The sequence below is a fragment of the Nocardiopsis sediminis genome (genome assembly GCF_042650565.1).
In the GTDB taxonomy this organism is placed as follows: Bacteria; Actinomycetota; Actinomycetes; order Streptosporangiales; family Streptosporangiaceae; genus Nocardiopsis_B; species Nocardiopsis_B sediminis.
In genome coordinates this window covers 1-55,661 of the sequence record NZ_JBHSBH010000002.1, presented here as the reverse complement: position 1 = coordinate 55,661, position 55,661 = coordinate 1, and the positions used below count along the sequence as shown (strand labels likewise).

At 74.4% G+C, this 55,661-nt stretch carries 53 protein-coding genes, 1 tRNA gene and 1 riboswitch (1 of these 55 running past the window's edge); of the genes, 35 read left to right on the top strand and 19 right to left on the bottom strand.

Annotation, left to right across the window (positions count from 1 at the left end; translation table 11 throughout):
- Nucleotides 1-935, bottom strand: the 5' portion of a protein-coding gene (locus ACFOVU_RS00810) for an ACP S-malonyltransferase (RefSeq protein ID WP_378529311.1). 28 nt of this gene lie to the left of the window's left edge; 935 of the gene's 963 nt are visible here — the first part of the coding sequence; its start codon is at nt 933-935; its stop codon lies off the left edge, out of view.
- A 210-nt stretch (nt 936-1,145) separates the two neighbouring features.
- Between ACFOVU_RS00810 and ACFOVU_RS00805 the strand changes: the two genes are divergently transcribed.
- Nucleotides 1,146-2,408, top strand: a complete 1,263-nt coding sequence (locus ACFOVU_RS00805) for a PucR family transcriptional regulator (RefSeq protein WP_378529310.1) — start codon at nt 1,146-1,148, stop codon at nt 2,406-2,408.
- 465 nt (nt 2,409-2,873) lie between these two features.
- Nucleotides 2,874-3,734 (top strand): hypothetical protein, encoded by an 861-nt coding sequence (locus ACFOVU_RS00800; RefSeq protein ID WP_378529406.1) that lies wholly within the window; start codon nt 2,874-2,876, stop codon nt 3,732-3,734.
- Between the two features lie 61 nt (nt 3,735-3,795).
- On the opposite strand, the gene ACFOVU_RS00795 is transcribed toward ACFOVU_RS00800, so the two are convergent.
- Nucleotides 3,796-4,206: a Dabb family protein gene (locus ACFOVU_RS00795; RefSeq protein WP_378529309.1), complete on the bottom strand. Its 411-nt coding sequence runs from the start codon at nt 4,204-4,206 to the stop codon at nt 3,796-3,798.
- 153 nt (nt 4,207-4,359) lie between these two features.
- Here ACFOVU_RS00795 and ACFOVU_RS00790 point away from each other — a divergent pair, with 153 nt between their 5' ends.
- Nucleotides 4,360-5,022: a TetR/AcrR family transcriptional regulator gene (locus tag ACFOVU_RS00790; RefSeq protein ID WP_378529308.1), complete on the top strand. Its 663-nt coding sequence runs from the start codon at nt 4,360-4,362 to the stop codon at nt 5,020-5,022.
- A 22-nt stretch (nt 5,023-5,044) separates the two neighbouring features.
- Here the strand turns inward: ACFOVU_RS00790 and ACFOVU_RS00785 are convergent, their stop codons facing one another.
- Nucleotides 5,045-5,761 carry a GntR family transcriptional regulator gene (locus ACFOVU_RS00785; RefSeq protein ID WP_378529307.1) on the bottom strand — a complete coding sequence of 239 codons (717 nt, stop codon included), beginning with the start codon at nt 5,759-5,761 and terminating at the stop codon, nt 5,045-5,047.
- Between the two features lie 231 nt (nt 5,762-5,992).
- On the opposite strand from ACFOVU_RS00785, the gene ACFOVU_RS00780 reads away from it, so the two are divergent.
- From ACFOVU_RS00780 to ACFOVU_RS00760, 5 genes are all read left to right on the top strand, one after another.
- A complete protein-coding gene (locus tag ACFOVU_RS00780; RefSeq protein ID WP_378529306.1) occupies nt 5,993-7,237 on the top strand; it encodes an NRAMP family divalent metal transporter in 1,245 nt (414 codons plus the stop codon).
- Nucleotides 7,238-7,287: 50 nt separating this feature from the next.
- Entirely contained in the window at nt 7,288-8,091 is an 804-nt protein-coding gene (locus ACFOVU_RS00775) for a LamB/YcsF family protein (RefSeq protein ID WP_378529305.1), read from the top strand.
- The gene (locus ACFOVU_RS00770) at nt 8,079-8,681 is read left to right on the top strand and encodes a 5-oxoprolinase subunit B family protein (protein WP_378529304.1); all 603 of its coding nucleotides are present in this window, start codon (nt 8,079-8,081) and stop codon (nt 8,679-8,681) included. The genes ACFOVU_RS00775 and ACFOVU_RS00770 overlap by 13 nt, the downstream gene beginning before the upstream one ends.
- Before the next feature lie 406 nt (nt 8,682-9,087).
- Nucleotides 9,088-9,942: a 5-oxoprolinase subunit C family protein gene (locus ACFOVU_RS00765; protein ID WP_378529303.1), complete on the top strand. Its 855-nt coding sequence runs from the start codon at nt 9,088-9,090 to the stop codon at nt 9,940-9,942.
- A 16-nt stretch (nt 9,943-9,958) separates the two neighbouring features.
- Complete coding sequence (locus ACFOVU_RS00760) at nt 9,959-10,768, top strand: putative hydro-lyase (protein ID WP_378529302.1); 810 nt, start codon at nt 9,959-9,961, stop codon at nt 10,766-10,768.
- 118 nt (nt 10,769-10,886) lie between these two features.
- On the opposite strand, the gene ACFOVU_RS00755 is transcribed toward ACFOVU_RS00760, so the two are convergent.
- On the bottom strand, nt 10,887-12,635 hold the full coding sequence (locus ACFOVU_RS00755) for an alkaline phosphatase D family protein (protein ID WP_378529301.1): 1,749 nt from the start codon (nt 12,633-12,635) through the stop codon (nt 10,887-10,889).
- A 191-nt stretch (nt 12,636-12,826) separates the two neighbouring features.
- Here ACFOVU_RS00755 and ACFOVU_RS00750 point away from each other — a divergent pair, with 191 nt between their 5' ends.
- From ACFOVU_RS00750 to ACFOVU_RS00725, 6 genes are all read left to right on the top strand, one after another.
- The gene (locus tag ACFOVU_RS00750) at nt 12,827-13,255 is read left to right on the top strand and encodes a YjbQ family protein (protein ID WP_378529300.1); all 429 of its coding nucleotides are present in this window, start codon (nt 12,827-12,829) and stop codon (nt 13,253-13,255) included.
- Between the two features lie 163 nt (nt 13,256-13,418).
- Nucleotides 13,419-13,850 (top strand): DUF3052 domain-containing protein, encoded by a 432-nt coding sequence (locus ACFOVU_RS00745; protein ID WP_378529299.1) that lies wholly within the window; start codon nt 13,419-13,421, stop codon nt 13,848-13,850.
- A 155-nt stretch (nt 13,851-14,005) separates the two neighbouring features.
- Entirely contained in the window at nt 14,006-14,479 is a 474-nt protein-coding gene (locus tag ACFOVU_RS00740; RefSeq protein ID WP_378529298.1) for a peroxiredoxin, read from the top strand.
- Nucleotides 14,480-14,646: 167 nt separating this feature from the next.
- Nucleotides 14,647-14,720, top strand: a tRNA-Val gene (locus tag ACFOVU_RS00735).
- A 565-nt stretch (nt 14,721-15,285) separates the two neighbouring features.
- The gene (locus ACFOVU_RS00730; RefSeq protein WP_378529405.1) at nt 15,286-15,666 is read left to right on the top strand and encodes a helix-turn-helix transcriptional regulator; all 381 of its coding nucleotides are present in this window, start codon (nt 15,286-15,288) and stop codon (nt 15,664-15,666) included.
- Between the two features lie 5 nt (nt 15,667-15,671).
- Nucleotides 15,672-16,088, top strand: a complete 417-nt coding sequence (locus ACFOVU_RS00725) for a VOC family protein (RefSeq protein WP_378529297.1) — start codon at nt 15,672-15,674, stop codon at nt 16,086-16,088.
- A 179-nt stretch (nt 16,089-16,267) separates the two neighbouring features.
- Here the strand turns inward: ACFOVU_RS00725 and ACFOVU_RS00720 are convergent, their stop codons facing one another.
- Together ACFOVU_RS00720 and ACFOVU_RS00715 are read right to left on the bottom strand one after the other, a co-directional pair.
- Nucleotides 16,268-17,092, bottom strand: coding sequence for a metal-dependent hydrolase (locus ACFOVU_RS00720; RefSeq protein WP_378529296.1), 825 nt, complete (start codon nt 17,090-17,092; stop codon nt 16,268-16,270).
- A gap of 238 nt (nt 17,093-17,330) precedes the next feature.
- The gene (locus ACFOVU_RS00715) at nt 17,331-17,921 is read right to left on the bottom strand and encodes a TetR/AcrR family transcriptional regulator (protein ID WP_378529295.1); all 591 of its coding nucleotides are present in this window, start codon (nt 17,919-17,921) and stop codon (nt 17,331-17,333) included.
- Between the two features lie 239 nt (nt 17,922-18,160).
- Here ACFOVU_RS00715 and ACFOVU_RS00710 point away from each other — a divergent pair, with 239 nt between their 5' ends.
- From ACFOVU_RS00710 to ACFOVU_RS00700, 3 genes are read left to right on the top strand one after another with little or no spacing between them, the layout of a single operon-like run.
- Nucleotides 18,161-18,718 (top strand): (2Fe-2S)-binding protein, encoded by a 558-nt coding sequence (locus ACFOVU_RS00710; RefSeq protein ID WP_378529294.1) that lies wholly within the window; start codon nt 18,161-18,163, stop codon nt 18,716-18,718.
- Nucleotides 18,715-19,707, top strand: a complete 993-nt coding sequence (locus ACFOVU_RS00705) for an FAD binding domain-containing protein (protein WP_378529293.1) — start codon at nt 18,715-18,717, stop codon at nt 19,705-19,707. The genes ACFOVU_RS00710 and ACFOVU_RS00705 overlap by 4 nt, the downstream gene beginning before the upstream one ends.
- A complete protein-coding gene (locus ACFOVU_RS00700) occupies nt 19,704-21,836 on the top strand; it encodes a xanthine dehydrogenase family protein molybdopterin-binding subunit (protein WP_378529292.1) in 2,133 nt (710 codons plus the stop codon). Before ACFOVU_RS00705 ends, ACFOVU_RS00700 begins: the two co-directional genes overlap by 4 nt.
- 81 nt (nt 21,837-21,917) lie before the next feature.
- On the opposite strand, the gene ACFOVU_RS00695 is transcribed toward ACFOVU_RS00700, so the two are convergent.
- A complete protein-coding gene (locus ACFOVU_RS00695) occupies nt 21,918-22,934 on the bottom strand; it encodes a LacI family DNA-binding transcriptional regulator (RefSeq protein WP_378529291.1) in 1,017 nt (338 codons plus the stop codon).
- Nucleotides 22,935-23,050: 116 nt separating this feature from the next.
- On the opposite strand from ACFOVU_RS00695, the gene ACFOVU_RS00690 reads away from it, so the two are divergent.
- The 4 genes from ACFOVU_RS00690 (at nt 23,051) to ACFOVU_RS00675 (ending at nt 26,271) form a co-directional block, all read left to right on the top strand.
- Nucleotides 23,051-24,202 (top strand): Gfo/Idh/MocA family protein, encoded by a 1,152-nt coding sequence (locus tag ACFOVU_RS00690; RefSeq protein WP_378529290.1) that lies wholly within the window; start codon nt 23,051-23,053, stop codon nt 24,200-24,202.
- The gene (locus tag ACFOVU_RS00685) at nt 24,186-25,091 is read left to right on the top strand and encodes a DUF6807 domain-containing protein (RefSeq protein ID WP_378529289.1); all 906 of its coding nucleotides are present in this window, start codon (nt 24,186-24,188) and stop codon (nt 25,089-25,091) included. Before ACFOVU_RS00690 ends, ACFOVU_RS00685 begins: the two co-directional genes overlap by 17 nt.
- On the top strand, nt 25,088-25,813 hold the full coding sequence (locus tag ACFOVU_RS00680; RefSeq protein WP_378529288.1) for a cupin domain-containing protein: 726 nt from the start codon (nt 25,088-25,090) through the stop codon (nt 25,811-25,813). The genes ACFOVU_RS00685 and ACFOVU_RS00680 overlap by 4 nt, the downstream gene beginning before the upstream one ends.
- A gap of 83 nt (nt 25,814-25,896) precedes the next feature.
- The gene (locus ACFOVU_RS00675; protein ID WP_378529287.1) at nt 25,897-26,271 is read left to right on the top strand and encodes a hypothetical protein; all 375 of its coding nucleotides are present in this window, start codon (nt 25,897-25,899) and stop codon (nt 26,269-26,271) included.
- Nucleotides 26,272-26,356: 85 nt separating this feature from the next.
- Here ACFOVU_RS00675 and ACFOVU_RS00670 read toward each other — a convergent pair whose 3' ends face one another.
- The 4 genes from ACFOVU_RS00670 to ACFOVU_RS00655 form a co-directional block, all read right to left on the bottom strand.
- A complete protein-coding gene (locus ACFOVU_RS00670; RefSeq protein ID WP_378529286.1) occupies nt 26,357-27,214 on the bottom strand; it encodes an NAD(P)-dependent oxidoreductase in 858 nt (285 codons plus the stop codon).
- A gap of 40 nt (nt 27,215-27,254) precedes the next feature.
- Complete coding sequence (locus ACFOVU_RS00665; RefSeq protein WP_378529285.1) at nt 27,255-28,139, bottom strand: alpha/beta fold hydrolase; 885 nt, start codon at nt 28,137-28,139, stop codon at nt 27,255-27,257.
- An 82-nt stretch (nt 28,140-28,221) separates the two neighbouring features.
- On the bottom strand, nt 28,222-29,454 hold the full coding sequence (nhaA, locus tag ACFOVU_RS00660) for a Na+/H+ antiporter NhaA (RefSeq protein WP_378529284.1): 1,233 nt from the start codon (nt 29,452-29,454) through the stop codon (nt 28,222-28,224).
- A gap of 214 nt (nt 29,455-29,668) precedes the next feature.
- Complete coding sequence (locus ACFOVU_RS00655; RefSeq protein ID WP_378529283.1) at nt 29,669-30,517, bottom strand: MetQ/NlpA family ABC transporter substrate-binding protein; 849 nt, start codon at nt 30,515-30,517, stop codon at nt 29,669-29,671.
- A 156-nt stretch (nt 30,518-30,673) separates the two neighbouring features.
- Between ACFOVU_RS00655 and ACFOVU_RS00650 the strand changes: the two genes are divergently transcribed.
- On the top strand, nt 30,674-31,690 hold the full coding sequence (locus ACFOVU_RS00650; protein ID WP_378529282.1) for an NADP-dependent oxidoreductase: 1,017 nt from the start codon (nt 30,674-30,676) through the stop codon (nt 31,688-31,690).
- A gap of 356 nt (nt 31,691-32,046) precedes the next feature.
- Here ACFOVU_RS00650 and ACFOVU_RS00645 read toward each other — a convergent pair whose 3' ends face one another.
- Nucleotides 32,047-32,538, bottom strand: a complete 492-nt coding sequence (locus ACFOVU_RS00645; protein WP_378529281.1) for a MarR family winged helix-turn-helix transcriptional regulator — start codon at nt 32,536-32,538, stop codon at nt 32,047-32,049.
- A gap of 230 nt (nt 32,539-32,768) precedes the next feature.
- Between ACFOVU_RS00645 and ACFOVU_RS00640 the strand changes: the two genes are divergently transcribed.
- Together ACFOVU_RS00640 and ACFOVU_RS00635 are read left to right on the top strand one after the other, a co-directional pair.
- Complete coding sequence (locus ACFOVU_RS00640; protein ID WP_378529280.1) at nt 32,769-34,145, top strand: MFS transporter; 1,377 nt, start codon at nt 32,769-32,771, stop codon at nt 34,143-34,145.
- A gap of 89 nt (nt 34,146-34,234) precedes the next feature.
- Complete coding sequence (locus tag ACFOVU_RS00635) at nt 34,235-35,527, top strand: serine hydrolase domain-containing protein (RefSeq protein ID WP_378529279.1); 1,293 nt, start codon at nt 34,235-34,237, stop codon at nt 35,525-35,527.
- A 25-nt stretch (nt 35,528-35,552) separates the two neighbouring features.
- On the opposite strand, the gene ACFOVU_RS00630 is transcribed toward ACFOVU_RS00635, so the two are convergent.
- Nucleotides 35,553-36,704: a VIT1/CCC1 transporter family protein gene (locus tag ACFOVU_RS00630; protein ID WP_378529278.1), complete on the bottom strand. Its 1,152-nt coding sequence runs from the start codon at nt 36,702-36,704 to the stop codon at nt 35,553-35,555.
- 211 nt (nt 36,705-36,915) lie between these two features.
- Between ACFOVU_RS00630 and ACFOVU_RS00625 the strand changes: the two genes are divergently transcribed.
- A complete protein-coding gene (locus ACFOVU_RS00625) occupies nt 36,916-38,055 on the top strand; it encodes a glycoside hydrolase family 43 protein (protein ID WP_378529277.1) in 1,140 nt (379 codons plus the stop codon).
- Here ACFOVU_RS00625 and ACFOVU_RS00620 read toward each other — a convergent pair.
- The 3 genes from ACFOVU_RS00620 to ACFOVU_RS00610 are packed head-to-tail and all read right to left on the bottom strand — an operon-like array spanning nt 38,043 to nt 40,967.
- Entirely contained in the window at nt 38,043-38,852 is an 810-nt protein-coding gene (locus ACFOVU_RS00620; protein ID WP_378529276.1) for an ABC transporter ATP-binding protein, read from the bottom strand. The genes ACFOVU_RS00625 and ACFOVU_RS00620 overlap by 13 nt on opposite strands.
- A gap of 22 nt (nt 38,853-38,874) precedes the next feature.
- Nucleotides 38,875-39,918 carry a FecCD family ABC transporter permease gene (locus ACFOVU_RS00615; RefSeq protein ID WP_378529275.1) on the bottom strand — a complete coding sequence of 348 codons (1,044 nt, stop codon included), beginning with the start codon at nt 39,916-39,918 and terminating at the stop codon, nt 38,875-38,877.
- Nucleotides 39,919-39,926: 8 nt separating this feature from the next.
- A complete protein-coding gene (locus ACFOVU_RS00610; protein WP_378529274.1) occupies nt 39,927-40,967 on the bottom strand; it encodes an ABC transporter substrate-binding protein in 1,041 nt (346 codons plus the stop codon).
- A 67-nt stretch (nt 40,968-41,034) separates the two neighbouring features.
- A riboswitch (cobalamin riboswitch) is annotated at nt 41,035-41,217 on the bottom strand.
- A gap of 119 nt (nt 41,218-41,336) precedes the next feature.
- Here ACFOVU_RS00610 and ACFOVU_RS00605 point away from each other — a divergent pair.
- On the top strand, nt 41,337-41,822 hold the full coding sequence (locus ACFOVU_RS00605; protein WP_378529273.1) for a hypothetical protein: 486 nt from the start codon (nt 41,337-41,339) through the stop codon (nt 41,820-41,822).
- A 132-nt stretch (nt 41,823-41,954) separates the two neighbouring features.
- Nucleotides 41,955-42,902 carry an alpha/beta fold hydrolase gene (locus ACFOVU_RS00600; RefSeq protein ID WP_378529272.1) on the top strand — a complete coding sequence of 316 codons (948 nt, stop codon included), beginning with the start codon at nt 41,955-41,957 and terminating at the stop codon, nt 42,900-42,902.
- A gap of 52 nt (nt 42,903-42,954) precedes the next feature.
- Here ACFOVU_RS00600 and ACFOVU_RS00595 read toward each other — a convergent pair whose 3' ends face one another.
- Nucleotides 42,955-45,396, bottom strand: coding sequence for a beta-glucosidase family protein (locus ACFOVU_RS00595; protein ID WP_378529271.1), 2,442 nt, complete (start codon nt 45,394-45,396; stop codon nt 42,955-42,957).
- A gap of 188 nt (nt 45,397-45,584) precedes the next feature.
- On the bottom strand, nt 45,585-47,168 hold the full coding sequence (locus ACFOVU_RS00590; protein WP_378529270.1) for an LLM class flavin-dependent oxidoreductase: 1,584 nt from the start codon (nt 47,166-47,168) through the stop codon (nt 45,585-45,587).
- A gap of 107 nt (nt 47,169-47,275) precedes the next feature.
- Between ACFOVU_RS00590 and ACFOVU_RS00585 the strand changes: the two genes are divergently transcribed.
- The 4 genes from ACFOVU_RS00585 (at nt 47,276) to ACFOVU_RS00570 (ending at nt 49,683) form a co-directional block, all read left to right on the top strand.
- Nucleotides 47,276-47,842 (top strand): MarR family winged helix-turn-helix transcriptional regulator, encoded by a 567-nt coding sequence (locus ACFOVU_RS00585; protein WP_378529269.1) that lies wholly within the window; start codon nt 47,276-47,278, stop codon nt 47,840-47,842.
- Between the two features lie 66 nt (nt 47,843-47,908).
- Complete coding sequence (locus tag ACFOVU_RS00580; RefSeq protein ID WP_378529268.1) at nt 47,909-48,190, top strand: DUF2277 domain-containing protein; 282 nt, start codon at nt 47,909-47,911, stop codon at nt 48,188-48,190.
- A gap of 267 nt (nt 48,191-48,457) precedes the next feature.
- On the top strand, nt 48,458-48,844 hold the full coding sequence (locus tag ACFOVU_RS00575; RefSeq protein WP_378529267.1) for an ANTAR domain-containing protein: 387 nt from the start codon (nt 48,458-48,460) through the stop codon (nt 48,842-48,844).
- A gap of 89 nt (nt 48,845-48,933) precedes the next feature.
- Complete coding sequence (locus tag ACFOVU_RS00570) at nt 48,934-49,683, top strand: SAM-dependent methyltransferase (RefSeq protein WP_378529266.1); 750 nt, start codon at nt 48,934-48,936, stop codon at nt 49,681-49,683.
- A 31-nt stretch (nt 49,684-49,714) separates the two neighbouring features.
- Here ACFOVU_RS00570 and ACFOVU_RS00565 read toward each other — a convergent pair whose 3' ends face one another.
- Complete coding sequence (locus ACFOVU_RS00565; RefSeq protein WP_378529265.1) at nt 49,715-50,215, bottom strand: SRPBCC family protein; 501 nt, start codon at nt 50,213-50,215, stop codon at nt 49,715-49,717.
- A 263-nt stretch (nt 50,216-50,478) separates the two neighbouring features.
- Here ACFOVU_RS00565 and ACFOVU_RS00560 point away from each other — a divergent pair, with 263 nt between their 5' ends.
- From ACFOVU_RS00560 to ACFOVU_RS00545, 4 genes are all read left to right on the top strand, one after another.
- On the top strand, nt 50,479-50,736 hold the full coding sequence (locus ACFOVU_RS00560; RefSeq protein ID WP_378529264.1) for a hypothetical protein: 258 nt from the start codon (nt 50,479-50,481) through the stop codon (nt 50,734-50,736).
- A 342-nt stretch (nt 50,737-51,078) separates the two neighbouring features.
- A complete protein-coding gene (locus ACFOVU_RS00555) occupies nt 51,079-52,980 on the top strand; it encodes an ABC transporter ATP-binding protein (RefSeq protein WP_378529263.1) in 1,902 nt (633 codons plus the stop codon).
- Nucleotides 52,981-53,412: 432 nt separating this feature from the next.
- Entirely contained in the window at nt 53,413-54,822 is a 1,410-nt protein-coding gene (locus ACFOVU_RS00550) for a family 2B encapsulin nanocompartment shell protein (protein ID WP_378529262.1), read from the top strand.
- 125 nt (nt 54,823-54,947) lie between these two features.
- On the top strand, nt 54,948-55,661 hold a 714-nt coding region (locus tag ACFOVU_RS00545; RefSeq protein WP_378529261.1), incomplete at its 3' end, for a cyclic nucleotide-binding domain-containing protein.

Below are 55,661 nucleotides of genomic sequence, written 5' to 3'. Positions count from 1 at the left end.
GGGGTGCGACCGGCGTGTTCCTTGATCAGATCGCGTGCCGCGTCGAGGTCGTCGGGGGTCTTGACGGCCAGGCGCTCGACGCCGCGCAGGGAGCGCTTCGCCAAGCCGACCAGGGTTCCGGCCGGGGGCAGCTCGATGAGGGCGGTGACCCCGAGGTCCGCGAGGGTCTGGGTGCAGGCGTCCCAGCGGACCGGAGAGCTGATCTGGGAGACGAGCCGGTCGAGGTACTCGCGCCCGCTGCCCACCACCGCGCCGTCGCGGTTGGACAGCAGGCGGGTGCGGGGGTCGGCGGCCTCGGTGGTCGCGGCGATCCGCTCGACGCGCTCCACCGCGGGTGCCATGTGGTGGGTGTGGAACGCCCCGGCCACCGACAGGGAGCGCAGCCGCGCTCCTTCGGGCCGGTTCTCCGCCAGGGCGGCGAGCTGCTCGGTGGTCCCGGCGGCGACGATCTGGCCGGCGCCGTTGTCGTTGGCGGGGGTCAGCCCGTGGGCCTCCAGGGCGGCCAGAACGGTTTCGCGGTCGCCGCCGAGGACGGCGGTCATCCCGGTGGCGATGGTCGACGACGCCTCGGCCATGCCGCGGCCGCGCTCGGCGACCAGGCCGAGGGCGGCCTCGGGGGTGAGCACGCCGGCGACACCTGCGGCGGTGAACTCGCCGACACTGTGGCCGGCGACCGCGTCGATCGCGCCCGGGGCGTCGTCGAGGTCGCCGAAGAGCGCGATGGCAGCGGCGAGTCCCGCGCCGACCAGCAGGGGCTGGGCGATCGCGGTGTTGCGGATCTCGTCCGCGTCGGCGGTGGTGCCGCAGCGGGCGAGGTCGAGGCCGGCGACCTCGGACCACCGGTCGAACCGCTCGGCCATGCCGGGGAGTTCGAGCCAGGGGGAGAGGAATCCGGGGACCTGGGCGCCTTGGCCGGGAGCAACGATTACAAGCACGACATCCACCTTGCCCTGTAGAACATCACCAGCTTGATGGGGACAACCACGAAGTTTAGAAGGCTCGTTTTGTCGGGGTCCTACAATCCCGGCGCTTCGGGGGCCGATTCCAGTGGAACGGGTCACGTTATGACCGCTCGGTACGCGGCCGGCGGGGGTCTGCGGCGGCCGTGTCGTCGTTCCCGCACGTCGGCGGATGCCACTCTAGGGATGGTGAGCACAGATTCCACAGATCCGCGGGACGGGGACGACACGGGGGGCGGCCCGGGGGACCGCACCGACCACGAGGCCGCCGTACGCGCGCAGACCGTCCAGCGCCTGGAGCGGTCGATGGGGGCGATCGGCACGGCGGCCGTCGCCCGCATGGAGAGCCGGCTGTCGTGGTTCCGCCGGATGTCGGCGGAGGACCGCTCCTGGGTGGGGCTGGTGGCGCAGTCCGGCGTCGCGGCGTTCGTCGACTGGTTCAAGACACCGGGGCGCGGGCGCCCGCCGATAACGGTCGAGGTGTTCGGCACCGCGCCGCGCGAACTCACCCGATCGGTCACCCTCTTGCAGACCGTGGACATGATCCGGGTCGTCATCGACGTGGTCGAGAACCAGGTCGACGAGCTGGCCGCCCCCGGAGGCGAGCAGCAGCTGCTGGAGGCGGTCCTGCGCTACACGCGCGAGGTGGCGTTCAGCTCCGCCAAGGTCTACGCGCGCGCCGCCGAGGCCCGCGGCTCCTGGGACGCCAGGCTGGAGGCGCTGATCGTCGACGCCCTCCTGCACGGCGACCACGAGGACGGGCTGCCGACCTGGGGGTCGGCGCTGGGCTGGTCGAAGACGCCGGTGATCGCCGTCGCCGGGGGGCTGGGCGGGCTCGACCGCGACAGCGTGCTCGACGACCTGCGCGCGGCGGCCCGCCGCGGCGGCCACGACGTCATCGCCGGGGCGCAGGGCGAGCGGGTGGTCGTGGTGGTCGGCCTGGCCGAGGACGCCGCCGACGACACGGCGCGCCTGCGCGCCGCCGAGGCGCTGGCCGGGCTGTTCGGTGAGGGGCCGGTGGTGGTCGGGCCGCCCGCCCCCGACCTGCACGCGGCCGGGGAATCGGTGCGCGCCGCGGTCAGCGGGCTGCGCGCCTCGGTCGCCTGGCCCGACGCGCCGCGGCCCGTTGCGGCCGAGGACCTGCTGCCCGAACGGGCCCTGGAGGGCGACGCCGCGGCCCGCCGCCGGCTCGTGGAGCAGATCTACCTGCCGCTGCGCGCCGCCGGGTCGCCGCTGCTGGACACGCTGTCGGTGTACCTGGAGCACGCGTCGTCGCTGGAGTCGACGGCGCGCATGCTGTTCGTGCACCCCAACACCGTGCGGTACCGGTTGAGCCGGATCGCCGAGCTGACCGGGTACCTCCCCTCCGACGGGCGCGGCTCGTTCGTCCTGCGGGTCGCGGTGACCCTGGGCCGGCTGACGGAGCGGGGGAGGCCGACGGCGGTGTGAGGGCACCGCGGGGACGCCCCTGCGGGTGGAGGGAGCCCCGCTGGGGGCGCCCATCGGGCCGATCGGGAAAAACCACCTGATCTGGTGTGATTCACCGGGAACCTGAGGTTTTCCCCCGCCGTTGCCGGGGAGGAGGCACAGCGGGACCCCTTCCGGAAGGAGCGCGCGGCAGGGCGTCCTCCGGCTCACCTGGAGGGCGGCAGATCGCCGCACGCGTGCGTCAACCGGGGGCGGGCCCCGGGCGTCCAGCCTCCTGAGAGACCGATCCGATGCGGGCCGGCCTGGTGTGCGGACGTGCAATTGCCGATAACGTATCCGGTGAGCGATTGGTCACGACCCGTACACGATTCCGGTCGGCGGTCCCCGGGTGTCGCCGTCCCCGGTGTGCGCACCGGTCGGCGCCCCTCGTCGGGAGGTCTCTCGCTCACGTGGTGGTAGCGCATGAGGATTGGGGGGTGCTTGGCCGTGGTGGTCGACAGGGCCGGAAAGCTGTACGCGAGATTGGTGGCGGCCGTTCAACGGCCGACCGAGTCCGGGCAGCTCTGGCGCCAAGTGCTCTTCTACCTGCCGGCCCCGATTCCGATCGTCGGCCTCGTGGCGCTCATCGTCGGCGGCGGGTTCTCCGCGCCGGGCGTGACCATCCTGCTGTCGGGGTCGGTCGCCGTGGCCGCGCTGCTGCTGGCGGTCGTCGTGCAGCCCACGCCGCTGCCCGAAGGGCTCTCCGCCGAGGCGTCGGTGCGCCGTTCGCTGCACCGGTTCCGGCAGATCACCGCGCTGCGCATCGCCCTGGCCCTGGCACCCATCGCCGTGGGCGCGGGCGCCTCCATCGCCGGGGGCGGCCTCTTCCCGCTGCTGGCGGCCCTCGTGCTGGCGTGGCCGCAGCTCGTGCTGGCCTCCCCGACCTTCTTCACGATCACGCGGGCCCGGCGCGCCATGGAGGGCTGGGGCACCAAGGCCTACCTGTGGGCGGCGCTGGCGCAGCCCGCCCCGGTCGAGTGGCCGTTCGTCACCCGCGGCGCGGCGCGCGTGCGTGAGTGGAAGGCCGAGCGGGTGCGGCGGGCGGCCGAGGCCGGATCCCGCGAGGACGACGACGCCTCTTCCGCGAGAGCGGACGACGACACCGAGCTCGACCCGTCGGGGCTGCCCGAGCGCCTTGCGGTGCCCAGTGCCGAGCCCAAGGCCGAGCCCGCCAACCTGATCCCCGGGTTCCCGGCGGCCGGTGCCGCCCCGACCGCGGCGCGGCGCATCCCCCGCACGTCCCCCGGTGCCGCCCGCCGCAAGAACCGCCCCGCACGCCCCGTCCAGCGCCCCAAGACCAAGAGCTGACGGCCCGGCGCCGGGGACCGCACGCACGGTCCCCGGCGCAGGCCCCGTCCGCCCGGGGCGTTCAGGACTCCGGGCCCGCCAGACCGGGGACGGAGATGGCGTCGAGCAGGCGCCCCCACTCCGGGTACATCGCGACCTTCTTCCCGTGCAGCGCCGCGACCTCCCCGCTGGTGCCGGGGTCCAGGTCGTCGGACATGCGCACCCCGCCGAGCTTCTCGATGTGCGGCAGGATCACGTCGTCGCCGTTGATGTGGTCGGGCTCGTGCATGTACCGCTCCAGTGCCGCCAGGTCGGCCACCCCGGCCACGTAGGTGTGCGTGTAGCCGTCGTCGGGGAGGCGGAGGTCCTCGCCGACCGCCGAGAACGCGACCGGCTCCAGTGATGCCGTGCGGCGCATGGTCGCCAGGACCTTCTCCTTGTCCTCCTCGGTCGTGCCGTCCTTGAAGCTGAAGCGCAGGATGTTGACGATCACGGACGTGCTCCTTCATGCCGATGTGCTACTAAACGGAACAGAAAACTGAACCGGTGGGTTCAGTCTGCGGATCATGGGCGGGATGTGCAAGTCGGGTCCAGGGAACTGAACCCGCGGGTAAGGGTTCCGGCCGGCGTGCGCTAGCATGCGGGCATGGCAGGGACGACGGCATCGGCCGGACGCGCGGCGCCGCGCGGGCGCATCGACAAGCGGCAGGCGATCCTCGACGCCGCCTTCACCGTCTTCGCCCGGCGCGGGTACGGCCAGGCCTGCGTGAAGGAGATCGCCGAGACCGCGGGCGTGGCCAAGCCGACCGTCTACAACCACCTCAACGACAAGGAGACCCTGTTCCGCAACGCCGTGGAGGCCGCGGCGGACACGGTGATGGGGGAGAACCTCGCCGCCGCCGAGCGGCTGCGCGACCCCGGTGACGACCCCCGGGCCGCCCTCGACGACACCGCGCTCCGGCTCCTGCGGGTGTGCTGCTCGGAGCGCGCCCGTGCGCTGCGCTGGCTGACCTACGAACAGGTGGGGCGCTTCCCTGACCTGATCGAGACCGTGCAGGGGCGCACATCGGGGCGGCTCTGCGACGCGCTGGCCGACCGGTTCGCGCGGCTCTCGCTGTCGGGGTTCCTGCGCCCGTGCGATCCCGCGCAGGCCGCGGAGCAGTTCCTCGCGCTGCTCACCGCCCCGATCGAGGGGCGGTCGCGGCTGGGGACCCGCCCGGTCCCCGCCGCCGAGGTGCGCACCGTGGCCGGGGCCGCGGTCGAGACCTTCGTCCGCGCCTACGGGGCACCCGGCGCGGGCGCGGCCTGACCCCCGGGCTGCGTCCCCGCCGCTAGGAGTCGGGGTCCCGGCCGGCCTCCCGGTCGGTGAAGGCCTGGACGAGCTGTTTCTCGGCGGTGTCCAGGTAGTCCGCCAGCCGCGCCTCGGCGGCGGCGGGGCGCCCGGCCGCCAGCTCCTCGTAGATGCTCCGATTGAGCTCCAGGTAGGGCACGTGGTAGGTGTGCGGGTCCGCCATCACGTGGAAGACCAGGCGCAGCTCGGCCAGGATCTGCCGCATGATCTCGTCGATGCGCGGACTGCCGCTCAGCCCGGCGACCGCCTGGTGGAAGTGCATGTTCGCGGTGCCCAGCCCCCACCAGTCGCCCCGGTCGTAGGCCGCGGTGCCGGCCGCCACGGCCGCGCCCACCGCGTCCACCGCCGCGGGCGGCGCCCCTGCGGCGCCGCGCAGGGCGGCGAGCTCCAGTGAGCGCCGGACCCGGAACAGGTCCACCACGTCGGCCAGGCCCGGGTGGGCGACGAACACGCCGCGGTTGAACTCGTGGACGAGCAGCCGCTCGTGGCCCAGCAGCCGGAACGCCTCACGGAGCGTGTTGCGCGAGACCCCGAGTCTGCGGCCGATCTTCTCCTCCGACAGCCGCGTCCCCGGCGGCAGCGCCCCCTTGATGACGTACTCCCGCAGCCTGTCGGCGACCCGCTCGGCGGTGCTCGACCGCTCCAGGCCCTCGCCGACGTCGGGTATCCCGTCGATCCAGTCGCCCGCCACCGCCACACCGGCTCCTCGTCATCGTCGCCTGGAGCCCGGGTTCCGGCCTCCATGTCCATTGTCACGGACGGTACGCGCGCCTCCGCCCTCAGGGTGCGGCGCGCGGCGATACGCGATCGTCATCGTCGGACATCTTCTTGAAATTGAAGTATTGGAGTATTGTTCAACAATACGGCGTTGTGGTCGCCGTCACCCCGGCGGACGCCCCCGTCCCCCTCACCACCGCGGAGGCTCATGATGAGCGAGTCCCCCCAAGCGCCCCCTCGGCCGCGCGCCAAGCGCGTCTTCCTCAGCAGCGGGCTGCTCGGCGCAATGTTCCTGATGGCCACCAGCGCCATCGGTCCGGGTTTCATCACCCAGACCACCACCTTCACCGCCCAACTCGGCGCCACCTTCGCCTTCGCGATCCTGGTGTCGATCCTCGTGGACATCGCCGTCCAGCTGAACATCTGGCGGGTCATCGGGGTCTCCGGCACCCGCGCCCAAGACCTCGCCAACCAGGTCCTGCCCGGCGCCGGATACGTGCTCGCCGCGCTGATCATCTTCGGCGGGCTCGTCTTCAACGTCGGCAACGTCGCCGGCACCGCGCTCGGCCTCGATGCGCTCGCCGGCATCGACGCCCGGATCGGCGGGGCCGTCTCCGCCGCCCTGGCCATAGCGCTCTTCCTGGCCAAGCGCGCCGGCGCCGCCATGGACCGCATCCTGATCGCCCTCGGCCTGCTGATGATCGGCCTCACCCTGTACGCGGCGGTCGTCTCCGGCCCGCCCGTCGGCGACGCCCTTGTCCAGTCGGTCCTGCCCGAACGGCTCGATTCCGACGTCTTCCTGGCGACGGTGACCATCATCGGCGGGACCGTCGGCGGCTACATCACCTACGCGGGTGCGCACCGGCTGGTGGAATCCGGCCTGGGCGGGCACGAGAACGCCGATGCGGTGACCCGCACCTCCGTCACCGGGATCATCGTCACCGGCGTCATGCGCGTGCTGCTGTTCCTGGCGGTCCTCGGCGTGGTCGCCGGCGGCGCCGCCATCCTCGACGCCCCCAACCCGCCGGCCGAGGCGTTCCGCCAGGCCGCCGGCGAGGTCGGGCTGCGGCTGTTCGGCGTCATCATGTGGGCGGCGGCGATCTCCTCGGTCATCGGCGCGTCCTACACGTCGGTCTCCTTCGTCACCACCTTCTCCGCGCGCCTGGAGCGCGCCAAGGGCTGGCTGGTCGCCGGGTTCATCGCCGTCTCCACCGTCATCTACCTGCTCCTGGGGCAGGCGCCCGCCACGCTCCTCATCCTGGCCGGCGCCCTCAACGGGCTCATCCTCCCGGTGGGGCTGGGCATCATGCTCTGGGTGGCCGCGCGCCGGTCCCACGACCTGCTCGGCGGATACCGGTACCCGAAGTGGCTGCTGGGCATCGGCGTCGCGGCGTGGCTGCTCACCCTCTACATCGCCGCCAACGCCCTCACCGGCATCGCCGACCTCTGGCAGTGACCACCCCGCCCCGAGGGCGGCCCGCGACCCCCGACACCTTGGAGGCTGCCGTGCACATCGACCTCAACTCCGACATGGGCGAGAGCTTCGGACGCTGGACGCTGGGCGACGACGAAGCGCTCCTGTCCGTCGTCACCAGCGCGAACGTCGCCTGCGGCTCCCACGCCGGCGACCCCTCCGTACTGCGGCGCACCTGCGAGCAGGCCGCCGCCCGCGGGGTGGCCATCGGCGCGCACGTGGGCTACCGCGACCTCGCGGGGTTCGGGCGGCGCTTCATCGACGTGCCGCCCGCCGAGCTCGCCGACGACATCGTCTACCAGCTCGGCGCGCTGGACGCCTTCGCCCGGATCGCCGGCGACCGCGTCCGCTACGTCAAACCCCACGGTGCCCTCTACAACGCCATCGTGCACCACGAGGAGCAGGCCGCCGCCGTCGTGGCGGCGGTCCGCGCCTACGACCCCGGGCTGCCGGTGCTGGGCCTGCCCGGATCGGCGTGGCTGCGACTCGCCGACGAGGCCGGCCTGCCCACCGTGCGCGAGGCGTTCGCCGACCGCGCCTACACCCCCGGAGGGACCCTCGTCTCGCGGCGCGAGCCCGGCGCGGTGCTCGACGACCCGGAGAAGGTGGCCGCCCGCTGCCTCGACATCGTCGAAGGGCGGCCCATCCCGGCGGCGGACGGCACCCCGGTGCGCATCGAGGCCGACTCGCTGTGCGTCCACGGCGACAGCCCCGGCGCGGTGCAGATGGCCCAGGCGGTCTCCGGCGCCCTGTCCGCCGCGGGCGTGCGCCTCGCCCCCTTCGCCCCGGCGGCCGCGGACCGGCCGGGAACCGAGGGGCGGCCGTGCGTGCACTGACCTGTGCCGACAACGGCGTCCTGGTCGAGGTCGCCGACTTCGACGCGGTGCTGGCGCTCCAGGCGGAGCTGGCCGCCGCGCCCCTGCCCGGGGTCACCGAGATCATCCCGGCGGCCCGCACGGTGCTGCTGCGCATCGAACCCGGCCGCGCCGAGGCGGTCGCGGCGGCGGTGAGCCGGCTGCGCCCCCGCTCCGGGAGCCGTACCGATCAGGGGGAGGTCGTCCTGGACGTCGCCTACGACGGCGCCGACCTGGCCGACATCGCCGCGGCCACCGGGCTGACCGAGCGTGAAGTCGTGGCCGCCCACACCGGGGCCGCGTGGACCGTCGCCTTCTGCGGTTTCGCGCCCGGCTTCGGCTACCTGGTGGGCGACGACCCGCGGCTGCACGTCCCCCGCCGGAAGGAGGCCCGGACCCGGGTCCCCGCCGGTGCGGTGGCGCTGGCCGGGGAGTTCACCGGGGTCTACCCGCGCAGCTCCCCGGGCGGATGGCAGCTCCTGGGCCGCACCGAGGCCCCGATCTGGGACCTCGACCGCGACCCCCCGGGCCTGCTGCGCCCGGGGGTACGCGTCAGGTTCCGCGAGGCGTGAGCCCGCCGACGGGGCCGAGGCGGGGTGCACGCCGGCTCTACGCGGCCGGAGCGGGTTCTACAAAAATCTACATTGCAAAGGTAGTGGCTGTGACTTTCCGGTGATCGACGGTGGCAGCCCGTGTCCGGACGAGGACGGCGTCGGGACACGGCCGTCGGCACGGAGGGCCGTTCCCGCGTCCCCCGCCGTGTGGCGGGGGACGCGGACGGCCCCCGTTGCGGTCCGAACGGCGCGGGCCGCTGCCGGGCGGACAACGGGGCGCCGCGGGCGCGCCGGAACGGCGGCCGGCGGCCCGGGGAGCCGCCTGGGGAGCCGGGGGACACACCGCCCCGCACAACGGACAACGGACAACGGACACGCGCGGCCCGATCGGCCGCGTCCGGCAGGAAGGGAGACGGGCGCCACGATGGCAGCCCTGGAAGTGCTGGAGACCGGCCCGTTCACAACGGTGCAGGACGCCGGCAGATTCGGCCACGCCGCGCTCGGGGTGGGGCGCTCGGGCGCCGCCGACATCGCGGCATACGCCCTGGCCAACCGCCTGGTGGCCAACCCGCCCGGCGCCGCCGCGCTGGAGACCACCTACGGCGGCCTGCGCGTGCGCGCCCACGGCGCGCTCACCCTCGCCGTCACCGGGGCGACCTGCACCGTGGACGCGGGCGGGCGCGGCGGCGCCACCGACTGCGTCCTGCGCCTGGCGGACGGCGCGGAACTGCGGCTGGGGCCGCCCGCTCGCGGGCTGCGCAGCTACGTCGCCGTGCGCGGGGGCATCGACGTCGCTCCCGTCCTCGGCTCGCGCAGCACCGACACCCTCGCCGGGCTCGGACCCGAACGCCCGGTCCCCGGCGCGCTGCTGCCCGTCGGCGCGGCCCCGGAGGGGTTCCCCTCCGTCGACTGCGCCCCGGTGCCGCCGCCGCCCGGCGCCGACCTCCACCTGCGCGCCGTCCTGGGACCCCGCGACGACTGGTTCACCGCGGAGGCCGTGGAGACCCTGTTCTCCCGCCCCTACACGGTGACCGACCGCAGCGACCGCGTCGGCGCCCGTCTCTCAGGCCCCGCTCTGCCGCGGACCCGCCACGACGAACTGCCCAGCGAGGGCATGGTCCCCGGCTCCGTGCAGGTTCCCGCCGACGGCGACCCCGTCCTGTTCCTCGCCGACCACCCCGTGACCGGCGGCTACCCGGTCATCGCCGTGGTCACCGCCGCCGATGTCTCCCGCGCCGCCCAGGCCCGGCCCGGCACCCGCCTGTGGTTCCACCGTTGAGAAAGGGCAGAATCCGATGACACCGACACCGCGGGCTCCGTCCCCCGCTCAGGCCGCAGCCCTCGGCCCCGCCGGGGCACGGGGGCTGTTCCGGTCCGGGCTGGCCGTGCCGACGTCCGGCTACGCCGCCGGATACACCCAGGCCAACCTGATCGCGCTGCCGCGCGACCTCGCGTTCGACTTCCTGCTGTTCGCCCAGCGCAACCCGAAGCCCTGCCCCGTCCTCGACGTCACCGAGCCCGGCGAGGTGAGCGCGTCGATCTTCGGCGGGGACCTGCGCACCGACCTGCCCGCCTACCGCGTCTACACCGACGGCGTCCTGACCGCGGAGGCGACCGACGTGCGCGAGGTGTGGCGCGACGACCTCGTGGCGTTCCTCATCGGATGCAGCTTCACCTTCGAGACCCCGCTGCTGGAGGCCGGAATCCCGGTCCGCCACCTCGAGACCGGCTCCAATGTCCCGATGTACCGGACCGACCGCCCCTGCCGCCCCGCGGGGCGGCTGTCCGGGCCGCTCGTGGTGTCCATGCGGCCGGTCCCCGCCGACCGGGTGGCCGACGCGGTGCGCATCACGTCGCGCTACCCCGCGGTGCACGGCGCCCCGGTGCACGTGGGCGACCCGGCGGGGCTGGGGATCGCCGACCTCGGCCGCCCCGACTTCGGCTCCCCGGTCGACGTGCGACCGGGGGAGGTTCCGGTGTTCTGGGCCTGCGGCGTCACCCCTCAGGCGGCGGTCATGGCCTCCCGCCCGGAGTTCGCGATCGCGCACGCTCCGGGGCACATGGCCGTCACCGACGTCCGCGACTCCGCCCACCAGGTGCCGTAAACGGCCGCGGACCGTGTCCGTGTTCCGGGAGTTTTCCGGCCGAGTTCCGGACACCTCCGCACGGGCGGGATCGCGCCGGGCTGCGCGCCCGGAACCCGCCCGGGAAATCGTGCTCCGCTCAGCCCGACAGGCGGTGGCGACCCAGTTGCGCGACAACGGGCCGCGCCGTCGACGCCGGCTCCCCCTCACGTGCCGGGTGGCGCGGGTCGGGGGAGTGGGACCACGCCACCTCGGCGGAGCGGCCGTCCAGGGTCAGGGCCGCCAGGGAGTTGTCGTACCAGGGACCGTCGTCGAGCCGCCAGTCCAGAGCGGGGCGGCGGACCCCGGCCGCGCGCGCCATGACCGCGCCCACCAGCGCGGTGATCCCGCGCGTGGCCAGCCAGGTCATCCGGCGCAGCATCGGGGGCATCCGGTTGCACGTGGGCGAGCAGACGAGCTGCGCGATCACGGTCCCCGCGCCCTGGGCGGCCCCCGCTGCGCGGGCCCGCGCCCGCGCCAGGTAGGAGAAGTGCACGTCGCCGCCGAGGAACAGCACGCTCGCGGGCGGTTCGCCGCGCTCGCCCGCGGCCAGCCCCGCCACGGCGTCGCCGACCGCGTGGAAGGACGCCTGGAAGGCGGCCCAGTGCTCCAGGTCGAGTTCGCGCCGCAGCCGCTCCCCGGGGCCGCGCAGCCGCTGTCCCCACGCGCCGGCGCACACCGCCTCGCTCCACGCCTCGAGGTGGTGCACGGCCTTGGGCAGCAGGAACGGCAGGGAGCCGGCGATCACCAGGTGGTCGACGCCGCCGGTGAGCTGGTGGTCGAGCCAGGCGGTGCCGTCGCGGCCCAGGATGGTGCGGCGGGCGTCGTCGGCGACGTCGCGCCCGGCGCGGGTATCGACCATGAGGATCCGGCTGCGGCCGATGTCGAAGCGGTAGCTCCAGAGGTGGTGGGCGGGGTCGTCGTCGGCGCGGCGGGCGAAGGCGTCGACGGCCGGGGCGGCGTCGCCGTCGGCCCCCGCGACCTCGGCGAACACCGGGTCGGCGGCCCGCTGGGCCCCCGAGAGGTTGCCCAGGTGCTGGTAGACCCAGTACGCGCCGAGCCCGGAGGTGATCCGCGTCCGCCACCACGCCAGGGCCGCGATATCGCTCCGCCAGGCGCCGGAGGTGTTCCAGTCGTCGCGGATGTCGTGGTCGTCGAACATCATCAGCGTGGGCACCGTGGACAGCAGCCACCGCAGGTCGGGGTCGGACCAGGCCTGGCGGTACAGCTCGGCGTACTCGTCGAAGAACACGACCTCGTCGCCGGGCGGGCCGTCGGCGCTGTTCGCGCTGTCCGTGCCGGAGGTGCCGGGAGCGCCGGGGCGCCTGCGGTGCTCGTCGAGGAACGCCTGCATGCGCGGCTGGATCTCGTCGGCGTAGATCTGGTCGCCGATGAGGAGCAGCAGCGACGGCTCGCTGTCGTCGGCCGCGCCCTCGCCGCAGCGCAGGTCCGCCAGGCGCAGGGCGTAGGCGCGCAGCATGTCGACCCCGTAGCGCGCCACCGCCCGCGCCGAGTGGTCGGTGCTGGTGTGGCAGGACCCGAACATGATGCGGGCGGGGGCGCCGTGGTCGACGGTGCGCACGAGGCTCGGCGGATACGCGGAGTCGGGCTCCGGCCAGGCCACGGCGTCGTCCACGCGTACCTCATAGGGCAGCATGGCGCCGGGCGGCAGGCCCGTCAGTTCGCACAGGGCGTAGTGGTGGCCGTGCACGGTGAAGGTGTCGGCGCGGGCGGTGTGCTCGCTCGTGGCGACCGTCACCCGGCAGGGGGCGTCGGTCTCCACCCAGATCGTCGCCGTCGTGTCCGTGACGTGCCGCAGCATCGGACCCAGCCGCAGACCAGCGCCCATGTCGGTCCCTCCACCTCCGTTTTCGCGTCCCGGCCGGGGAGGACGGGGACTCCCGCCCGGTCCGGGGCGTCCTCGAGTATGGCGGGAAGGCGGCGAAGAGTCACCCGGGCGGATCATCAGCGGGGCCGGGATCGCGACCGCTGTGGGCGGAAAGGGTTGAATCACCGGTCGGCCTGGGTAAGCGTTGCCGCATGCGGACAGAACTCCTCGACCTGCCCACGGGCCGGTCCGAGAGCATCACCGACATCACCGGAGCCTGCCGGGACTTCGTTGCGCGGGCGGGCGGGAACGGGCTCCTCAACGTCTTCGTCCCGCACGCGACAGCGGGCGTGGCGATCATCGAGCTCGGCGCGGGGTCCGACGACGACCTGCTCGCGGCCCTGCGGGATCTGCTCCCGGCCGACGACCGGTGGCGCCACCGGCACGGGTCGCCGGGCCACGGGCGCTCCCACGTGATGCCGGCGCTCATCCCGCCATATGCGACCGTTCCGGTGCTCGACGGCCGGCTACAGCTGGGAACATGGCAGTCCATCGCCGTCGTGGACCTCAACGTGGACAATCCTGACCGTCAGGTTCGTCTTTCGTTCTTGACGAGCCGGTCTGACGGAGCAGGATGGTAGGTGAAGGAACCGCGAGGCGGGTGACGCGTTGACGGATCAGGCTCCCAGCGTGTGAACTTAGCCAGCAACAGCGGGATCGACCCGGTAACCGGGACCGCGAACCGCCGAGCCCCGACGCAGTGTCATGGCCGGCAGAACAGAAAAAGTGTGGAGGAGGACTTTCGTGAGCGCGACCGCGGGCCAGGCACAAAGCGAACGTGGCCTGGCCGATCGACTCGGATTCAAACCGGGTCAGGTGGTGCAGGAATACGGTTTCGACGACGACGTGGACGAGCAGCTGCGCGCGTCGATCGCCGAGCACACCGGTGAAGAGCTGGTCGATGAGGACTACGACGGCGTCGTGGACGCCGCACTGCTGTGGTGGCGGAGCGACGAGGAGGACGACCTCACCGACGTCCTCGTCGACGTTCTGACCGCGGTCGAGGGCGGTGGGGTCATCCTGGTGCTGACCCCGAAGGCCGGACGCGAGGGCCACGTTTCACCGAGCGATGTCGCGGAGGCGGCGACCACTTCCGGGCTGTCCCAGACCAGCGCCGTGAGCGCAGGCGCCGACTGGTCGGGCATCCGGCTCGTCGCTCCCAAGACGCAGCGCTGACTCGATCCTGTGGTGCCGGGGCCCGGCCCCGTGACGGTCCGCTCCGCAGCGGGCCTTGAGGGGTGCCGCCCGCCCCTGGGGGCGGGCGGCACCGTCGCCGTGCCGGTGGCCGGCCACCGGCGTGAGCCCCCAGGGGTGGGGGAGGGAACGGGGGGATGACGGTGGCGGCGTCCATCGACACCGGGCGCGCGGCGCCCGACTTCGAGCTGGCCGACCAGCACGGGCAGGCGGTGCGGCTCTCGGACTTCGCGGGGCACAAGAGCGTGCTGCTGGTGTTCTACCCGCTGGCGTTCTCGGGCGTGTGCGAGGGGGAGCTGACGGCGCTGCGCGAGAACCTGGGCGAGTTCCAGAACGAGGACGTGCAGCTGCTCAGCGTGTCCGTCGACTCCATGTTCGCCCACCGGGTCTGGGCCGACCGGGAGGGGCTGGACTTCCCGTTGCTGTCGGACTTCTGGCCGCACGGGGCGGTCGCCTCGGCGTACGGCGTGTTCGACGACACACGCGGCGTGGCGGTGCGCGGCACCTTCCTCATCGACAAGGAGGGCCTCATCCGCTGGAAGATCGTCAACCCGATCTCCGAACCCCGCGACCTCGACACCTACCGCAAGGCCCTCGCCGCCCTCACCTGAGCCCGCTCAGGGGCACCCGACCCGTTCACGAGCATCCGCCCCTGCCCACGGGCGCCTGCCCCGTCCACGCGCACCCGACGACCCCGTCCCCGGTCCCGCGCGGACCGGGGGCGGGAACCGGTACTATTTCATCCGCCGTCCGCCCACCGTGGCACCCACGGCGCTCAGGGCGTGTAGCTCAGTTGGTCAGAGCCCCCGGCTTACAACCGGGTGGTCGGAGGTTCGAGTCCTCTCGCGCCCACCGGTTTCATCCCCACCCTCCGTCCGAGCAGGCCGGAGGGTGGTTCTGTCTCTACGGCGCCGGGGACGCAGCCACAGCGCAGTCGCCGGAGCGGTCGCCACCAGGGCGGTCAGAGCGATCAGCGGCCCGCGCTCGTGTCTGTCGGAGCAGGTAACAAGCGCGGCGGCGCCCTCGCGAGCGTTCCCGTAGGGGACCCCGACGTACTCCTCGCTGGTCGGCAAGGGGCAGAAGACCCTTTCTGCTACTGCGCCGTCTGGAAATACCCGCGTGTTCTCCCACGTGGGCACGAGCATCATCCAGGCGGCGACCGCCCATCCGCCGATGGCGATCACCGCCGCCAACGCACGGACAACGGGGCCATCAAGTACTTCTGCGATGCGTTTCACGCGGATTGCCCTTCCGATTCCGTCGAATCGGAGAAGTCTGGCATCGCGACGCCGTATCCGTCATTTCGTCCGCGCCGGGTCGAACCTCGCCGCTTTCCTGCCGGTGCCGCCCGGGGATGTGGCATTGTGGTGGTGTGACCTTGGAGGACATCGTCCGGCTGCGCCGGGCCCGCGATCGGATGGACCGCGACTACGCCATGCCGCTGGACGTTCCCGCGCTGGCGCGCTCCGCCCTGATGTCGCCGGGCCATTTCTCCCGCAGTTTCCGCGCCGCCTTCGGGGAAACGCCCTACAGCTACCTGATGACCCGCCGGATCGAGCGGGCCAAGGCGCTGCTGCGGCGGGGCGACCTGACGGTGACCGAGGTCTGCATGGCGGTCGGCTGTACCTCGCTGGGGTCGTTCAGCTCGCGGTTCACCGAGCTGGTCGGCGAGAGCCCGAGCGCCTACCGGGCCCGCCCCCACGACGACGGCGCCGCCATCCCGGCGTGCATCGCCAAGATCCATACGCGGCCGGTCAGGAACAAAGAAGCCAAGGCCGCCTCGTCGTCCGTAGCATGACCTGCATGGACATTAAACTTTCCTCGTGTTTCATCGCCGTCGACGACCACGACGCGGCGCTCGCCTTCTACCGTGACGTCCTCGGCCTGGAAGTGCGCAACGACGTCGGGTTCGAGGGGATGCGGTGGGTGACCGTCGGCTCGCCGTCGCAGCCCGACGTCGACATCGTCCTCGAACCGCCCCTCGCCGACCCCAACGCCTCGCCCGCCGACCGCGAGGCCATGGCCGAACTGCTGGCCAAGGGCCTGCTGCGCGGCGTCATCTTCCAGACCGACGACTGCGACGCCACCTTCGAGCGCATCCGCGCCGCGGGCGGCGAAGTGCTCCAGGAGCCGGTCGACCAGCCCTACGGCGTTCGCGACTGCGCATTCCGCGACCCCTCCGGCAACATGCTGCGCTTCAACCAGCCGCGCAGACGGTGAGGCCCCGTCCGGCCCTGCGCCGGCTTCCCGCCCCCGGGCCTCGACCTGCCCCGTGCACCACGGCGCGACGACGGTACGGAGGAGCCGGCGGAGGCCCGCCTCGCCCCGTACATGGTCCTCACCGCCCACGCCGCGCCGACGAACTGACGGGCTGGGGCGGGCGGCGATGCGCGCGGTCGCTAGGCGGCGAGGAGGAAGCCGGCTCCCGTGGCGGTCAGGGAGCCGATGCAGATGACCGACTCGGGCCACGAGCCGGTGCGGAACCGCAGGCAGGCGGGCATCCCCAGCATCGCCCAGCGGCGTCCGTGCACCTGGAAGGGCCAGGCCAGGGGGACGGCGCTGCGGGTGAGGGCGTCGCCGAGGCTGTGGACGACCATCCCCAGCGTCAGGGACAGGCCGATGTAGGGGCCGGTGTGGGCGCCCTGGCCGATGAGCACCGCCGTGATCAGCGCGGCGCTCAGCGATACCGACAGCCATTCGGCCAGGCCGCGCCGCAGCGGCCGGGGCAGCGGGCGCAGGAGCCGGCGCCCGGTGGTCGTCATGGCCACCCAGGAGGTCATCCCGCGGCGCACCCGGCCCTTCGGCAGCGCCTGGCCGAGGCCGCGCAGGGCCAGCGACAGCGTGAACCACACGATCACGGCCATCGCCGGCCGCCACATCGCGGCCGCGCCCACCACTGTCCCGAGCGCGACCGCGAAGGCGGGGGTGTGGAAGAGGTAGCGGTGGGTGCCGGTGCTGCGGGCGTCGTTGGGGGTGCGGGTGCGGCGGTAGGCCCAGGCGGACAGCGCCTGGGCGCCGGCGGCCGCCAGGCCGGTGACGGGCCCCTGGGAACGGGCGGCGGTGGAACCCGGCTGGTCGATGTCGGGGAGGAGCGCGGCGCCGGCGCCGATGAGGGCCCCGGTGGCCAGGACCCAGGCGTCGGCGCGCATCCCGGTCAGCGGGGCGGTTGCCAGGGTCGCCGCCACGCCGGCGGCGGCCCCGGTGGCGGCGTGGCTGGGGGCCATCACGGGCGCCCGCCCCGGCCTGCGGTGACGGAGACGGCGGGGCGGACGCACCGCGGGAGCGTGGTCGTCGGTGCGTGGGGGCCTGTGGGCGGCATGGGAAGCCTCCGGGGGACGGGGACTCCAGCATGACGCAGGGCTACGGCGCGTCCACCCGCTGATGGTGGCCACAGCCGGTCGCGGTGTGCGGATCCGGCGCCGGCGCACGGGTCGCACCCGGCCGGTGGTCAGGGTCGGCCGCTCACCTTTCCAGTGTGCCCGGTGGCTTCCCCGGGGCGCCTGCGCGGAGGCCGTCCATGACCAGGTCCAGGAGGCGGTCGGCGCGGGCGTGGCCGTCCTCGGGGCCGATCTGCCACAGGCCCGAGACGGCGAGCATGAAGTCGTCGGCGGTCACGCCCGGGCGGATGGTGCCGGCCTGTTCGTTGGCCTTCAGCAGGAGTTCGATGGCGGCGATCAACCGGTCGTGGCCGGGCTTGCCCGGGCTGCCGGGTGCGCTGATGGCCTTGTGCAGCGCGTCGGACAGGCCGGCCTTGGCCATGGCGAAGCGGGCCAGCAGGTCCATCCACTCACGCAGCGCCTGATCGGGTGCGCGGGTGTCGAGCAGCCGGGCCGCGGCGTCGGTGGCCTGCTGGACCTCGTTGCGGTAGACCTCCAGGACGAGCGCCTCGCGGCTGGAGAAGTGGCGGTACAGCGTGCCCTGCCCGACGCGCGCCTTCTTCGCGATCACGCTGAGCGGGACGTCCGCCGAGCGGGTCAGCTCGGCCAGCGCCACGCTCAGGATGCGCTCGCGGTTCTGCTGCGCATCGGAGCGCAGGGGCGCGTCCTTGCCCACGCGTTCCCTCCCTTCCGGCTCTTCCCCCAGAGCCGACCTTGCTTACCGGACAGCTGTCCGGTAGATTCCCCGTTCATCGGACAACTGTCCGCTTACTGCCGTGCCGACGCAACACCCCCCATGCACCCCCCATGCGAACGGCCGGAACCGACCGCCGACCGACATTCTCGCGCATCCCGCAGGCCCGCGACCTGTCGGCCGGCTCCGACGCGCACCACACACGCGAAGGAAGGCTCACCATGGCCCCATCGACGTCCAGCGTCATCACCCTGACCGTCAACGGAGAGAAGCACACGCTGCCCGTCGACCATCGCACGACCCTGCTCGACGCGCTACGCGAGCACCTCGACCTCACCGGCACCAAGAAAGGCTGCGATCAGGGCCAGTGCGGCGCCTGCACCGTGCTGATCGACGGCCGCCGCGCCGTCTCCTGCCTCCAGCTCGCGGTGGCCGCCGAAGGCCGGGCCGTCACCACCATCGAAGGCGTCGCCGAGGGCGACCGGCTGCACCCGGTGCAGCAGTCCTTCCTCGACCTCGACGGCTACCAGTGCGGATACTGCACCCCAGGGCAGATCTGCTCCGCGGTCGCGGCGATCGAGGAGCACGCGGCGGGCTGGCCGAGCGCCGCCACGGCCGACGTCCGCCCCGAAGCCGGGCCCCCACCACTGACCGATGAGGAGATCCGCGAGCGGATGAGCGGCAACCTGTGCCGCTGCGGAGCCTACGTGTCCATCGTGCAGGCGGTCGCGCGAGCGGCCGAGGAGCAGGCCGACCGCGCCGAGGAGGCCGCCGTATGAGGGAGTTCGGCTACCGGCGCGCCTCCGATGTCGCCGAGGCGGTCGCCCTGCTCGGCGACGACCCCGATGCGCGCTTCCTGGGCGGCGGCACCAACCTCGTCGACCTGATGAAGACCGGTGTGGAGCGGCCCGCACGCCTGGTCGACGTGGGCGGCCTCCCCCTCGGCCGGATCGAGCCGGCCCCGGGCGGCGGCCTGCACGTCGGCGCCACGGTCACCAACTCCGACCTCGCCGCCCACCCCGATGTGCGGCGCCGCTACCCGGCGCTGGCGCAGGCGGTCCTGGCCGGCGCGTCGGGGCAGCTGCGCAACATGGCCACCGTCGGCGGGAACCTGCTCCAGCGCACCCGCTGCGGCTACTTCAGCGACGCGGCCGGACCGTGCAACAAGCGCCTCCCCGGCAGCGGCTGCCCCGCCGTCGAGGGCGAGCACCACAACCACGCGATCCTGGGCGCCTCCGGGCACTGCGTGGCGACCCACCCCTCGGACATGGCGGTGGCGCTCACCGCCTTCGATGCGGTCGTCGCCTACGAGACCGCCGACGGGCCGGGCGAGCTGCCGATCGCGGAGTTCTACCGCCCCGTGGGCGACACCCCCCATCTGGAGACGTCCCTTCCGCCCGGCGCGCTTATCACCGGTGTGACCCTGCCGGCCGCGCCGGTGGCGGCCGCCTCGCGGTACCGGAAGGTGCGCGAGCGCGCCTCCTACGCGTTCGCGATCGGCTCGGTCGCCGCCGCGCTCAGCGTCGAGGACGGCGTCGTGCGCGACGTGCGCCTCGCCCTCGGGGCGGTGGCGTCGCGGCCGTGGCGGGCGCGCGCGGCCGAACGGGCGCTGACCGGCCGCCCGGCGACCCCCGACTCCTTCGCCGCCGCCGCGGACGCCGAACTCTCGGCGGCCCGGCCGCTCCGCGACAACGCCTACAAGGTGACGCTGATGCGCAATCTCATCGTGTCCGAGCTGACCGGACTCGCCGAGGAGGCCGCCCGATGACCGCCACCCAGGACACCCCCGTCACCCGGACCCCAGGAACCGGGCACGTGCGCGTCGAAGGCCGGGACAAGGTCACCGGGGCGGCCCGCTACACGGGCGACCTCCCCTTCACCGGGCTCGCCCACGGCCGGCTGGTGCTGTCGGCCATCGCCCGCGGCCGCATCCGCGCCGTGGAGGCCGACCGTGTCCTCGCGATGCCCGGCGTGCTCGCCGTCCTGCACCACGGCAACGCCCCGCGCCTGATGACCGACTACATGAGCGTCACCGGCCCGCCCGACCCGGTCCTCGCCCTCTTCCAGCACGACCGCGTGCCCTACGTCGGCTGGCCGGTTGCGCTGGTCGTGGCAGAGACGCTTGAACAGGCCGCGGAGGCCGCCGCCGCGCTGGAGGTCGCCTACGAGGCCGAGCCGCACGATGTCGTGTTCTCCGCGGACCACCCCGGCACCGTCACACCGGCGAATTCGATGATGCCGGCCGAACTGGTCAAAGGGGACGTGGAGGCGGAACTGGCCGCGTCGGCGTTCGTGGTGGACCAGGAGTACACCACGCCGGAGGAGTACCACACCGCGCTCGAACCGCACGCGACGACGGCGCGCTGGGACGGCGACCGGCTCGACGTCGTCGACTCCAACCAGGGCACCCACTGGGTGGCGAACGACCTCGCCCAGCTGTTCTCCCTCGACCCGGCATCGGTGCGGGTGCGCTCCGAGCACGTCGGCGGCGGTTTCGGCTCCAAGGGGGTCCGGCCCAACCAGGTGGCCGCCACGATGGCCGCGGCCGTGTTGCGCCGCCCGGTGCGTGTCGCCCTCACCCGCCGCCAGACGTTCGCGCTCGTCGGCTACCGCAGCCCCACCGCCCAACGGGTCCGGCTCGGCGCCGACGCAGACGGGCGGCTGAGGGCGCTCGACCACCGGGGGCACAGCGCCACCTCCACCGTGCACGACTTCCTGGAGTTGAGCGCCGCCTCCGGGCGCAGCCTGTACGACGCGGACGCGCACAGCACCGTCCACCGGCTCCTGCGCCTGGACGTGCCGACCCCGACCTTCGTGCGCGCCCCCGGCGAGGCACCGGGCTCGTTCGCGCTGGAGTCCGCGATCGACGAGCTCGCCGAGAAGGCCGGCCTGGACCCGATCGAGCTGCGCGCCCGCAACGAGCCCGCCGTCGGGCCGGTCTCCGGGCTGCCGTTCGGCAGCCGCAACCTTCTGGCCTGCTTCGAGGAGGGTGCCCGCAGGTTCGGCTGGGCCGGCCGCGACCCGCGGCCGGGGGTGCGCCGCGAGGGGCGCTGGCTCCTCGGGACCGGAACGGCCGCGGCCATCTTCGGGTGTCATAGCGCTCCGTCCACGGCGGCCGTGACGGCGGAGGCGGACGGCACCTTCACCGTGCGGGTCAACGCGGCCGACATCGGAACCGGCGCGCGGACCGCGATGGTCGTGGTCGCCGCGGACACCCTGGAGGTCGCGCCGGACCGCATCCGCATTCACATCGCCGACAGCGACCTGAGCCCGGCCACCTTCGCCGGCGGGTCGATGGGCACCCGCTCCTGGGGGTGGGCGGTGGCGGCCGCGGCCGGCGAGCTGCGGGAGCGGCTGGCCCTGGGCGGCGGCATACCGCCCGAGGGGATCACCGTCCGCTCCGACACCACCGAAGCGGTGCGCGCCCTTTCGCAGAAGGAGCGGCACTCCTTCGGGGCGCAGTTCGCCGAGGTCGCCGTGGACACCGCCACCGGCGAGGTCCGCGTGCGGCGGATGCTCGGGATGTTCGCGGCGGGCCGGATCGTCAACCCCCTGACCGCGCGCAACCAGTTCGTCGGCGGGATGACGTGGGGCATCTCCATGGCCCTGCACGAGGAGGCCGTCCGCGACCCGGCATCGGGCGGCCTGGTCGGCGCCGACCTGGCGGGCTACCACGTCGCGTCCAACGCCGACGTGCCGCTCATCGAGGCCGACTGGGTGCACGACCCCGATCCCGACGACCCGATCGGCATCAAGGGCATCGGCGAGGTCGGCATCGTGGGGGCCGCGGCGGCGATCGCCAACGCGGTCTGGCACGCGACCGGCGCCCGCCAGCGCCACCTCCCGATCCGCCCCGACCGGGTCCTCTCAGCGGGGGCGGGGACCGGCCCGGAATAACGGCGAAGGGCCACCGGTCCGTGGGCGGCGCGGGCCGCCCGCGGACCGGTGGCGGCCGGGGTGCGTCCCCGACCGGTGCACTCACCGCCACGGCCCGGGCCCCGTGGACTCGCGCCAGATGATGCGGTTGAGCGCGGTGAGCCGGGGCGCCGGCTCGGCGCCGCGGACCGCGGCGATCAGCCGGTCCATGGCGGCGCCGCCCAGGCGTTCCAGGTCCACCTCGACGGTGGTCAGCGCGGGGGAGAGGTAGGCGCCCACCGGGCTGTCGTCCCACCCGGTCACGCTGAGGTCGCCCGGCACGCTCCAGCCGCGTTCGAGCGCCCCGCGGACCGCGCCCGCCGCGACCACGTCGTTGGCCGCGAGGACGGCGGTGACACCGCACCCCTCCGGCAGGGCGCGCACCGCCTCGCGCCCCGACTCGGCCGACCAGTCGCCGTCGGCCACGCCGTGCGACTCCAGCCCCAGCCGCTCGACGGTCTCCAGGTAGGTCGTGCGCCGGCCCCGGGCCGAGGCGAAGTGGCCGGCGCCGGCCACGTGCAGGAAGCGCCGGTGGCCGGCCGTGGCCAGCCCTTCGACCAGCTCGCCCAGGATCGACCCGTCGGCGATCTCGCCGATGCCGCGCATCTCGTCGTCGTAGTCGGCCGAGACCACGACGGCGGCGCTCTCGGGCCGCCGCCGGTCGCTGTCGGCGGTCACGGGAGCCAGGGACAGGATCCCCTCCACCTGGCCGGAGGCGGCGAGTTCGAGCATCCGCCCGGTGCGCGCCTCGGCCCCTCCGTCCAGGCTGAGCACCTCGACGGTGAACCCCGCGGCGTGCGCTGCGGCGATGGCGCCGGCGAGCATGCGGGCCGGGCCGGACAGGCTCACCGCCGGGAGCAGGATCGCCAGGCGCCCCGAGCGGCGGGTGCGCATCGAGCGGGCCACGAGGTTGGGGCGGTAGCCCAGTTCGCGGATCGCGGCGTCGACGCGCTCGCGGGTCGACGCCCTGAGCCCGCCGCCGTCGGAGCGCAGGCGGCGCGAGACGGTCTGGTGGGAGACGCCCGCCAGGCGGGCGACCTCCATGATGGTCGGCCTCCGTGGCGGTCCGGGCGCGGTCATCGGGGGTTTCCTCCGGGGCGGGGGCGGTCTTGACGGTCCGGGTGAACGATCACTACCTTAGGGCCGACCGCACAAAGTGAACGTTCACTTCAGGCTCCCTCCCCCAAGGAGCGCCCGTGCCAAGTCCTCCACCCCCACCGGTCCGCGTGGCCGTCGTCGGCAGCGGCGCGATCGCCCGCGGCCGGCACCTGCCCGCTCTCGCGGACCTCGCCGGCCGGGTATCGGTCGTCGCCCTCTCCGACATCGACCCCGCCCTCGTCGCCGCCACCGCCGACCACTGGGGCATCCCCGGCCGCTACACCGACACCGGCGCCATGATCGCCGCCGAGGCCCCCGACCTGGTCGTCGTCTGCACCCCGCCCGCCGCCCACAAGGACACCGCCCTCGCCGCGCTCCGGGCCGGCGCCTGGGTGTGGTGCGAGAAGCCGCCCGCCCTCTCCCTCGCCGAATACGACGAGGTCGTCCGCCACGAAGGGGCGGCCGGCGGCCCCTACGCCTCCTACGTCTTCCAGCACCGCTTCGGCTCCGGCGCCCGGCGCCTGCGCCGCCACCTGGCCGAGGGCACCCTCGGCCGCCCGCTCGTGGCCGTCTGCCACACCCTCTGGTACCGCGACGCCGCCTACTTCGAGGTCCCCTGGCGCGGCCGGTGGGACACCGAGGGCGGCGGGCCGACCATCGGCCACGGCATCCACCAGATGGACCTCGTCCTGTCCCTGCTGGGGGAGTGGACCGAGGTCACCGCCGCGATGGCCACGACCGCACGCGCCACCCGCACCGAGGACGTCTCCGCGGCGATCGTGCGCCTGGCCTCGGGCGCCACCGTCTCAGTGGTCAACAGCCTGCTCTCCCCCCGCGAGACCAGCTACCTGCGCTTCGACCTCGAACACGCCACGGTCGAGCTGGACCACCTCTACGGCTACGACAACGCCCACTGGCGCTGGACGCCCGCGCCGCACGTCACCGACCCCGACGCGATCGCCGCGTGGGCGCCCCGCGAGGACGAGCCCAGCTCGCACCGCGCCCAGCTCGCCGACCTGATCGGCGCCATGGAGCGCGGCGAGCGCCCGCCCGCCAGCGGCCCCGACGGACGGCGGGCGCTCGAGCTCGCCACCGGCATGTACCGGTCGGCCCTCACCGGCACGACCGTGCTCCGCGGCGACCTCACCCCCGACGACCCCTTCTACTCCGCCCTGCACGGCGGTGACCCGGCGGCGGCCACGGCCGCCCTGCGCCGAATGGAGGCCGGCACCGGTGCCCGAGACCTTTGACCTGACCGAACACGACGGCGCGCTCGCCGTGGCGGTGGGCGGCGCCGAGATCGCCCGCTACATCACCCGCCCCGATGCGCCCGCCGCCGAAGCCCCCAAGCCCTACCTGCACCCGCTGCGCACCCTGAGCGGCGCCCCGCTCACCGCGATCCGGCCCTGGGACCACCGCTGGCACAAGGGGCTCCAGATGACCTGGTCCCACGTCTCCGGGCAGAACTTCTGGGGCGGCCCGACCTACGTGCGCGGGCAGGGGTACCGCTGGCTGGACAACCTCGGGACCATCCGCCACGAGCGGTTCGCCTCCCTGTCCGGCGGCGGTGCCGAGGCCGCGTTCACCGAGCACCTGGCCTGGACGGCCGCCACCGGGCAACGGTGGATCGAGGAGGTGCGCCACCACCGGTTCCACGCGGCCGACCGCGCCCGCGGGCTGTGGGCGCTCGACTTCGCCACCTCCCTCACCAACGTCCGCGGCGCCGACCTCCACCTGGGCAGCCCGACCACCCACGGCCGCCCCGCAGCGGGTTACACCGGGTTCTTCTGGCGGGGCCCGCGCTCCTGGACCGGAGGCGCGGTCCACAGCGCCGGCCGCTCCGGGGCCGACACCATCATGGGCACCGAGGCCGACTGGATCGCCTTCACCGGGCAGCACGACGAGCGCGACGGCGGCGCCACCGTCCTGGCCTACGCCGGGACCAGCAGCGGTACCGCGCCGATCCGCTGGTTCGTGCGCTCGGAGCCCTTCCCCGTGCTCAGCCCCTCGCCGAGCTTCGACGAGGAGCTGGTCCTCGCACCCGGGCACACCCTCGACCTGCGCCACCGCCTGGTGTTCACCGACCAGGTGTGCACCGCCGGCGAGGCCGCCGCGCTCGCGAAGGAGTTCACGCCGTGACCCCACCCCGCTTCCCCGGCGGCACCAGCGTCAGTGACCTGCGCGTCTACGACTCGCAGGCACCCGACGGCCTGCACGGCGGCAGCCCCCACCTGCACACCGCCTCCTCCGAGGCCTACATCGTGCTCGGCGGCGCCGGCGAGGTGCACACCCTCACGCCCGAGGGCGCGGCCGCCGACCCCCTCGCGCCCGGCGACGTCCTCTGGTTCTCCCCGGGCACGGTGCACCGCCTCGTCAACGGCGGGGGCCTGCGGATCGCCGTGGTGATGCAGAACGCCGGCCTGCCCGAGGCCGGCGACGCCGTGTTCACCTTCCCCCGCGAGGTGCTGGCCGACCCCGAGGCCTACGCGCGCGCCGCCCACCTGCCCGCGGACGCGCCCGAGGACGTGCGCGCCGAACAGGCGCGCGCCCGCCGCGACCTGGCGGTGCGCGGCTACGCGCAGCTGGTCGGCGCCGTGCGCGCCCGGGGGCCCGCGGCGCTGCACGAGTTCCACCGCCGCGCCGCCGCCATCGTGCGGCCCCGCGTGGCCCGGTGGCGGGAGATCTGGCGCGAGGGCGTCGCCGAGGAGGCGGAGCTGACCCGCCGCCAGCTGGACGCCCTGGCCGGGGGCGACCCCGGGATCATGGAGCGGGCGGCCGTGGTGCGCACCGAGCCCCACCCGGGCCCCCGCCGCTTCGGGATGTGCGGCCGCCTGCGCACCCGCAGGCCGACCGCGCCATGACCTGGGCGACACACGCACCTGCGCCGGTCCGCGTCCGCCGCTGTATCCCGATGGGCGGTCGAGTGGGGTTAGGGTGACCGTCCATGAAGCCCGTCAGAGTACCCGTGCATCCGATGTTCGTTGTCCTGTTCTTCGTGTCCCTCGTGTGCCTGGGGGGTGCCTTCATCTGGTCGGGAAGCACCTACAACCGGTGCCCGACCCCCGGTGAACAGCAGGAGGAGATCACCGCGAGGTGCACCTTGCAGGCGCAAACGCTCCAGCACCACGCCTCGATCGTGGCGCTGACCGGTGTGGCGCTCATGATCGGCGGTGTGGGTTTCCAGGTCGGACGCTCCGTCGCGCCGGCTCCGGCCGCGTTGCCGGGACCGTTCGTCCAGGGTCCCCCGGCCGGCTACTCAGGCGCCTACCCCGGTGCGTCCCCCTCTGCACCCGAGCCTCCGCGTCCGCCTCATTCCTGACCGGCCGGCGTGGGGTCGCGGCCCTGATCGTGGCCCGGCCGCGAGGGTCCCGGCGAGCGAACGTGCCATGCGGTGGAGGCCATCGCTACTGGGCGGATCGGCCGCGCAGGTGGCCGATGACCGTGCTCATGTCCTGGTCGGCCAGGCCCGCGGAGGCCGCGGTGTGCAGCCGGGCGCGGGCCGCGGCGGTGACGCCGTCGTCGCCGGCGCCCTCGGCCACCGCCAGGGCGAGGTCCTTCTCTGCGAGCCCGAGCGCGAACCCGGTGGGCGGTGCCTCCGCGGCGGTGATGTTGTCGCGCATGCGGGTGACGAGCGCGCCCACGGGGGTCTCGGCGAGGGCGTCGAGGACGGTGTCGGTGCGCAGCCCGTGGGATTCGGCGAGGCGGACGGCCTCGCCGACGGCGACGGTCGCGGTGATGAAGGACAGGTTCGCCGCGAGCTTGAGCGCGGCGCCCTCGCCGAGCCCGCCGACGTGGCGCAGGTCGCCGAGGTGGCCGAGCGGTTCGGCGCAGGCCGCGACGTCGGCACCGGTGCCGCCCGCGAAGATCTTGAGCTCGCCCGCGGACGCCTGGGGGAGGCTGCCGAGGACGGGGGCATCGATGAGCCGGACGGGGACCGGGAGGCGGTCGCGCATCCGGTGGATCTCCGAGGGGCCGACCGTCGACATCTCGGCGACGAGGGTGTCGTGGCCGAGCCCCTCGGCGGCCCCGTCCGGGCCGAAGAACACGGCGTCGACCGCTTTGGGGTCCGCGAGCATCGAGATGACGAGATCGCCGCCGGCCGCGGCGTCGCGCGGGGTGCCGGCCTGCCGGGCGCCCGCCGCGACGAGGGGGCGGACGGCGTCCGGTGTTCGGTTCCAGACGGCGACGTCGTACCCGGCGTCGGTCAGCCGGTGTGCCATGAGCGACCCCATGCGGCCCAGACCGAGAAACCCTATGCGCATGGACCTGAAGCTAACACGCCGGAGTCGCCCGGCTACGGCGTCACACCGGGCGGGTCGGCAGGTCGCGCAGGAGGTCGCGGACCAGGTCGGATCGTTCGTGCGGGGTGAGGTGGCCGGTCCCGGCGACGGTCTGCACCGTGCACCCCAGCAGCTTCCCGGCGGGTCCGGCGATGCGCCCCGGCGGGAAGAACGGATCGTGGGAGCCGGTGGCCACCGTGACGGGCGTGTCCCGCCAGGCGCGCACGACATCGGGTGTGAGGGGGCCGGGGGCGAGGCTCGTGCGGGCGTGCTCGCCGACCAGTGCGATCCACTCCGCCGTGGTGCCGTGGCCCCCTTGGTGGCCGGGACCGCTCATGAAGTCCAGCAGGCGGGCGCCGGTGGCGGGTGAGGGGGCGAGCAGCCACGGCAGGGTCGCCCGGATCGCGGCGGGGCCGAATGCGGCGGAGGCCAGGCCCGCCGGGTTGACCAGCAGGAGTCCGGCGACCAGGTGTGAAGGCGTTGCCGCCAGCGCAACGGCCGCTCCGCGCGAGTGGCCGAGCAGGATGACCGGGCGGTCGGTGATCTGGGGGAGCACGTCGTCCAGCCATGCGCCGTAGGCCGCCGCCTGATCGCGGCGTGGCCGCTCGTCGGCGCTCAGCCCGGGCTGGCCGGGCAGGTCGGCCAGGTGGACGGGGCGGTCGACGGCCAGTTCGCGGGCCAGGGCGACGCCGGTCGCGGCGTTGAAGTTGGTACCGGCCAGCACCAGGACCGGGGTTCCCGGGCCGCCGGGCGCATGGAAGGCGGCCGTGGGCCCCAGCCGGGTGGTCAGGGGCGGATGGGCGCGCAAGACGGGCCAGGTGGCGAGTTCACTCCGACACCAGGAGCGGGTGGCGGCGCGGCCGGTGGCCGACCGGTAGATGCCGGTGGAGGCGGTGGAGCGGGCCATGGGGGTGTGCGTCCGTTCGGGTGGCGGCGGGTGCCGGGGCGCTGCGGTCCGCCGGTAGGGGTGGCGGGCCGCAGCGCCGCGGTCAGGACGGGGTGCGCAGCCGGTGGGCGCGGACGCCCAGGACGAGGGCGGCCAGGGTGGCGGCGATCAGTGAGGCGAGCAGGACGCCGGCCTTGGCGTGCTCCAGCGTCTGCGGGGCATCGGCGAAGGACAGGTCGGTGATGAGCAGCGACACGGTGAAGCCGATCCCGGCCAGCAGCGACACCCCGGCGATGTCGCTCCAGCGCAGGTCGGGGCTGAGCTCGGCGGATGTGACCTTGGTGGTGGCCCAGGACCCGCCGAGGACCCCGATGAGCTTGCCCCCGACCAGCCCCGCCATGATGCCCAGCGCGGCGGGGTCGCCGGTCACGGCGCCGATGCCGTCGAAGACCACGCCGGCCGAGAGGAAGGCGAAGACGGGCAGCGCGACCCCGGCCGAGAAGGGGCGCAGCAGGTGCTCGACCCGGTGGCTGGGGGAATCGGTCTCCGCATCGGCGGCGGTGGTGCGCATGAGCAGGCCCATAGCGACACCGGCGATGGTGGCGTGCACCCCGCTGGCGTGCACGAGCGTCCAGACGGCCCCCGCCAAGGGCAGGTAGACGACCAGGTTGGGCAGGCGCGAGGCGTTCAGGACCGCGGCCGGCCCGCGGCCCCGCTGGAGGAAGCCGAAGACGGCGAGCCCCGCCAGCGCCCCGGCCAGCGGCCCCACAGCGATCGTCTCGGTGTAGAACACCGCGATCACCAGCACCGCCCCGAGGTCGTCGACGATCGCGAGGGTGAGCAGGAACGTGCGCAGCGCCGGGGGCAGCCCGCGGCCCACCACGGCGAGCACGGCCAGGGCGAAGGCGATGTCGGTGGCCATCGGGATGCCCCACCCGCCCAGCGTCTCCGGGGAGCCGAGGTTGATGGCCGCATAGATCGCGGCGGGGACGAGCATCCCGCACACCGCCGCGGTGATGGGCAGCATCGCCCGGCGCGGGTTGCGCAGCTCGCCGTGGACGAACTCCTGCTTGAGCTCGTTGCCGACGATGAAGAAGAAGATCGCCAGCAGGCCGTCGGCCGCCCACGTCTCCAGGGACAGGTGCAGGTGCAGCGCCTCGGGGCCGAAGGACACCGACCGCAGCGCCTCGTAGGAGCCTCCCGCGGGGGAGTTGGCCCAGGCGAGCGCGGCCGCGGCGGCGGCGATGAGCAGCAGCCCGCCCACGGCGTCACTGCGCAGCGCCGCGGAGACGCGGTGGAGCAGGGAGGGCAGGGGCGAGGACGGCGGTGAGATCACGGTGGCGGCGCTCCGGGGCAACGGTCGGGCAGGGACACGCCGACCAGACTTCCCGGCACACCAGACGCACACGCGTCGCCACCCATCATGGCCGATCAGGGGGCGCCTTGTCCAAGCCGGGCCCCGCCCCCCGGGATCGCGGCCCGCGCCGGCGCCCGATCCCGGCGCGCGGCGGCGGGGCGCGGGGAGGGGGTCGTGCCCGCTCAGGCCGAGGTCAGAAGACCGGGATCAGGGTCTCGCCGAAGTGCTCCTCGATGAACGCCTTGGACTCCGGTGACCGCAGCAGCTCGATGTACTGCGCCACCCGGGGGTCGTCCTCATCGCCGGAGTCGACGGCGATGATGTTGACATAGGGGCTGTTCTCGGCGTCCTCCACGAGGATGCCGTCGGCCTTGGGGGTGAGCCCGGCCTCGGTGGCGAACCCGCCGTTGATGATGGAGGCGTCGGCGTCCTCCAGGCTGCGGGGCAGCAGCGCCGCGTCGATCTCCTCGAAGGTGAAGTCCCGGGGGTTGTCCGCGATGTCGGCGACCGTGTGGTTGTCCCCTTCGGCGCCGGGGTCCAGGGTGATCAGCCCGCCCTCCTGGAGCAGCAGCAGCGAGCGGGAGCCGTTGGTGACGTCGTTGGGGATGGCGATCGTGGCGCCGTCGGGCAGGTCGCCGGGGTCGTCGACGGTGTCGGAGTACAGCGCCAGCGGGGCGAGGTAGGTCTCGGCGACCGGCACGAGGTCGGTCCCCGAGGCCTCGTTGAACTCGTCGAGGAACTGGACGTGCTGGAAGGCGTTGGCGTCGAGTTCGCCGTCGGCCAGCGCCGTGTTGGGGACGTTGTAGTCGGAGAACTCCACGACCTCGACCTCCAGGCCGCTGTCGCTCTCCTCGGCGAGGTCGGCGACATTGCGGGCGATGTCGCCGCCGTCCCCGGCGGTGACGCCCATGCGCAGCGGCCCGGAGTACTCACCGCCGCCGCTGTCCCCGTCGCCGTCGGAGGCGCGTTCGGAGGGCGCCCCGCACGCCCCCGCTGCCAGGGCCGCCACCAGGACCGCGGGGAGGAGAAGAGGGCTGCGCACGGCGACCACACCTTTCGGGGCGCGCGTGGGGACGGCGCCTGTCGTAGGGAACTATTTAGGTAGGAAAAGTATATTTTACTCCCGAGGCGCGTCGACACGCCGACGGGTCCGGGGCGCGGTGCGGCGGTGCCGCCGACGCATTAGCGTGGCGACGTCATGCGTGGTGGCGACGGCGCGCCGGCCGTGCGCCCCGGCGCCGGCGCCGGCCACCCGCCGGGGCGCCGCGGCGGCCGCCCGCTCATCGACGAAAGGACACGAGGCTTCGTGCGTGCGATCGAGTACTCCCGGTTCGGCGGCCCCGAGGTGCTGGAGCAGGTCGAGGCCGACCTGCCCCGGCCCGGCGACGGCGAGGTGCGGATCCGCGTGCTCGCGGCCGGGGTGAACCCCATCGACGTCAAGCAGCGGTCGGGCATGTTCGCCGACGGGCCCGCGCCCAGGGATCCGGTGGTACCCGGCCACGAGGCCGTGGGCACCGTCGAGGAGATCGGTCCCGGGGTGAACGGCGTCGAGATCGGCCAGGAGGTCTTCGGCTGGACCGGGGGCGGCGGGTACGCCGAATCGACCACCCTGACCACGTTCTTCCCGGTGATCGAGGGGCTGACCGTCTACCAGGCGGGGGCGCTGCCCGTTGCGGGCGAGGCCGCCGTGCGCGGTCTGGCCGCGCTGGAGGTGGCGGCCGGCCGGACGCTCCTGGTGAACGGGGCCTCGGGCGCGGTGGGCACCATCGCGGTGCAGCTCGCCGCCGCCCAGGAGATCGTCGTCATCGGCACGGCGAACGCCGCCAAGCAGGCGCACGTGGCCTCGCTGGGCGCCACCCCCGTGGTCTACGGCGAGGGCTGGGCGGACCGCGTCCGCGAGATCGCCCCGAACGGGGTCGACGCCGTCTTCGACGTCGCCGGGCACGGGGTGCTGCCCGACGCCGTCGCGCTGGCAGGCGGGCCGGACCGGGTGGTCACCATCGCCGACGGCGCGGCCTTCGAGCAGGGTGTGGAGTTCCTGGTGGGCACCTCCGAGGACCAGACGGAGGAGGTCCTGGCGATGCTCGCCGAGGCGGTGGTGCGCGAGCAGGTGGTCCTGTCCGCGCCGCGGCTGTTCCCGCTCGACGAGGCCGCCGAGGCCCACCGGGTGAGTGAACGGGGCCAGGGGCTCGGCAAGATCCTGCTCGTCCCCTGAGTCCAGGGGGACGCCGCTGCGCCGGGCGCCGCGGTCCCGGCCGGCGCTGAGGGCACCGGCGCCGCATCCCGGGCCGCACCGGCCGCGGCGCCGTCCGCCCTGATCACACCGGCGTACCCTGCGGGGACGCGCTCCGCGGTGCCGTCCGCACGTCCTGAGGGGGATTGCGGAGCCGCCGGGCCTGTGGACCAACCTGGTGGCCAGATACGGGCCGATCCGCGCGATGCCGCCGATTGTGTCGCCCGCCACACGGCTTCGGCGCGGCCGGCCCGGGCGCCGGACGGGCGCGGGCCGGCCCGTCACCGCCCCGCGAAGCGCCGCCGTTCAGTGTCGGCCCAGGTGGCGCGGGCCCGCCCTCAGCCGCCCCCGGTGCCCGCGCGTTCGGGCTCGGGCGCGGGCCGCGGCCATGGCCGCTCGTCGCGTGTCTCGATGCTGCGGTTGAACCGGGTCAGCATCTCGGTCAGCCGGCCGATGTCCTGCGAGGTCCAGCCCTCCAACGCCGCCGCCAGCCCGCTGCGGATCCGCGACCTGTCCTCGGCCAGGCGCTGAGCGCCCTCCTCGGTCATGGTGAACTTGCGCGCCATCCCGCCCTCGGGGTCGGGGATGCGCCGGACGAGCCCCGACCGCATCATCGCGCCGGTCTGGCGGTGGACGGTCGACGCGTCCAGCCGGAACGCGTGGGCGAGTTCGCCGTTCGACATGGGTCCGTCGGTCTGCAACCGGCTGAGCAGGACGTACGCCGACCGGTCCAGGGCCCGCGGCCCGCACGCCGTTCCGGGCGGGCCCATGGCCGAATGGCGGCCGGCGAGCATGAGCTCCCGTTCCAGGACCTCCAGCAGGGCTTCCATCCGGCCTCCACATGCTGTGCCGCGCCGCACCTCCGGTGCGCTCTGGTGACGGAGGTTACTACCGATATGCGAATTGTACGATGCACCCTTTATGTACGATGCAACTCGCGCGTCAGGGGGAGACCGCCACTGCCCCCGGCGGCCGACGCGATGTGGAGGCATCCTTGAGCGCTACCGACGTCGTATCCGGCACCGGCGCAGGGGCAGCGCCCCTCCCCAGATCCGGGTCCGTGATCACGGCACTGGCGACGGCGGGCATCGTCGTCGCCGTCATGCAGACGGTGATGATCCCCATCGTCCCGGCCCTGCCCGCACTCATCGGAGCCTCGGTGGCCGACGCATCGTGGGCGCTCACCGCACCACTGCTCGCCGGCGCCGTGGCGACCCCGGTGGCGGGCCGGCTGGGCGACATGTTCGGCAAGCGCCGGGTCCTGCTCGCCAGCCTCGGGGTCCTGGTCGCGGGCTCGCTGGTCGGCGCGTTCAGCTCCTCCCTGGTGCCGCTCGTCGCCGGCCGCGCCCTCCAGGGGTGCGCCATGGGCGTGATCCCGCTCGGCATCAGCCTCATGCGCGACGAGCTCCCGCCCGAACGGCTGGGCTCGGCGATCGGGCTGATGAGCTCCTCCCTCGGTGTCGGCGGCGCCCTGGGCCTGCCCGCCGCTGCGGCCGTCGCCCAGTACGCCGACTGGCACGCGCTGTTCTGGGGCTCGGCGCTCATGGGGGCCGTCGCGCTGGTCTGGGTGGCCCGCGCGGTCCCCGAGACAGCACAGCGCAGCGGGGGCCGGTTCGACGCGGTCGGCGCCGTCGGCCTGTCGATCGGGCTCACCTGCCTGCTGCTGGCGGTGTCCAAGGGCGGGGCATGGGGCTGGACCAGCACCCTCACCCTCGGCCTGCTGGCCACCGCAGCCGTCGTCTTCACCGCATGGACCTTCTGGGAGCTGCGCGCCCGCGACCCGCTGGTGGACCTGCGCACCACGGTCCGCCGCCAGGTGCTGCTGACCAACATCACCTCGGTGGCGGTCGGCTTCTCGATGTTCGCCCAGGCGCTGGTGCTGCCCCAGCTGCTCCAGCTCCCCGAGTCGACCGGGTACGGCCTGGGGCGCTCGATGCTGGTCGCCGGGGCGTGCGTGGCCCCGGGCGGCCTGATGATGCTGTTCATCTCGCCGGTGGCGGCGCGGGTCGCCCGGGCGTGGGGGTCCAAGGTGTCGCTGATGATCGGCACCGTCGTCATCACGGCGGGCTACGGCCTCGCGCTGGTGTTCCTGCGCGAGGTCTGGCAGATCGTGATCGTGGGGTGCGTCATCGGCTGCGGCGTGGCCATGGCCTACTCGGCCCTGCCCGCGCTGATCATGTCGGCCGTGCCCACATCGGAGACCGCGGCGGCCAACGGCCTCAACGCGCTGATGCGGTCGATCGGCACCTCGACCGCCAGCGCCGTCACGGGCGTGGTCCTCGCCTACATGACCACCCGGGTGGGCCCGCTGGAGGTCCCGACCCTCGACGGCTTCCGCGTGGCCCTGGCGATCGGCGCTGCGGCCGCCCTTGCCGGCCTCGCCCTCGCCTCCTTCATCCCGGGCCGCCCCCGGCCCGTCGGCGCCGCCCGGCCGTAAGCGGACATACCAGGCGGTGGTGGGCGGCGGTGCGGCTGCGTTAGGCTCCCCGCGGCATCAGGCGGACACGACATTGCGGGGCGACGGGGATGACATCGCGGCACATCAGCAGGCGCGGATTCGGCAAGGGGACGGTGGCCGCCGGGATCGGCGCCGCACTCGCGGGCACGGCGGCGGGCGCACCCGCCGCGGCCGCCGCACCGCGGTGGCGCGCCACCGGCACCGCCGTCAGCGCGCTGGCCGGCTTCGACGACGCGATGCAGACGTTCATGCAGGAGCGCGACGTCTCCGCCGGGCAGCTCGCGGTCACCTACCAGGGTCGGCTGGTCCTGGCCCGCGGCTACTCCTGGACCGACGACACCGCGCTGGACGTGCAGCCGACCTCCCTGTTCCGGCTGGCGAGCCTGTCCAAGCCGGTCACCGGCGCGGCCGTGGCCCGCTTGGCGCAAGAGGGCGAGATCGACCTCTCCGCCCCCATCGGCTCCCTGGTGGACCTGGTGCCCCCGGAAGGCGGGAGCGCCGACCCCCGGCTGGGCGACGTCACCGTCCGCCGGCTCCTCCACCACCTCGGTGGCTGGGACCGCGACAGCACCCCCGACCCGATGTTCCAGGACTTCGAGATCGCCGACGCGCTCGGCGTCCCGCTCCCCATCGGGCGCGACGACGTCATGCGCTACACCACGGGGCTGGAGCTCGACCACGACCCCGGCGGCACCTACGCCTACAGCAACTACGGATACCTCCTGCTGGGGCGCGCCATCGAAGCGGTCACCGGCGGCGGCTACCGCGCCTACGTGCAGGACAACGTGCTCGGCCCCGTCGGCATCACCCGGATGCGGCCGGGCCGCACGGCAGAGGACCACGCGGCGCCCACCGAGGTCCCCTACCGCTCCCAGTACACCGGCACCACCGTGCTCGACGGGTCGGGTGCGAAGGTCCCCGCACCCTACGGGGCGTTCAACCTGGAGAACATGGACTCCCACGGCGGCTGGCTCGGCAGCGCCGTCGACCTCGTGCGCTTCGCGACCGTCTTCGACACGCCCGCCGCCACCCCCGTCCTCGACGACACCTCCATCGAGCAGGTCTTCGCCGAGCCCGAGACCGGGGTCGGCTCCGGCGGCTCCTACTACGGGTTCGGCTGGCAGGTCCGCCCGGTGAGCAGCGGCGGGACCGGGCGCAACACCTGGCACACCGGCAGCCTGGCCGGGACCTACACGCTCCTGGTGCGCACCTACAACGGCATGAGCTGGGCGGCCCTGTTCAACCAGCGCGACGACCCCTCCGGGCTGTCCTACGCCGACATCGACCCGCTGCTGTGGGAGGCGGCGCGCGAGGTGGAGTCCTGGCCCGGCGGCGACCGGTTCCCCGACTACTTCGACTGACGGCCCGGCCGGCAGGGCGCCCGCCTCAGCCGACGGTGGCGCCGAACGCCAGGCCGAGCAGGTAGGTGACGGCCGCGGCCCCGGCGCCGATGGCGAACTGCCGCAGCGCGCGCCGCAGCGGGCGGATGCCCGAGAGCAGGCCCACGACCGCCCCCGTCAGCATCAGCGCGGCGCCGGTGAGGACCGCGGCGACCACGACCGCCCCGGCCCCCGCCATGCCGGCCGCGAACGGCAGCACCGGGATCACGGCCCCCGTCGCGAACGACAGGAAGCTCGACAGCGCCGCTCCCGCCGCGCTGCCCACGACGTCGGCCCCCGCCGGCCCCGATCCGGTGGCCCCGCCCGGCGCGGCCCCGGAACCGGCGGCGCCCGCGGGCTCGCGGCCGGCGGGCCCGCCGGCCAGGACGGCGGCGGCGCGGCGCCGGGCGTCGTCGGCGCTCATCCCGCGGGCCCGGTAGAGCAGCGCCAGTTCGTTGGCGTCGACGTCGAGAGCGGGCAGTGATTCCCGCGCGGTGTCGTCGGGCGCCGCGGCCGCGAGGAGCTCGCGCTGCGAGCTCACCGATACGTACTCCCCGGCGGCCATCGACAGCGCCCCCGCGAGCAGCCCGGACAGCCCGGTCAGCAGCACGGCCGAGCCGCTCGCCCCGCCGCCGATGACCCCCAGGACCAGGGCGATGTTGCTGACCAGGCCGTCGTTGGCGCCGAAGACCGCCGCGCGCAGCGTCCCCGACATCCGGGCGCGGCCGCGTGCGGCCAGCCCCCGTACGACTTCGCTGTGGATGCGCTCGTCGGCGGCCATGGAGGCGGGGGCGTCGGAGTCGTGCTCGTAGAGCGGGCGGCTTTCGGCGCGCTGGAGCAGCGCCAGGACCACGATCCAGCCCAGGGTGCGGGCGAGGACGACCATCGTGCGGGTGCGCCACCCGCCGCCGCGGGCGGGGCGGCCGGCGTCGTCGCCGAGCAGGCGCTCCCAGTGCGCGACGTGCCGGTCCTCGGCGTCGGCGAGCCCGAGCAGGATCTCGCGTTCCTCGTTGCGGCGGAGCCGGGCGAGTTCCCGGTAGATGCGGGCGGCCTCGCGTTCGCCGGCCAGCCGCCGCCTCCATCTGCGCACCTGTGCGGGGGAGGGGCTGCCGGGCGGGCCGGGGCGGGGCCGGCCTGCGGCGGGATCGGCGTCGTCCACGGCCCCACCCCCCCTTGCGACCCGCCGGCGGCCGGTGGGCCCATGTTCCCCTCGCCCGTGCCGGATCGGGGAGCTCCCACGCCGGTGGGCGCCGCCGTGACCTGGGCGGGCGCGGGGCCGAGAGCGGCCCGCGGCCTTGGGGGCCTTGACAGTCGCGTGCGCGGCTTCTTATGTTAACGCTCACATAATAATAGTGACGGTTATCACATTCATGTCGCGCTCACCCGCCCCCGAGGGGATGCCCATGACCGCCCGCCGCTCCGGACCCCGCCGCCGCACCGCCGCCCTCGCAGCGGCGGCCCTCCTCTGCCTGCTCGCCCCCGTTGCCGCCGGGTCCGCCGCCTCCGCCGCCCAGCGGCCCGCGCCGCAGGCCGGGACCGCCCAGGCCGCGCCCTACGAGGGCTACATGTTCGCCTACTTCACCGGAGAGGGCACCGCCGACGGCGAGCAGATCCACTTCGCCGCCAGCCGGGGCGACGATCCCCTGAGTTGGGACGAGCTCAACGGCGGCGAGCCGGTGCTCACCTCGCGCCTGGGCGATCTGGGCGTCCGCGACCCGTTCATCATCCGCGCCCCCGAAGGCGACCGCTTCTACCTCCTGGCCACCGACCTCAAGATCCACGGCGGCGACGGCTGGGACGAGGCCCAGCGCCACGGCAGCCGCTCGATCATGGTGTGGGAGTCCGCCGACTTGGTGAACTGGTCGCAGCAGCGCATGGTCCGGGTCGCCCCCGACCGGGCGGGCAACACCTGGGCGCCCGAGGCGTACTACGACCCCTCCATCGGCGAGTACGTGGTGTTCTGGGCCTCGAAGCTCTACGCCGAGGACGACCCCGACCACACGGGCTCCACCCACAACCGGATGATGTACGCCACCACCCCCGACTTCCGCACCTTCAGCGAGGCGCGCGTGTGGATCGACCCCGGCCACTCGGTGATCGACTCCACCGTCATCGAGCACGACGGTTACTTCTACCGGTTCACCAAGGACGAGCGCGACGCGTCGCCGGACGCCCCGTGCGGAAAGTTCATCACGGCCGAGCGCTCGGCCGACCTCCGCTCGACCGGCTACGAGTTCATCGCCGAGTGCATCGGCCGCGAGGGGCCCGGCCCCGGCATCTCCCAGGGCGAGGGGCCCACCGTCTTCAAGGACAACAACGAGGAGAAGTGGTACCTGTTCATCGACGAGTTCGGCGGGCGCGGCTACGTGCCGTTCGAGACCACCGACCTCGCCTCGGGGCAGTGGACCATGTCCCCGGCCTTCGACCTGCCGGCCAGCCCGCGCCACGGGACCGTCCTGCCGGTCACCGCGGCCGAGCTCGCCCGCCTCACCGGCGCCTACGGTCCCTGACCGGGATCCGGCACCGCCCCTCGGCCCCGGGGAGCACCGGGCAGGAAGCGCACCGAGGGGCGGCCTCCGGGCCCCTCCGGAGTCACCACGGCGCGCACGTTGTAGACGTCGGCGATCAGCTCCTCGGTGAGCACCTGAGACGGCGTGCCCGCCGCCACCACCCGGCCCTCGTTCAGGACCACCACCTGGTCGCAGAACATCGCGGCCAGGTTGAGGTCGTGCAGGGCGATCACGCCGGTCACCGGGGTGCGGACGACCAGCGCCAGCAGTTCCAGCTGGTGGTGGATGTCGAGGTGGTTGGTCGGCTCGTCCAGCAGCAGCTCGCGCGGCTCCTGCGCCAGCGCGCGGGCGATCTGCACCCGCTGCCGCTCGCCGCCCGACAGCGTGTGCCAGGACCGGTCGGCCCGGTCGGCCAGCCCGGTGTGGGCCAGGGCGGAGCGCACCGCCGCGTCGTCGGCCGCCGACGGCGCCGACCACGCCCGCCGGTGGGGGATGCGGCCCAGTCGCACCACGTCGCGCACGCTCAGGTCCACCTCGGTCGCGGCGTGCTGCTCCACCACCGCGATCCGCCGCGCCGCCGCCCTGCGGCCCACCTCGGCCATCGGGGCGCCGTCGAGCGTGACGACCCCCGACGACGTCGGCCGCACCCCCGCGAGCAGCCGCAGCAGCGTCGACTTGCCCGACCCGTTGGGCCCCAGCAGGCCCACCGTGGAGCCGGGCGCCGGCTCCAGGCTGATGCCGTCGACGATCAGCCGCCCGTCCGCCCGCCACGACACCGCCTCGGCGCGCAGGCTCACCGCCGCCTCCCGTTCCCGCCGGTCACCGCCACCGCCGGCTCCGGTAGAGGATGAACACGAACGCCGGGACCCCGATGAGCGAGGTGACCACGCCCACCGGCAGCTCCTGCGGGTCCAGGACGGTGCGGGCGGCGGTGTCGACCCACACCAGGAAGACCGCCCCGGCCAGCGCCGTGGCCGGCAGCAGCAGGCGGTGGCCGGGGCCGGCGACCGCGCGGGCCGCGTGCGGCAGCACCAGCCCCACGAACCCGATCGCGCCGGCCGCGCTCACAAGGGTCGCGGTCAGCAGCGCGGTCGCGGTGAGCAGCAGCAGCCGCGTCCGGGCGACCGGAACCCCCAGGGACGCCGCGGCGTCGTGGCCGAAGGCGAACGCGTCGAGCGCCGACGCGTTGGCCGCGCACACCAGCAGCACCGCCGCCAGCACGCCGGCGCACAGCCCCACATCGGTCCAGCCGGCGCCGCTCAGCGAGCCCAGCAGCCAGAACAGCACGCCCCGGGTCTGCTCGGCGTCGGCGGAGGACAGCACGATGACCGACGTGAGCGCGGAGAACAGCTGCATGGCCGCCACCCCCGACAGCACGACGCGGTCGGTCGTCCCGCCGGCGGCGAAGCCGAGCACCAGGACGAGCGCGAAGGAGGCCGCCGCCCCGGCGAACGCGCCCGCCGACAGCGACACCGCCCCGCCGCCCACCCCCAGCACGGCCACCAGCACCGCGCCGGTGGAGGCGCCCGAGGAGATGCCGAGCACGAACGGGTCGGCGAGCGGGTTGCGCAGCAGCGACTGCATGATCGCGCCGCACACCCCCAGGCCGGCGCCGCACACCGCGGCCAGCACCGTGCGGGGCAGCCGCAGCTCCCACACGATGCCCTCGCGGATCGGCGTCAGCCCCGACGCGCCCCAGCCGGCGCGCGCGGCGACGACCGCCCAGACGTCGCCGACGGCGATGCCCGCGGGGCCGATCGTGATGGCGGTGGCGACCGAGGCGGCGAGCAGCACGAGGCCGCCGCACGCCAGGACGGCCGCGCGCCCCGCACCGGGGGGTGCGAGGGCTCGGGGGCGGGACATGCGCCCGCTCAGCCGGCGAGCCCGAAGCCGCGCAGCGCCTCGGCCACCTGCTCGACGCCCTCGACCGTGCGGATCGAGGGGTTCATGGCGGCGCCGCTCAGCAGCACGTAGCGCTCGTTCTCGACGGCGTCCAGGTGCCGGGTGACGGGGTGGGACTCCAGGAACTCGATCTTGGCGGCGGCGGACTCGGCGGTCTGGCTCTCGCGGGTGAGGTCGCCGATGACCAGCACGTCGGGGTCGCGGTCGGCCACGGTCTCCCAGTTGATCTGCGGCCACTCGTCGCGGGTGTCGTCGAAGACGTTGCGGGCGCCCACGGCCTCGGTGATGATGCCCGGGGCCCCGCAGCAGCCCGCCATGTAGGGGGACTCGGCGTTGGCGAACCAGTAGAGCAGGGTGACCCCGGAGGCATCGACATCGGCGGTCGCCGCCGCCATCCGGCCCTCGAGGCCGGCCACCAGCTCCTCGCCGCGCTCCTCGACGCCGAACACGTGCGCGAGGTCGCGGACCTCGGTGTAGACGGCGTCCATGGCCAGCGGCTCCTCGCGGGCGCCGTCCTCGCCGCTGTCGGTCTTGCCGCACTCGGTGGGGGAGAGGTAGACGGGGACGCCGAGCCGTTCGAAGTCCTCGCGGGGGGCGACGCCGCCCTCGCCCAGGGTGCCCTGGAAGGACGCGGCGACGAAGTCGGGCTCCTCGGCCAGGACGCGCTCGAAGGACGGGGCGTTGTCGGCCAGGCGGGGGACCTCGGCGTTGGCCGCCTCGAGGTCCTCGGCGACGGGGTCGGTCCAGGTGGCGGTGCCGGCCATGCGGTCGGCCAGGCCGAGGGAGAGCAGGATCTCGGTCGCCCCCTGGTTGAGGGAGACGGCGCGCTGCGGAGGGGCCTCGACGGTGACGTCGCGGCCGCAGTCGTCGACGGTGCGGGGGTAGCCGGCGGCTTCCTGCGGGGCGCCATCGGTGCCGGTGCCGGTGCCGGGGCCGCAGGCCGTGAGGGGCGCGAGGAGCAGGGCGGCGGTGAGGGCGCAGGCGGGTGGGGTACGGCGGGGGGCCGTCATGGGGGTCCTTCGGCGTCGAGGGCTCGGTCGCGGAGCCCGGCGAACGGTGTCGCCTCCGCACGCCGCAAGGCGCCCGGAGGTGCCAGCAGGTCTTCGGACTCGGGATCACCCGGGTGAGGCGCCTTCCCGGACATGTGTCCAGTGGCCGCTGCCCCGCCCGTCCCCCTTACCGCTGCGCGTCAGCTCCGGATTCCCACCGGATTCCCTGACCCGAGAAAGCACGGGTTCGACTGGCGGCCGCAACCTATCACACGGGTGTCCGCCCCCTCCGCCGTGCACTACTTGACAAACGCCGACAAGTACTTGACTATTCATGTCAAGCAGACCGGAATGCGTCGACGATCGGACACGAGAGGGCGGACCGACCACATGGACACCGACGCCGGCCCCCCGGCACACGGCGAGCTCGCCGGCCAGCTCCGGGCCATCGCCGCCGCCCGCCTCCTCGACCCGCTGGAGATCCTGCTCGAAGGCGACGCCTCCGTGGAGCGGGTGCGCAAGCGGGTCGCCGCGTATGCCGACGCGTGGGCGGCGACACTGCTCGGCCCCGACGACCGTGCCGCCGTCTTCGCCGCGGTGCGGCTCATCGCCGCGCTCTACCCCGGCGACACCGCCTTCGATCCGCCCGCGCAGTGGTGGGCCACGCCCTTGGGGCGGACCGTTGCGCGCCGCGTCGGCCACCCCGGAGCCGTCCGGGTCTCCTACGCGGTCGCCGGGGCGATGCTCGGCATCACCCGGCAGGGCGTCCACGACCTGGTCCGGCGGGGAAAGCTCGCGCCCCACCCCGACGGCGGCGTCCGCACCGGATCCGTGCGCGACCGGCTCAACGGGCGCCCCGTCGGAATGGACCCCTGACGGCCCCCAGGCGGGGCCGCACACCGCCCCGGCCGGCGCGCCCCGCGCCGTCCGGCCGACCACTCCCCACACGACTTCCGCCGGCCCGCAGTCGTCCGGCTCCCCACCCCAGGCACCAGAGGATCAGATCCCATGACCGAGACCCGCCACCCCCTCCCGTCCGAGCGCGACCGGGTGATCGACTCCGCCGGCGTGCCCATCGCCATCCGCGACTTCGGCGGTGAGGGACCGCCCGTCCTGCTCCTGCACGGTCTCGGCGGGACCCTGGAGGACTGGGCGCCCGTCGCTCCGCTGCTCACCCCCCACCGGCGGGCCGTCGCTGTCGACCTGCGCAACAGCGGGCACTCCGGGGACGGGCCCTGGGAATGGGACGCCGTCCTGGGCGACATCGAGGCCGTCGCCGCGGCCATCGGCGAGCCGGAGCCGGCGGTGGTGGGCGCGTCGATCGGCGGCATGATCGCCGTCCTGTGGGGCGAACGCCACCCCCGCTGCCCCGGTGCCGTCAACCTCGACGGCCACCCCGTCCTCGGCGTGGCGCAGCGCCACCCCGGGCTGGACCCGGACCGCGCAGCCGAACAGCGCGAAGGGCTGGCCGCGGCGTTCTCGGCCATGGAGGCGCAGCGGGCCGACCCCCTCGGTCCCGACGCCGCCGAGGCGCTCGCCGAGGCGGCGCGCGCCGCCGCCCGCCGGATCGGCGCATCGGAGGCGTCGTTCGCCGCGAGCGTGTACCGCAACCTCACAGCGGCCGACGGCGCCGGCCACCGCTTCCAGCGGCCCCTGCCGGAGCCCCTGGCCCGGATCCGCCGCGCCATGGAGGAACTCGACATCTTCGCCGCCTATGAGCGCACCCGCGCCCGCACCCTGGCCGTGCTCGCGACCGAGGACACCCCCGGCCAGGGGCCGTTCGCCGACCTCATGGCGGCCCATCGCCGGGGGGTCGACGAGGCGCTGGCCGCCATCGCCCGCGAAAGCCCCCACGTGCGCGCCGCGCACCTGGCCGGCGGCCACGCACTCCTCGCCGAACGCCCCGCCGACGTCGCCCGGCTCGCCCTGGACTTCCTGGCGGGCCACGACGGCTGAGCCGTCCGAGGTGTTCCCGGGCGTAACACGTGGCGGAGAGGCCCGGGGACGGTCAGCCCTCCAGGGGGATGCGGGCGCGGATGTCGCCCAGGCCGCGGGCGATGAGGATCTCGCCGCCGGTCAGCGGGGTCCAGCGGGAGCCCTCCGGGTCCCATACGCGCTGGGTCCGGGGGTCGCAGTCGACGCGGACGCGGGTCTCCTCCTGGGCGGCCACCGTCACCGCCTCCCAGCCGATCAGCCGCACCGGTTCGCCGCCCGGGGGCCGCAGGTACACCTGCACGACCTCGCGGCCCGGGTGGGTGGCGGTGTTGGCCAGCCACACGATGACCGTGCGCACCACGCCGCCGTCGGTGTCGGCCTCCACCGCCCCGTACTCCCAGGCGGCGTAGCCCAGGCCGTGGCCGAACCAGAACAGCGGCTCCTCGCCGGAGGCGTCCCAGCCCCGGTAGCCGACGGCGGGGCCCTCCGCGTAGTGGACGGCGCCGTCCACGGGGACGGGCGACCACGCCGGGCCTTGGCCGTCGCGGGCGGGGAACGTCGTGACCAGCCGTCCGGCCGGCTCGACCTCGCCCAGCAGGGCGTCGGCCACCGCGGCGCCGGCCTCCTGGCCCGGCAGGCCCGCCCACAGGACGGCGTCCACGCGCTCCAGCCACGGCATCAGCACCGGTGTGGCGGCGTTGACGACCACCACCGTGCGCTCGGCGGCGCCGGCGACCGCCTCGACCAGGACGTCCTGCTCGCCGGGCAGCGCCAGCGTCGTCTTGTCGCCGCCCTCGTTCTCCTGCTCCTGGGTGAGGCCGACGACCACCACGGCGACGTCGCACTCCCGGGCGGCCTCGACCGCCTCGGCGATGGCGTCGGCGGGCGGCCGCGGGGCTGGGCGGGCCACCAGGCCGAGCAGCCGGACCCAGTCCCCGGCCGTGACGGTCGCGGTGATCTGCGCGCCGGATTCGGCCACGGTTTCGGCCGCCCACGCCGGGGGGCTGAGGATGTCGGCGCCGGGCCCGTCGGCGGAGGCCAGGGTGGTGGTCTCGGTGATCCCGGGTGCGCGGACGGTCCACGACCCCGCTCCGCGCACGCCGATCTGCACCTGCGCGGCCTGGTCGAGCGCGAGCTCCGCGGAGAGCTCGATGGTCGCGGCGTCGGCGAGCCACCCGTCTCCGTATCCGGCGATGAGGTCGGTGCCGTCGATGTGCCGGGACTCCACGACGGCGCCTTCGGCGTCGCGCGCGATGACCCGGATCCCCGGGCTCGCGTCCACGGGGTCGTGCAGCAGCCCGGCGGCGGCCACCGGGCGCTCGCGCACCTCCACGCCGTCGACGACGCGCACGAGGTCGGCGCCCAGCGCGGCGGTCAGCCCCTCGGCGACGCTGACCACGTGGGGCGGCCGCACCTGCGCCGAACCGCCGCCCTGTGCGACGGTCTCGGTCGCGTGGCGCCCGATGAGCGCGACCGCGCCGGAGGGCACGGTCAGCGGCAGTGTCCCGCGGCGGTTGACCAGCACCGCCATCCCGCCGGCCGCCAGCCGGCGCAGCGCGTCGCGGCGGGCGGGGGAGCCGGGCTCCGGGGCGGGGACGGCCTGCCGCCGCCCGGGGCCGAACGTGCCGACACGGTGGGCCAGGCGCAGCAGCCGGCGCACGTGCTCGTCGACCACCGGTTCGGGGACCGCCCCCGACCGCACCGCCTCCACCAGCCGTGCCCCCCACGGCCCGCCGGGGCCGGGCATCACCAGGTCCAGGCCGCCGGTGGCGCTGGCGGCGGTCGACGTCGTGGCGAACCAGTCGGACATGACCGCTCCGTCGAACCGCCATTCGCCTTTGAGCACACCCTCGACCAGCCGGCGGTGCTCGGTGGCGGGCGTCCCGTTGACCCGGTTGTAGGAGGCCATCACCGCCCACGGCGGGGCCTCGGCCACGACCATCTCGAACGGCAGCAGGTACACCTCGCGCAGGGTGCGCTCGTCGACGACGGAGTCCACGGTGGTGCGGTCGGTCTCGGACTCGTTGGCCAGGAAGTGCTTGGGGGTCGCCGCGACCCCGCCATGCTGCACGCCGCGCACGTAGCCCACGGCCAAGTCCCCGGTGAGCAGCGGGTCCTCGCTGAACGCCTCGAACAGCCGCCCGCCCAGCGGGGTACGGTGCAGGTTGACGGTCGGCCCCAGCAGCACGTGCACGCCCTGCGCCGCCGCCTCCTCGGCCAGCAGCACGCCGGCGTCGTAGGCGGTGTCGCGGCTCCAGTGCTGGGCGATGAGGGTGGCGTTGGGCAGCAGGGCCGCGACCGGGCCGCCGGCGAAGTCGGGGCCGCGCACGCCGGTGGGACCGTCGGACAGGCGCGTCTGCGCGAGGCCGATGAGCGGTTCGGGCGCCAGGTCGAACATCGCGGCGCCCGTCAGCAGCCGGACCTTGGCGTCGAGGTCGAGCCGGGTGATGGCGGCCTCGATGCGCTCGTCGCGCTCGGGGTCGGCGGTGGCGCCCGCCGGGTCGGATCCGCTCATGGTTCCCGCACACCTTCCCTGGTAGGGCCGCCGCGTCCGGCGCCGGCGGGAGCCCGGGCGGCCGGAAGGCGGGCCGGGGCGGACCCGCCGCTTCCAACGGGGCGGCCTACCCGTGAACCCGCCCGTTCATGTGTCGCGACGGGGCGCCGCGGGGCGCGTCCCGGGCCCTCCCGGGCGGGGCGGCCGGGTCAGCGGATGGCGTCGGAGAAGCCGTGCCGGCCCAGCGGCTCGACGAGCTCGCGCTCCTCGTAGGACAGGTGCGACAGCAGCACGTCGGTGAGCAGGTCGACCGCGTCCTGAACGGCGCCGATCCGCCCGGGGCCGGTGACCATGGCGACCAGGGCGGCGTCCACCCGCTCCAGGACCCCCGCGATGGTCTCGTGCTCCTCGGCCAGCCGGTCGATGACGGGCTCCAGCCGGGGGTCGGCCTTGCGCAGCCACGGGAACACCGACCGGTCCTCCAGAGTGTGGTGGGTGGTGACGACGCGGCAGTAACTCGCGCAGTAGGTGCCCAGCGTCCAGCTGTTCTGCCGCAGGGCCATGGTGGCGATCATGTCGCGGGCCGCGGCGACGTCGGCATCGCCCTCGGCGACCCGGCGGATCAGGTCGCGCAGCCGCTCCAGCTCGTTGCGCAGGTGGTCGTGCACGTCGATGAGGTGCCGGCCGCTGGGGTTGGCCTCGGCGGGCAGCGGGCCGCCGTCGGCGACCGGGCCGCGCGGCCGGGTGGACTCGTCCCACACCGACTCCGCGCTCAGCCGCGCCTCGGGCGGCGGGGTGGGGCGCACGCCCGCCGGAGCGGGCCCGGACTCGGGCTGCGCGGCGGCGGCCGGCCGCGGCGGGGCGGGCTGGCGCGGCGGCTCGGTCGGCACGGGGTCGGTGGCGGCGGAGCGCTCGGCGGCGACCAGCTCGCGCACCGCGGGCGCTACCTCGTCGGCGAACCGGCGCAGGAAGGCGTCGTCATCGGCATCGGCCATGATGACGAACTCGCCGATCCCCTCGGTCAGGGCCAGCTCGGCGAGCTGCTCGACCCAGACGTGCGGCGGGCCCTGGAGGAACTCGGTCCCCGGCCCGGAGAACGATCCGGCGATGTTGTAGGTGCGGCGGATGGCGGCGGGGTCGCGCCCGGCCTCGCGCGCGGCGTCGTCGATGACCGCGTTCATCTCCGCCAGCCGCTCGGGCGGCGCGTAGGGGGAGCTGGGCAGCCAGCCGTCGGCGGCCCGGCCGGTGAGCCGGAGCATGCGCTTCTTGTAGGCGCCCAGCCGGATGCCCATGTCGTGCGCCGGGAAGGGGCCCGGCTTGGCGCCGTCGAGGCGGTAGTGGGTCCCGGCGACGCGTGCCGCGCGGCCGGGGGTCCACAGGGCGCGGATCACGGCGATGGCCTCCTCCAGGGCCTCCACCGATTCGCCGGGAGCGCGGCGGGGGCCGCCGTTGGCGGCGATCGCGTCCCAGAACGACCCGGCACCCAGCCCCAGTTCCACCCGGCCCCCGCTGAGGATATCCAGGCTGGCGGCGCTGCGGGCGAGGACCGCCGGTGGGCGCAGCGGGAGGTTGGCGACGTTGGGGAAGAGCCGGATGCGGGAGGTCCGGGCGGCGAGCACCGACAGCAGGGTCCAGGTGTCCAGGAACGCCGGCTGGTAGGGGTGGTCCTGCACGCTGACGGAGTCCAGGCCGAGCCGTTCGGCGAGCCGGGCCAGCGGCACCAGGGTGTCGGCGCGTTCGGCGGCCGGGGTCAGGAAGATGCCGAACCGCAGGTCGTGGCCGTAGTCGGGCATGACCGCTCCTCTGTTGCGAATCGTGTGCCTGTGAGATCGTCTGATTTTAAGAAGATCTCTTGAACCTACTGTATTCCGCACAGCAGGTCTGCTCGTATCCTGGGGGCATGCCGTCCGCGCCACAGCACGACCCCGCCGCCGCGACCGGTCCCGGCGGCGACGGCGGCCTCGGCGCCGACCTCGGCTGGACCCTGGGCGTGGCCTACCGCGCCTACGTGAAGATGGCGGCCGACGCCGCGGCCGCCGTCCCGGGGAGTCACCGCGGGCGCCAGGTGCTGGCCGCCGCCGCACACGAGGTCCCCGGGACGCAGCGCGCCCTGGCCCAGCGGCTGGGGGTCGACCGCACGGCGATGACCTACCTCATCGACGACCTCGCCGCAGCGGGGCTGGTCGAGCGGCGGCCCGATCCCGCCGACCGGCGCAACCGGCAGGTGGTCGCCACCGATGCCGGGCGCCGGGCGCTGGAGGGGGTCGACCGGCGGCTGCGCACCGCCGAGGAGTACCTGCTCGCCGGCCTCGACACCGCCGACCGCACGGCGCTGCGGACGCTGCTGAGGCGGCTGGCCGCCTACATCGACTCCGCCGACCCCGTGGGCGACGCCTGCCAGGCGGTCGACGACATCGAGGCGGCCGAGTCGGCGGCGATGCGCGGGCAGCCGCCGGCGCCCGGCTGAACCCGCCCCTCCGCGGGGGTGCCTCGGGGACCGGCCGCTGTCGGACCCGGCGGGTAGCGTGGCGGTATGTGCAGGAACATCCGCCGGCTGTCCAACTACGCGCCCCCGGCGACCACCACCGAGATCCACGACGCCGCCGTGCAGTACGTCCGCAAGGTCAGCGGGTCCACCCGTCCCTCGGCGGCCAACCAGGAGGCGTTCGACCGCGCCGTCGCGGCGGTGTCCGCGGCCACCGCCGAACTGCTCGACACCCTCGTGACCTCCGCTCCGCCGCGTTCGCGCGAGGAGGACGCCGCCCGGGCGCGGGCGCGCTCGCGCGAGCGGTTCGGGACCTCCGCCGCGGGCTGAGCCGCCTCGCTCCGCGTGCCCGCGGTCGGCCGTGCTCCGGGCGGACGGGTGCCGATGGCGCGCGCACGGTGTGTCCTCGCAGGTCACAGGGGTGTGCGTGCGTACTGTGGTCTCCTGTCCGGTCGTGAGATATGACGGATCATCCGCCGTCGACTGCCGTGCGCTGAAATGCCGTTGATGTCGGGTTCTCTCCGGCCGATCGGATGCCCGCCGAGCCCCGCCGAGCGCTCATGCGATCCGCGGCCGATGGAGGAGGGACACGGGTGGATGCAGCTGATCGACCAGGCACCTGAGGAGCCGGTCCGGCCCGATACGGCCCCGATCCGCGGACCTCGGCAGTGCGACCGCGAGATCGAGCTGGAGCAGGAGAACCTCCGGCTCCGCCGCCAGATCACCACGCTGAACGCGGCGCTGGAAAGCCGCGCGGACATCGACCGGGCAGTCGGCATGATCATGGCCGGTGCGCGCTGCGATGCGGCCGAGGCGTGGACGCGGCTGGTCGCGGTCTCCAACGACACCAACCTCAAGGTGCGCGACATCTGCCGTGCGCTGACCGACGCGGGCGGCGGCGACGGCGCCCGGCCCGCACGCGACCTGGCCGACGCCCTGCGCCGCCTCGGCCGCGCCCCGGGAGGCGCCCTGGGTCCGGGCTGAGCCGGCCGGCGCGGCCTGCCGGGCGGGGACCGTGCGCGGCGGGAAAACCGGTGGCGCCGGGCGGGACCATGGCGCTAGCGTGCGCCGCCATGACCACGACCCCGGTGAAGAACACCTACTCCCGGCTCGACTTCAACTCCCCGATGTCCCCGGAGCGCGCCCGGCGGATCGCGGAGCAGATCGCCGCGGCGGCCCCCGCCACGGTGACCGACTTCGGGTGCGGCTGGGGCGAACTGCTCCTGCGCGTCCTGGAGGCGGCCCCCACCGCAACGGGCACCGGCGTCGACACCGACGCCGGCCTGCTGGAGCGGGGGCGCGAGGAGGCGCGCCGGCGCGGCCTCGCGGGCCGCGCCACCTTCGTGGCGGCGCCGGCCGAGACCGTCACCGGCACCGCCGACCTCGCCATCTGCGTGGGGGCGAGCCACGCATTCGGCGGGACAGCGGAGACGCTGCGCTTCCTGCGCGACCGGGTCGGGCCGGGCGGGACCGTGCTCATCGGGGAGGGGTTCTGGCAGCGCCGGCCGTCGGCCGCGGAACTCGCGGCCATGTGGCCCGACGCCTCCGCCGACGACCACCTCGGCCTCGGCGCACTCGTGGACCTCGCCATCGGCGAGGGGTTCCGGCCGCTGGCGATCGACCCGGTCACCGATGCGGAGTGGGACGCGTTCGAGTCGGCCTACCTCGCCGACTTCGAGCACCGCGCGCTCGCCCTCGGCCCCGGCCCCGAGGCCGGCCGGCTCCGCAAGCGCGCCGACGACCACCGCAACGCCTGGCTGCGCGGCTACCGCGGGGTCCTCTCCTTCGCCTACCTCACCCTCGTGGCGGCGGACCCCGCCTGAGCGCCGGCGGCGTCTCGGGTGGTGTCTCCGGTCAGCCGAAGCCGCGCTCGTAGGCGGCCTGGAGTTCGTCCGGAACGGCGGCGCCCTCCGGGCCGGGCGCGGCGCCGTCGAGCCGGCGGGTGAGCAGGTCGAGCCCGGTGTGCCAGCCGGCGCCCAGGGCCGCTGCCGAGCCGCGGTCGCGGAAGGTCGTGGTGAACACCAGGAGGCAGGCGGCCTCGCCCTGCGGCTCCAGCTCCCAGAGCAGGGTCTCGGTGTCCCAGGTGTACTCCAGCAGCCGCGGCGGGTCGACGCGGGTGATCGTGCCCCGGCCCGTTCCCAGATCCGCGAACTCCGGGGCGGGGGTGAACGCGATCTCCGCTCCGGCGCGCAGGTCGAACCGGAAGCGGTCGTAGTCGAGGATCTGCGCGAACCAGTGGCGCAGTTCCCCGGGTTCGGTGATCGCCCGCCACACCTTGGCGGGCGGATGGCCGAGCCGGCGCTCGAAGCGCAGCTCGATGCGTCCGTCGTCCAGTGTCCGAAGCGTCCCGAGCACCGAGGACCCCCTTCTCTCGTCCCTACCGGCCGACCGGGCGGGGTGCGGCGGGCACGGATGCGGTTGATCAGGCCTTATATAACCAACAAGGCATATTAGCTGTCAAGGAGGGGGAGTGACCGCCGCTGCCGGCCGGGGGAGTGGCCGGACCGGGTCGCAGCACACCGCCCTCTCGTGTGTGGGTGCGGGATTCCCGGGTAGCCGCGTCCACGCGACCGGCGGCAGGGGGCCGCCGGTGATGGAGTGGATGCCGGGAGGCCGCTGTGGAGATCGTCCGCCCCGAGCACGTCGCCCGGCTCTTCCGGGACGCCGACGGTGACAACGATGCCGTGCTGATCCTTGTGGACGGGCGCGCCGAGGTCGTCGCCGAGGCGGCTCTCGATGACCCCCGCTACGCCGGCGCCGTGCGCCTCGTCGGCCTCCGCGACCTGGGCTCCGACCACGGCGGAACGCCGTCCGACGACGCCATCGCCGCCATGGCCGAACGCCTCAACGAGGCCGCCGAACACCTCAGCCCGTAGCGGGCCGACCGGGGATCACAGGCCGAGCTCCCGGGAGTCTCCGTCGGAGCTCACGGTCCGCGTGCGGTTCGCCGGTTCGTGTCTCGATGCTCATCCCCCCAATGGTGGGCCAGGCTCCTCCATGGCGGGGGCGGGTCGGCCGAATTGTCTCTGCCGACCGGTTGGATGGGCTCGCCGCCCTGGCCCTCTGTCTCCGTTGTGCTCGGTCGCCGGACCGTCGAAATTGACCTCAAGTTAAGTCGAGGTTCTAGGGTGGCGGCGAGCGGTCGTTCCCCGTCCCGCAGTACCGCCGGGGCGCCGGTCGCGGTCCCTGATCTCCCCGACTCCCCGGTGGTGTGTGCGATGTCCATGGAAGTCACCGCGTGGAATTCGCTGTACAACGCGATGCACGCCCAACAGGACCGGCGTCCCTTCTCGCGGGCGACGCTGCGCCGGATCGGCGGCTTTGCCCGGCCCCACGCGCGGCGCCTCTCGGCGTTCCTTCTGGTCAGCACCGTCGGTGCCGCCCTCGCGGTGGCCACGCCACTGCTCGCCGGCGAGGTCATGGACGCGATCATCCGGGCCGAGCCCCTGTCGCGCGTCGTCGGGCTCGCCGTGGTGATCGCCGTCATCGCCCTGGCGGAGGCCGGGCTGGGCCTGCTGACCCGGTGGCTGTCGGCGACCCTCGGCGAAGGCCTGATCCTGCAACTGCGCACGGCCGTCTTCGACCACGTCCAGCGCATGCCCGTGGCGTTCTTCACGCGCACCCGCACCGGGGCGCTCGTCAGCCGGCTGAACAACGACGTCATCGGCGCGCAGCACGCCTTCAGCAACACCCTCTCCGGGGTCGTCGGCAACCTGGTGACGCTCGTGCTCACCCTGGTCGTGATGGTCGGCATCTCCTGGCAGATCACCCTGATCGCGCTGGTCATGCTGCCGCTGTTCGTCTGGCCCGCGCGCCGCATGGGCACCCGGCTGGCGCGGCTGGAGCGCGAGGCGGCCAACCACAACGCCGTCATGGGCACCCAGATGACCGAGCGGTTCTCGGCGCCCGGCGCGACGCTCATCAAGCTGTTCGGCCACCCTCAGCACGAGTCGGCCGAGTTCGCCGTGCGCGCCCGGCGGGTCCGCGACATCGGCGTGCGCACCGCGATGGTCCAGACGGTCTTCATCACCGCCCTCACCCTGGCCTCCGCGCTGGCCCTGGCCCTGGTCTACGGGCTCGGCGGCTTCTATGCGCTGCGCGGCGACATGGAGGCCGGAGCGGTGGTGGCGCTGGCCATGCTCCTCACCCGCCTCTACGCGCCGCTGACCGCCCTGGCCAGCGCGCGGGTGGAGGTGATGAGCGCGCTGGTCAGCTTCGAGCGGGTCTTCGAGATCCTCGACCTGCGCCCGCTGGTGGAGGAGAAGCCCGACGCCCGCCCGGTGCCCGAAGGACCGGTCTCGGTGGAGTTCGACGCGGTCCGCTTCGGCTACCCCTCGGCCGACAAGGTGTCGCTGGCCTCGCTGGAGGAGGTCGCCACCCTCGACACCCGCGGCGGCGTCGAGGTGCTGCACGACATCTCCTTCCGCGCCGAGCCCGGCCAGATGGTCGCGCTGGTGGGGTCCTCGGGGGCGGGGAAGTCGACGATCGCCCAGCTCCTGCCGAGGCTCTACGACGCCGACAGCGGCGCCGTGCGGCTGGCCGGCGTGGACGTCCGCGACCTCACCGCGCGCTCCATCCGCGACACGCTGGGGATGGTGACCCAGGACGGCCACCTGTTCCACGAGTCCATCCGCGCCAACCTCCTCCTCGCCCGGCCCGGGGCGGGCGAGGAGGAGCTGTGGGAGGTGCTGCGCCGCGCCCGCCTCGACGGCCTCATCGCCGGGCTGCCCGACGGGCTCGACACGATCGTCGGCGAGCGCGGCTACCGGCTCTCCGGCGGGGAGCGGCAGCGGCTGACCATCGCCCGTCTGCTGCTGGCCCGCCCGCGGGTGGTGGTCCTCGACGAGGCGACGGCCCACCTGGACTCCACCTCCGAGGCGGCGGTACAGGAGGCCCTGGGCGAGGCGCTGGAGGGGCGGACGGCGGTGGTCATCGCCCACCGGCTCTCGACCATCCGCGCCGCCGACCTGATCCTGGTCATCGAGGAGGGCCGGGTCGTGGAACGCGGCACCCACACCGGCCTGCTCGCGGCGGGCGGCCGCTACGCCGAGCTGTATCGCACCCAGTTCGCGGAGAAGCCCGCGGACCCCCAGCGGCCCGATCCCCAGCCGACCCACTGACCGCAGCCGTGCCGCGACGGGCGCGGCGGAGGGCCTTCGGGCCGTCCGCCGCGCCCGTTTTTTGGCGTTCCCCTTCTGCTCCGCCGTCTCCGTTTTTCGCTTCTTTATTCGGAAATGCCGATATTTCTTTTGCGGGGCGACGGTGTGCGTGCCGAAGGGCCGGTGCCGGCCGGATGCGTCTACGAAAGAACTTCGTAATGCAAAGCGTGCGCGGGTGTGCGCCGGCGGACGAGGTTCCGCCCGGTGTGCGCGCGAGAGAGGTTCCGATCCGATCGCCCACCGCGCCGGATCTGGGCGATCCGTCGACTGCGAAGCTGTTTACATCCGTTTCCATTCCCGTCCGGATCATTCGTCGGATTTCGCAGTGTTATCCGGGATATCGTCCGCGTCGATCGGTGATTCGTTTCCGAACCTCTTTTCCATGGATTGGTGGTGTGCATCGTGACGGAGTCCGGTGTCGAGGGCGGTCCCCAGCAGTCGAGCCTCGCAACGGCCGCTGCGCGAAACCTGGCCACGACGACCAAGACCGTCCCGCAGATGCAGGGGATCACCTCGCGGTGGCTGCTCCGGCTGCTGCCGTGGGTCGAGGCGTCCGGCGGGGCCTACCGGGTCAACCGGCGGCTCAGCTACACCGTCGGCGACGGCCGGGTCAGCTTCATCACCACCGGCGCCCAGGCGCAGGTGGTCCCCGGCGAGCTCCGCGAGCTCCCCCTGCTGCGCGGGTTCGACGACGACACCGTGCTGGCGGCACTGGCCGGGCGGTTCGAACAGCAGGACTACGAGCCCGGGGACGTCATCGCCGCCGAGGACGCGCCGGCCGACCGCGTCATCCTCATCGTCCACGGCAAGGCCCACCGGCTCGGCACCGGCGAGTTCGGCGACCAGACCGTGCTCGGCACCGTGGTCGACGGCGACCACATCGGCGACGGCGCCCTCATCGACGACCAGGACGCGTGGGACGACACCCTCAAGGCCGTGACCGCCTGCACCGTGCTGTCCCTGCCGCGTACGGCGTTCAACGAGATCGCGGACGGGTCCGAGGCCCTGCGCGCGCACATCGATCACGTGCGCGCCGACACCAGCCGGTCGAGCAACCCCGACGGTGAGGCGGATATCGCGTTGTCGGCGGGTCATGTGGGTGAGGAGGTGCTGCCGGGGACGTTCGTGGATTATGAGGTGGCGCCGCGTGAGTATGAGTTGAGTGTTGCGCAGACGGTGTTGCGGGTGCATTCGCGGGTTGCGGATCTGTACAACCAGCCGATGGATCAGGTCGAGCAGCAGTTGCGGTTGACGATCGAGGCGTTGCGGGAGCGTCAGGAGTCGGAGTTGGTGAACAACCGTGAGTTCGGGTTGTTGCACAACGCGGATCTGAAGCAGCGGATCTCGACCCGCACGGGTCCGCCCACCCCCGACGACCTCGACGAGCTCCTGGCCACCGTGTGGAAGGAGCCCTCCTTCTTCCTCGCCCACCCGCGGACCATCGCCGCGTTCGGCCGCGAGTGCAACCACCGCGGCATCTACCCGGTGAGCACCGACCTCAACGGGCACGCCGTCCCGTCGTGGCGCGGGGTGCCGATCCTGCCGTGCAACAAGATCCCGGTCACCCGTGCCCGCAGCTCCTCGATCCTGCTCATGCGCACCGGCCAGGAGCGCCAGGGCGTGGTCGGCCTGCACCAGACCGGCCTCCCCGACGAGTACCAGCCCGGCCTGTCGGTCCGCTTCATGGGCATCAACGAGAAGGCGATCATCTCCTACCTCGTCAGCGCGTACTACTCGGCCGCCGTGCTGGTGCCCGACGCCCTCGGGATCCTGGAGAACGTCGAGATCGGGCGCGACGACTAGCCCTCCGCCCCCACCGGCCTTCCGGCCGGCGGCCGCCGGGCGGGAACCCCCCGCCCCGCCCGGCCGCCCCGGCCGGCCCCTCGACCTTCCTCGCTTCCCTTCTTCCCACGACAGGTGGTGTACACGTGACGGAACCGGGTGCCGAAGGCGCCGCGGCCACGCCGCTGACCCTGAGCACGGACGCCGCGCGCAACCTCGCGAGCACGACCAAGACCCCGCCGCACATGCAGGCGATCAGCCCGCGGTGGCTGATCCGCGCGCTGCCCTGGGTCCAGATGCAGGCGGGCACCTACCGGGTCAACCGGCGGCTGACCTACACGCCCGGCGGCGGCCGGGTGGCGTTCATGCGCGCCGGCCAGGGCATCCGCGTCGTTGCGCCCACGCTCGCCGAACTGCCGCCCCTGCGCGGGCTCGGCCCGTCCCCGGTGCTGGAGGGGCTCGCCGGGCACTTCGAGCAGCACGAGTACGCGCCCGGGGACGTCATCGCCGCCGAAGGGGCCCCCGCCGACCGGGTCGTCCTCGTCGTCCACGGCAAGGCCGAACGGCGCGTGACCGGCGAGTTCGGCGACCCCGTCGTCTTGGGTGTGCTGACCGACGGCGACCACGTCGGCTCCGAGGCGCTGGTGGGCGGCGACCCCCGCTGGCCGGCCACGCTGCGGGCGGCCACCGCCTGCACGGTCCTGGTCCTGCCGCGGGCCGCCTTCGACCAGGCGGCGGCGGCCACCCCGCTGCTGCGCGAGCACGTCGCCGGGGCCGCCGGCCGCCCCGCCCCGCCCACGAACAAGCACGGTGAGGCGGATATCGCGTTGTCGGCGGGTCATGTGGGTGAGGAGGTGCTG

Bases quoted from the DNA above. Each gene is read 5' to 3' on its own strand.
- ACFOVU_RS00600 (WP_378529272.1), top strand. From the start codon at position 41,955: ATGACCGAGACCCGCCACCCCCTCCCGTCCGAGCGCGACCGGGTGATC.
- ACFOVU_RS00605 (WP_378529273.1), top strand. From the start codon at position 41,337: ATGGACACCGACGCCGGCCCCCCGGCACACGGCGAGCTCGCCGGCCAG.
- ACFOVU_RS00675 (WP_378529287.1), top strand. From the start codon at position 25,897: ATGAAGCCCGTCAGAGTACCCGTGCATCCGATGTTCGTTGTCCTGTTC.
- ACFOVU_RS00580 (WP_378529268.1), top strand. From the start codon at position 47,909: ATGTGCAGGAACATCCGCCGGCTGTCCAACTACGCGCCCCCGGCGACC.
- ACFOVU_RS00615 (WP_378529275.1), bottom strand. From the start codon at position 39,918: ATGTCCCGCCCCCGAGCCCTCGCACCCCCCGGTGCGGGGCGCGCGGCC.
- ACFOVU_RS00755 (WP_378529301.1), bottom strand. From the start codon at position 12,635: ATGGGCGCTGGTCTGCGGCTGGGTCCGATGCTGCGGCACGTCACGGAC.
- ACFOVU_RS00595 (WP_378529271.1), bottom strand. From the start codon at position 45,396: ATGAGCGGATCCGACCCGGCGGGCGCCACCGCCGACCCCGAGCGCGAC.
- ACFOVU_RS00765 (WP_378529303.1), top strand. From the start codon at position 9,088: ATGGCAGCCCTGGAAGTGCTGGAGACCGGCCCGTTCACAACGGTGCAG.
- ACFOVU_RS00790 (WP_378529308.1), top strand. From the start codon at position 4,360: ATGGCAGGGACGACGGCATCGGCCGGACGCGCGGCGCCGCGCGGGCGC.
- ACFOVU_RS00645 (WP_378529281.1), bottom strand. From the start codon at position 32,538: ATGGAAGCCCTGCTGGAGGTCCTGGAACGGGAGCTCATGCTCGCCGGC.
- ACFOVU_RS00610 (WP_378529274.1), bottom strand. From the start codon at position 40,967: ATGACGGCCCCCCGCCGTACCCCACCCGCCTGCGCCCTCACCGCCGCC.
- ACFOVU_RS00720 (WP_378529296.1), bottom strand. From the start codon at position 17,092: ATGGCCCCCAGCCACGCCGCCACCGGGGCCGCCGCCGGCGTGGCGGCG.
- ACFOVU_RS00705 (WP_378529293.1), top strand. From the start codon at position 18,715: ATGAGGGAGTTCGGCTACCGGCGCGCCTCCGATGTCGCCGAGGCGGTC.
- ACFOVU_RS00635 (WP_378529279.1), top strand. From the start codon at position 34,235: ATGACATCGCGGCACATCAGCAGGCGCGGATTCGGCAAGGGGACGGTG.
- ACFOVU_RS00805 (WP_378529310.1), top strand. From the start codon at position 1,146: ATGGTGAGCACAGATTCCACAGATCCGCGGGACGGGGACGACACGGGG.
- ACFOVU_RS00625 (WP_378529277.1), top strand. From the start codon at position 36,916: ATGTCGCGCTCACCCGCCCCCGAGGGGATGCCCATGACCGCCCGCCGC.
- ACFOVU_RS00750 (WP_378529300.1), top strand. From the start codon at position 12,827: ATGCGGACAGAACTCCTCGACCTGCCCACGGGCCGGTCCGAGAGCATC.
- ACFOVU_RS00760 (WP_378529302.1), top strand. From the start codon at position 9,959: ATGACACCGACACCGCGGGCTCCGTCCCCCGCTCAGGCCGCAGCCCTC.
- ACFOVU_RS00725 (WP_378529297.1), top strand. From the start codon at position 15,672: ATGGACATTAAACTTTCCTCGTGTTTCATCGCCGTCGACGACCACGAC.
- ACFOVU_RS00575 (WP_378529267.1), top strand. From the start codon at position 48,458: ATGCAGCTGATCGACCAGGCACCTGAGGAGCCGGTCCGGCCCGATACG.
- ACFOVU_RS00740 (WP_378529298.1), top strand. From the start codon at position 14,006: ATGACGGTGGCGGCGTCCATCGACACCGGGCGCGCGGCGCCCGACTTC.
- ACFOVU_RS00555 (WP_378529263.1), top strand. From the start codon at position 51,079: ATGTCCATGGAAGTCACCGCGTGGAATTCGCTGTACAACGCGATGCAC.
- ACFOVU_RS00695 (WP_378529291.1), bottom strand. From the start codon at position 22,934: ATGACCGCGCCCGGACCGCCACGGAGGCCGACCATCATGGAGGTCGCC.
- ACFOVU_RS00730 (WP_378529405.1), top strand. From the start codon at position 15,286: ATGGACCGCGACTACGCCATGCCGCTGGACGTTCCCGCGCTGGCGCGC.
- ACFOVU_RS00665 (WP_378529285.1), bottom strand. From the start codon at position 28,139: ATGGCCCGCTCCACCGCCTCCACCGGCATCTACCGGTCGGCCACCGGC.
- ACFOVU_RS00585 (WP_378529269.1), top strand. From the start codon at position 47,276: ATGCCGTCCGCGCCACAGCACGACCCCGCCGCCGCGACCGGTCCCGGC.
- ACFOVU_RS00570 (WP_378529266.1), top strand. From the start codon at position 48,934: ATGACCACGACCCCGGTGAAGAACACCTACTCCCGGCTCGACTTCAAC.
- ACFOVU_RS00710 (WP_378529294.1), top strand. From the start codon at position 18,161: ATGGCCCCATCGACGTCCAGCGTCATCACCCTGACCGTCAACGGAGAG.
- ACFOVU_RS00590 (WP_378529270.1), bottom strand. From the start codon at position 47,168: ATGCCCGACTACGGCCACGACCTGCGGTTCGGCATCTTCCTGACCCCG.
- ACFOVU_RS00700 (WP_378529292.1), top strand. From the start codon at position 19,704: ATGACCGCCACCCAGGACACCCCCGTCACCCGGACCCCAGGAACCGGG.
- ACFOVU_RS00670 (WP_378529286.1), bottom strand. From the start codon at position 27,214: ATGCGCATAGGGTTTCTCGGTCTGGGCCGCATGGGGTCGCTCATGGCA.
- ACFOVU_RS00780 (WP_378529306.1), top strand. From the start codon at position 5,993: ATGAGCGAGTCCCCCCAAGCGCCCCCTCGGCCGCGCGCCAAGCGCGTC.
- ACFOVU_RS00650 (WP_378529282.1), top strand. From the start codon at position 30,674: ATGCGTGGTGGCGACGGCGCGCCGGCCGTGCGCCCCGGCGCCGGCGCC.